Annotated in this window: 33 protein-coding genes; 12 read left to right on the plus strand and 21 right to left on the minus strand. The window is 66.3% G+C overall.

Features of this window, described 5'->3' with window-relative positions:
* Window positions 1-295: 295 nt before the first annotated feature.
* Complete coding sequence (gene mutS, locus BRAS3809_RS32050; RefSeq protein WP_008966164.1) at window positions 296-3,040, plus strand: DNA mismatch repair protein MutS; 2,745 nt, start codon at window positions 296-298, stop codon at window positions 3,038-3,040.
* A 95-nt stretch (window positions 3,041-3,135) separates the two neighbouring features.
* Here mutS and BRAS3809_RS32055 read toward each other — a convergent pair whose 3' ends face one another.
* The 7 genes from BRAS3809_RS32055 to BRAS3809_RS32085 form a co-directional block, all read right to left on the minus strand.
* The gene (locus tag BRAS3809_RS32055) at window positions 3,136-4,293 is read right to left on the minus strand and encodes an IS481 family transposase (protein WP_083839210.1); all 1,158 of its coding nucleotides are present in this window, start codon (window positions 4,291-4,293) and stop codon (window positions 3,136-3,138) included.
* 216 nt (window positions 4,294-4,509) lie between these two features.
* Entirely contained in the window at window positions 4,510-5,019 is a 510-nt protein-coding gene (locus BRAS3809_RS32060) for a TIGR02594 family protein (protein ID WP_008966166.1), read from the minus strand.
* 113 nt (window positions 5,020-5,132) lie between these two features.
* Window positions 5,133-5,924 carry a hypothetical protein gene (locus BRAS3809_RS32065; RefSeq protein WP_008966167.1) on the minus strand — a complete coding sequence of 264 codons (792 nt, stop codon included), beginning with the start codon at window positions 5,922-5,924 and terminating at the stop codon, window positions 5,133-5,135.
* Window positions 5,925-6,111: 187 nt separating this feature from the next.
* Window positions 6,112-6,627, minus strand: a complete 516-nt coding sequence (locus BRAS3809_RS32070) for an OsmC family protein (RefSeq protein WP_008966168.1) — start codon at window positions 6,625-6,627, stop codon at window positions 6,112-6,114.
* A gap of 56 nt (window positions 6,628-6,683) precedes the next feature.
* Window positions 6,684-7,469, minus strand: a complete 786-nt coding sequence (locus BRAS3809_RS32075; RefSeq protein ID WP_008966169.1) for an ABC transporter ATP-binding protein — start codon at window positions 7,467-7,469, stop codon at window positions 6,684-6,686.
* Window positions 7,469-8,317, minus strand: a complete 849-nt coding sequence (locus tag BRAS3809_RS32080) for an ABC transporter permease (protein ID WP_008966170.1) — start codon at window positions 8,315-8,317, stop codon at window positions 7,469-7,471. The genes BRAS3809_RS32075 and BRAS3809_RS32080 overlap by 1 nt, the downstream gene beginning before the upstream one ends.
* Before the next feature lie 318 nt (window positions 8,318-8,635).
* Window positions 8,636-9,610: an aliphatic sulfonate ABC transporter substrate-binding protein gene (locus BRAS3809_RS32085; protein WP_008966171.1), complete on the minus strand. Its 975-nt coding sequence runs from the start codon at window positions 9,608-9,610 to the stop codon at window positions 8,636-8,638.
* A gap of 196 nt (window positions 9,611-9,806) precedes the next feature.
* Here BRAS3809_RS32085 and BRAS3809_RS32090 point away from each other — a divergent pair, with 196 nt between their 5' ends.
* The 4 genes from BRAS3809_RS32090 (at window position 9,807) to BRAS3809_RS32105 (ending at window position 16,167) form a co-directional block, all read left to right on the plus strand.
* Window positions 9,807-12,602: a [protein-PII] uridylyltransferase gene (locus BRAS3809_RS32090; RefSeq protein WP_008966172.1), complete on the plus strand. Its 2,796-nt coding sequence runs from the start codon at window positions 9,807-9,809 to the stop codon at window positions 12,600-12,602.
* 99 nt (window positions 12,603-12,701) lie between these two features.
* Window positions 12,702-13,067: a DUF1304 domain-containing protein gene (locus BRAS3809_RS32095; RefSeq protein WP_035659927.1), complete on the plus strand. Its 366-nt coding sequence runs from the start codon at window positions 12,702-12,704 to the stop codon at window positions 13,065-13,067.
* A 348-nt stretch (window positions 13,068-13,415) separates the two neighbouring features.
* Window positions 13,416-14,639 carry an ABC transporter substrate-binding protein gene (locus tag BRAS3809_RS32100; protein WP_035659931.1) on the plus strand — a complete coding sequence of 408 codons (1,224 nt, stop codon included), beginning with the start codon at window positions 13,416-13,418 and terminating at the stop codon, window positions 14,637-14,639.
* Window positions 14,640-14,916: 277 nt separating this feature from the next.
* A complete protein-coding gene (locus BRAS3809_RS32105; RefSeq protein ID WP_008966176.1) occupies window positions 14,917-16,167 on the plus strand; it encodes an ABC transporter substrate-binding protein in 1,251 nt (416 codons plus the stop codon).
* Between the two features lie 168 nt (window positions 16,168-16,335).
* Here the strand turns inward: BRAS3809_RS32105 and BRAS3809_RS32110 are convergent, their stop codons facing one another.
* The 4 genes from BRAS3809_RS32110 to BRAS3809_RS32125 all read right to left on the minus strand — a co-directional run bounded on the left by BRAS3809_RS32110 (window position 16,336) and on the right by BRAS3809_RS32125 (window position 18,441).
* A complete protein-coding gene (locus BRAS3809_RS32110) occupies window positions 16,336-16,953 on the minus strand; it encodes an ATP-dependent Clp protease proteolytic subunit (RefSeq protein WP_008966177.1) in 618 nt (205 codons plus the stop codon).
* Between the two features lie 41 nt (window positions 16,954-16,994).
* On the minus strand, window positions 16,995-17,354 hold the full coding sequence (locus BRAS3809_RS32115) for an SRPBCC family protein (protein WP_008966178.1): 360 nt from the start codon (window positions 17,352-17,354) through the stop codon (window positions 16,995-16,997).
* Window positions 17,351-17,683, minus strand: a complete 333-nt coding sequence (locus BRAS3809_RS32120) for an ArsR/SmtB family transcription factor (protein ID WP_170323362.1) — start codon at window positions 17,681-17,683, stop codon at window positions 17,351-17,353. The genes BRAS3809_RS32115 and BRAS3809_RS32120 overlap by 4 nt, the downstream gene beginning before the upstream one ends.
* 332 nt (window positions 17,684-18,015) lie before the next feature.
* Window positions 18,016-18,441, minus strand: coding sequence for a DUF1330 domain-containing protein (locus BRAS3809_RS32125; RefSeq protein WP_008966180.1), 426 nt, complete (start codon window positions 18,439-18,441; stop codon window positions 18,016-18,018).
* A gap of 147 nt (window positions 18,442-18,588) precedes the next feature.
* Between BRAS3809_RS32125 and BRAS3809_RS32130 the strand changes: the two genes are divergently transcribed.
* Window positions 18,589-20,814: a transglycosylase domain-containing protein gene (locus BRAS3809_RS32130; RefSeq protein WP_008966181.1), complete on the plus strand. Its 2,226-nt coding sequence runs from the start codon at window positions 18,589-18,591 to the stop codon at window positions 20,812-20,814.
* Between the two features lie 275 nt (window positions 20,815-21,089).
* On the opposite strand, the gene BRAS3809_RS32135 is transcribed toward BRAS3809_RS32130, so the two are convergent.
* From BRAS3809_RS32135 to BRAS3809_RS32155, 5 genes are all read right to left on the minus strand, one after another.
* On the minus strand, window positions 21,090-23,729 hold the full coding sequence (locus tag BRAS3809_RS32135) for an EAL domain-containing protein (RefSeq protein ID WP_008966182.1): 2,640 nt from the start codon (window positions 23,727-23,729) through the stop codon (window positions 21,090-21,092).
* A gap of 320 nt (window positions 23,730-24,049) precedes the next feature.
* A complete protein-coding gene (locus tag BRAS3809_RS32140) occupies window positions 24,050-24,889 on the minus strand; it encodes a M48 family metallopeptidase (protein WP_083839212.1) in 840 nt (279 codons plus the stop codon).
* A gap of 208 nt (window positions 24,890-25,097) precedes the next feature.
* Window positions 25,098-26,426, minus strand: a complete 1,329-nt coding sequence (locus BRAS3809_RS32145) for a polyhydroxyalkanoate depolymerase (protein ID WP_035659934.1) — start codon at window positions 26,424-26,426, stop codon at window positions 25,098-25,100.
* 124 nt (window positions 26,427-26,550) lie between these two features.
* Complete coding sequence (locus BRAS3809_RS32150) at window positions 26,551-27,363, minus strand: ABC transporter permease (RefSeq protein WP_008966185.1); 813 nt, start codon at window positions 27,361-27,363, stop codon at window positions 26,551-26,553.
* Window positions 27,360-28,151 (minus strand): ABC transporter ATP-binding protein, encoded by a 792-nt coding sequence (locus BRAS3809_RS32155; RefSeq protein ID WP_035659937.1) that lies wholly within the window; start codon window positions 28,149-28,151, stop codon window positions 27,360-27,362. The genes BRAS3809_RS32150 and BRAS3809_RS32155 overlap by 4 nt, the downstream gene beginning before the upstream one ends.
* Before the next feature lie 99 nt (window positions 28,152-28,250).
* Here BRAS3809_RS32155 and BRAS3809_RS32160 point away from each other — a divergent pair, with 99 nt between their 5' ends.
* The 3 genes from BRAS3809_RS32160 to BRAS3809_RS32170 all read left to right on the plus strand — a co-directional run bounded on the left by BRAS3809_RS32160 (window position 28,251) and on the right by BRAS3809_RS32170 (window position 30,992).
* Window positions 28,251-29,600 carry an ActS/PrrB/RegB family redox-sensitive histidine kinase gene (locus BRAS3809_RS32160; protein WP_008966187.1) on the plus strand — a complete coding sequence of 450 codons (1,350 nt, stop codon included), beginning with the start codon at window positions 28,251-28,253 and terminating at the stop codon, window positions 29,598-29,600.
* 159 nt (window positions 29,601-29,759) lie between these two features.
* Window positions 29,760-30,314, plus strand: a complete 555-nt coding sequence (locus BRAS3809_RS32165; RefSeq protein WP_008966188.1) for an ActR/PrrA/RegA family redox response regulator transcription factor — start codon at window positions 29,760-29,762, stop codon at window positions 30,312-30,314.
* A 183-nt stretch (window positions 30,315-30,497) separates the two neighbouring features.
* Complete coding sequence (locus tag BRAS3809_RS32170) at window positions 30,498-30,992, plus strand: helix-turn-helix domain-containing protein (RefSeq protein ID WP_008966189.1); 495 nt, start codon at window positions 30,498-30,500, stop codon at window positions 30,990-30,992.
* A gap of 55 nt (window positions 30,993-31,047) precedes the next feature.
* On the opposite strand, the gene BRAS3809_RS32175 is transcribed toward BRAS3809_RS32170, so the two are convergent.
* Entirely contained in the window at window positions 31,048-31,413 is a 366-nt protein-coding gene (locus BRAS3809_RS32175) for a hypothetical protein (protein WP_008966190.1), read from the minus strand.
* Window positions 31,414-31,664: 251 nt separating this feature from the next.
* Window positions 31,665-32,147: an MmcB family DNA repair protein gene (locus BRAS3809_RS32180; RefSeq protein ID WP_008966192.1), complete on the minus strand. Its 483-nt coding sequence runs from the start codon at window positions 32,145-32,147 to the stop codon at window positions 31,665-31,667.
* Window positions 32,148-32,271: 124 nt separating this feature from the next.
* Between BRAS3809_RS32180 and BRAS3809_RS32185 the strand changes: the two genes are divergently transcribed.
* Window positions 32,272-33,981 (plus strand): alpha-amylase family protein, encoded by a 1,710-nt coding sequence (locus tag BRAS3809_RS32185; RefSeq protein WP_008966193.1) that lies wholly within the window; start codon window positions 32,272-32,274, stop codon window positions 33,979-33,981.
* Between the two features lie 233 nt (window positions 33,982-34,214).
* On the opposite strand, the gene BRAS3809_RS32190 is transcribed toward BRAS3809_RS32185, so the two are convergent.
* Window positions 34,215-35,813, minus strand: coding sequence for an alpha-amylase family glycosyl hydrolase (locus BRAS3809_RS32190; RefSeq protein ID WP_008966194.1), 1,599 nt, complete (start codon window positions 35,811-35,813; stop codon window positions 34,215-34,217).
* Between the two features lie 147 nt (window positions 35,814-35,960).
* On the opposite strand from BRAS3809_RS32190, the gene BRAS3809_RS32195 reads away from it, so the two are divergent.
* On the plus strand, window positions 35,961-36,629 hold the full coding sequence (locus BRAS3809_RS32195) for an MBL fold metallo-hydrolase (protein ID WP_008966195.1): 669 nt from the start codon (window positions 35,961-35,963) through the stop codon (window positions 36,627-36,629).
* 294 nt (window positions 36,630-36,923) lie between these two features.
* Here BRAS3809_RS32195 and BRAS3809_RS32200 read toward each other — a convergent pair whose 3' ends face one another.
* Entirely contained in the window at window positions 36,924-38,384 is a 1,461-nt protein-coding gene (locus tag BRAS3809_RS32200; RefSeq protein ID WP_035659945.1) for an extracellular catalytic domain type 1 short-chain-length polyhydroxyalkanoate depolymerase, read from the minus strand.
* A 485-nt stretch (window positions 38,385-38,869) separates the two neighbouring features.
* Here BRAS3809_RS32200 and BRAS3809_RS32205 point away from each other — a divergent pair, with 485 nt between their 5' ends.
* Window positions 38,870-40,108, plus strand: a complete 1,239-nt coding sequence (locus BRAS3809_RS32205; RefSeq protein ID WP_008966197.1) for an LLM class flavin-dependent oxidoreductase — start codon at window positions 38,870-38,872, stop codon at window positions 40,106-40,108.
* A 167-nt stretch (window positions 40,109-40,275) separates the two neighbouring features.
* Here the strand turns inward: BRAS3809_RS32205 and BRAS3809_RS32210 are convergent, their stop codons facing one another.
* Window positions 40,276-40,686 carry a response regulator gene (locus BRAS3809_RS32210; RefSeq protein WP_008966198.1) on the minus strand — a complete coding sequence of 137 codons (411 nt, stop codon included), beginning with the start codon at window positions 40,684-40,686 and terminating at the stop codon, window positions 40,276-40,278.
* Window positions 40,687-40,950: the final 264 nt, after the last annotated feature.

A 40,950-nucleotide genomic window follows, 5' to 3' on the forward strand; every position in this document is an offset into this window, starting at 1 on the left:
TTACACCGCCGCCACCGCCAGAACTGCAACTAGGAGGGCACACTGCGTCTCCACCCCCTGCCGTCATTCCGGGGCGGCGCGCGCAGCGCGGCGAGCCCGGAATCCATTGGGCCACGCGTGATGCCCCACGATGGATTCCGGGTTCGTGCTGCGCACGCCCCGGAATGACACCGGTGGTCCTCTCCGGCGCTTTCGCTCCAGCACGGGCGCGGGGCCAAAATTGCCATCGTGGAAAACCGGGACAGGCTCCGCAAAGCGGTAGGACCGTCCGGGCAAATTGGCTAGTTTCCGCGCCATGACGATCCAGCAGCCCATCTCCGCCCCGGTTCCGCAAGAATCGTTGTCCTCGGCCGCGCCTGCCGAGGCGCCGGCCAAGCTCACGCCGATGATGGAGCAGTATCTCGACATCAAGGCCGCGCATCCCGGCCTGATGCTGTTCTACCGGATGGGCGATTTCTACGAGCTGTTCTTCGAGGACGCCGAGGTCGCCTCCAAGGCGCTCGGTATCGTCCTGACCAAGCGCGGCAAGCATCAGGGCCAGGACATCCCGATGTGCGGCGTGCCGGTGGAGCGCTCCGAGGACTATCTGCACCGGCTGATCGCGCAGGGCATCCGCGTCGCCGTCTGCGAGCAGATGGAGGATCCGGCGGCGGCGCGGGCGCGCGGCAACAAGAGCGTGGTCAAGCGCGGCGTCGTGCGCGTGGTGACGCCGGGCACGCTGACCGAAGACAATCTGCTCGACGCGCGCGCCAACAACTATCTGCTGTCGATCGCGCGCAGCCGCGGGTCGTCCGGCGGCGACCGGCTCGGACTCGCCTGGATCGACATCTCGACCTCGGACTTCATCGTCACCGAATGCGCCTTCGCCGAGCTGACGGCGACGCTCGCGCGCATCAATCCGAACGAGGTGATCGTCTCCGACGCGCTGTATTCGGACGAGACGTTCGAACCGGTGCTGCGCGAGCTCGCCGCGGTGACGCCGCTGACGCGCGACGTCTTCGATGGCGCCACCGCCGAGCGGCGGCTGTGCGATTACTTCGCGGTCGCGACCATGGACGGCCTCGCGGTGCTGTCGCGGCTGGAGGCGACCGCGGCCGCCGCCTGCGTTACCTATGTCGAGCGCACCCAGGTCGGCCAGCGCCCGCCGCTGGCGCCGCCGGCGCGCGAGGCGACCGGCAGCACCATGGCCATCGATCCGGCGACCCGCGCCAATCTCGAACTGACGCGCACGCTCACCGGCGAGCGCCGCGGCTCGCTGCTCGACGCCATCGACTGCACGGTCACCTCGGCCGGCTCGCGGCTGCTGGCGCAGCGCCTCGCGGCGCCACTGACGGAGCCCGCGCAGATCGGACGCAGGCTCGACGCGGTCACCGTGTTCGTCGCCGACAGCGCCGCGCGCGAGGACATCCGCGCCATCCTGCGCGGCGCGCCGGACATGACCCGCGCGATGGCGCGGCTGTCGGTCGGGCGCGGCGGCCCGCGCGATCTCGCGGCCTTGCGCGACGGCATCCTCGCCGCCGACCAGGCGCTGGCGCGGCTCTCGGTGCTCGACCAGCCGCCGCAGGAGGTCGCGGCAATCATGTCTGCGCTGGCGCGGCCGGCGCGCGCGCTGGCGGACGAATTCGCCCGCGCGCTCGACGAGCAGCTGCCGTTGATCAAGCGCGACGGCGGCTTCGTCCGGTCGGGCTATGATGCGACGCTCGACGAGACGCGCAATCTGCGCGACGCCTCGCGGCTCGTCGTCGCCTCGATGCAGGCGCGCTACGCCGACCAGACCGGCGTGAAGGCGCTGAAGATCCGGCACAACAATGTGCTCGGCTATTTCGTCGAGGTCACCGCGCAGCACGGCGACAAGCTGATGTCGGCGCCATTGAACGCAACCTTCATCCATCGCCAGACGCTGGCGGGACAGGTGCGCTTCACCACGTCCGAGCTCGGCGAGATCGAGGCGAAGATCGCCAATGCCGGCGAGCGCGCGCTCAATCTCGAACTTGAGATCTTCGACCGTCTGTGCGCGCAGGCGCTCGCGATCGGCGACGATCTGCGCGCCGCGGCGCATGGCTTCGCCATGCTCGATGTCGCGACCGCATTGGCCAAGCTCGCGGTCGACGACAACTACGTCCGCCCCGAGGTCGACGGCTCGCTCGGCTTCGCCATCGAAGGCGGTCGCCATCCGGTGGTGGAACAGTCGCTGAAGCGCGAGGGCCAGCCGTTCATCGCCAATTCCTGCGACCTGTCGCCGACGCCGGGACACAAGAGCGGCCAGCTCTGGCTGCTCACCGGCCCGAACATGGCGGGCAAATCGACTTTCCTGCGCCAGAACGCGCTCATTGCCCTGCTCGCTCAGATCGGCTCGTTCGTGCCGGCGAGCCGCGCCCGCATCGGCATCGTCGACCGGCTGTTCTCGCGCGTCGGCGCCGCCGACGACCTCGCGCGCGGGCGCTCGACCTTCATGGTCGAGATGGTCGAGACTGCAGCGATCCTCAACCAGGCCGGCGAGCGCGCGCTGGTGATCCTCGACGAGATCGGGCGCGGCACAGCGACGTTCGACGGCCTCTCCATCGCCTGGGCCGCGATCGAGCATCTGCATGAGAGCAACCGCTGCCGCACGCTGTTCGCCACGCATTATCACGAGCTGACCGCACTCGCCGCCAAGCTGCCGCGGCTGTTCAACGCCACGGTGCGCGTCAAGGAATGGCAGGGCGACGTGGTGTTCCTGCACGAGGTGCTGCCCGGGTCGGCCGACCGCTCCTACGGCATCCAGGTGGCCAAGCTCGCCGGCCTGCCGCCGGCCGTGATCAGCCGCGCCAAATCGGTCTTGGCGAAACTGGAGGCCGCCGACCGCGGCCAGAACGCCCGCGCGCTGGTCGATGACCTCCCGCTATTCGCCGTGCCGTCGCGCGCGACGGTGGAGCCGACGATGTCGAAGGAAGCGGAGGAGCTGATCGCCGCGGTGAAGGACCTGCACCCGGACGAGATGACGCCGCGCGAAGCGCTGGATGCGCTGTATCGGCTGAAGGCGAAGCTGCCGGCCAAATAGTCGCTGTCATTCCGGGGCACTCTTGCGCCGAAGCAATCCAGGGTCCCACCCGAGCCCCTGGATTGCTTCGCTGCTGTTCAGTCCGGAGACATAGCTTACACCTGTTCGGGGACATAGTTGACACTTTCCGGGTCGCGCAGATCGATCGCTGCGATCTGATGCGCGGCAAAGAAAATTCCGAACTTTCCGTCGGCGCTGAGCGGCCGGATGGCGAGCCGCTCACCGCGAAAGGCTTGCGGGACTTTCCAGAGCCGCCCCTCGAAGCTGACGTAGGCCTTCGTGCTCGATACAGAGCGGACGATCTCACCCTCGTCGTATTCGACGATCGGCAGGCGGTCCGGCATGGTCCGCTGGCTAGGTCGATAGCGGCTCGCCGGCACATCGAAGTTCAAGGCCTCGTGCGGCCGGTCGAGATTGTAGACGGCTCGCCATTCGTCGAGCGCCCGCTGCACATCGAGAAGGTCCCTGTAACGCTTGAAGGCAAAGACCTCGGCCTTCAGGCTGCGGTGGAAGCGTTCGTTCTTGCCGCGGCTCTGGGGATGGTAGGGCCGGCTGTGGATCGTTCGAATGCCGAGCTTCAGCAGCCAGACCGTCAACGCGGTCCAGGGGTCTTCGAGCGTGAAGCCCCAGGGGCCACCATTGTCGACGAACATCGCATCCGGCAATCCATAGCGGCGGAACGTCGTCTCCAGATGTCCTTTGACCGTAGAGCCGCGCTCGTTGTCGCATGCCGCCAGGCACAAGGAAAAGCGCGAGTGATCGTCGAGTGCGGTCAGCGGATGACAGGACACGCCGTTCTCCAGCGCACTGTGCCCCTTGAAGTCCATCTGCCAAAGCTGATTGGGCGCATCCTTCTCGAACCGCGTATAGGGCTGCCCGGGCGTGCCCGCAGGCTCGACCACGCGGCCGTAACGGCGCAGGATGCTGTGCACGGTGGAGACCGCCGGGATAGCTTGTCCATCGCGCTCGAGACGGCGTGCGAGCTTGCGCGCGCCCCAGGCCGGGTGAGCATCGCGCAACGCGACAATCTGCTGCTCCGTCACAGCCGCGGTGCGCTCCGGACTTCTATGAGGCCGCCGCGACCGGTCCGCCAGCGTCGTATCGCCGGCATCAGACCGTTCGATCCACTTGTAGCCGGTCTGAGGGCTGATGCCGAACTGCCGGCACAGCTGCCGCCGGTTGGCTCCCTCCTGCTTGGCAAGCATCACAAACTCTCGTCGCTGGTCCATGACAGACACCTCTCGCCACGGCATCGCTCGCCCCTTTGCTTGACGAATCGAGCCGATTTTGAGGTGTCAACCATGTCCCCGAACACCCGTCAGCCATGTCCCCGGGCTGAACACTGCGCTCGCAATGACGGAGGAGAGAGTCGTAGGGTGGGCAAAGACGCGAAGCGTCGTGCCCACCATCTGCAGCACGTGATGGAGTCGGTGGGCACGCTGCGCTTTGCCCACCCTACGCGATCTCGCTCAATCGTTCGAGCCGACGGGGTGGCCGTCCTCGGACGCGACCTTGATGGAGCCGAGCTTCGGCAGGTCGACCGATTTCGGCCAGAAGTAGCCGACCAGCCGGGTCTTCGGCTCGAACTGCTCGCGGACGGCGTCGCTCTCATTGCCGCCGAGCGTCAGCACCTGGGTGCGGGTCTCGCCCATGTAGAAGCCGACATGGCCGAGGCCGGAGTTCGGCTTTCCGCGGGTGTAGACCGCGATCGCGCCGAGCGCGGGCTTGTCGAGCTTGACGAAATTCTTGCTGGTGCGGAAGGATTGCGACGAGGCGCTGCGCGTGCCGGGGACGCCGCTCTGCTCCAGCTTGGCGTTGGTCCAGATCGCGCACCACGGATCGCCCTCCGCGCCGCAATGCGCCTGGTCGATGAACTTCTGGATGCCGCGATTGTTGCCGGTCTCGTGGAAGCCGATGTCCTTCAACCCGTTCGCGATCCATTTCGGCTGACCATTGGCAGTCCCATTTGCGGTCGGCATATTGCACCTCCTGCTGCGTTCGACCGATGACCCACCTATCAGTTGCGTTGTCGCGGGCGCCCTCGCGAAGGTTCAAGGCCGGGGAAATACAACCAGAGCTGATGCGGCCGGCGTCAGGCCGTCCGGCGCCGGCCGAGCGCCCACAGGCCGAGATTCCAGCCGACGCAGGTGGCCAGCGCACCGCCGAGACCGTAGGCGGCGCCGAGATGCAGGCTGCCGAGATGCAGCACGACGACGGCCAGCGAGAAGCCGATCAGGCCCCAGGCGCCGTTGGCCATGACCGCGGCGGTGGCGGGGCCGCCGATGCGCGGCTGCAGGATCAGCATCATCGAGGTGAAGACGATCGGAAACAGCGCGAGGATCCCGGACACGCTGGGGCCGGCCCAGCCGGAGACGGACGTCACGGTGGCGACGAGCGTGGCGACCAGCGAGGCCCGCAAGGGAACGTCGTACCAGCGTCGCGTGATCAGCGGCATCGTCGCATGGCGATAGCGCCGCAACAGCGGCAGGCAGATCGCGAAGGTGACGATGTTGGCGGCGATGCCCATCAGAAGCGTCCACTGTACGCTCTTGATGAGCGACGCGAGACCGAGCCACACCGCGACCGCGGTGGCGCTGGCGACAAGCACGCTGTGGCGCTGCGCGAGCACGGCATAAGCGAGGCTGAGGAAGATGGTCGCGGCGTTGATCGGCAGGCTGGTGAGCGCGCCTTGCGCGATGAAGGCGGCGTCGTGATCGAGCGCCAGGAAGACGTAGGTCGGCCCGGCCGAGATCGGCAGGGTCGCAACCAGCGCGCCGATCACCGGTCCGGTGCGCTCGGCGATCATCGACGCCGACACCACGAACGATGCGGCGATCGCCATGCGCAAGCCGAGGACGAGCAGGAAGGACGGGTCGAGGGACATGTTCAGCCGTCGTCCCGGACAAGCGGAGCACGGCGATGCGCAAGCATCGCCGTGGGGAGCGCCGATCCGGGACCCATAACCACAGGCAGTCATGGGTCAGAGGAGATCGGAGTGACCAGCGGGGCCAGCCATCACCGACGGTGGTTATGGGTCCCCGCTTTCGCGGGGACGACACCGATGTTCGTGGCTACGCCGCCACCCGCTTCAGACTGACCGACACCTTCGGCCCATTCTTGATGGTCTGATAGACCACGCAATAGCGCTCGGTGAGCTTGAGCAGGAGATCGAGCTTGTCCTGTGGCGCATCCGTGTCGACCTCGAAGCGCAGGCGGATTTCCTGGAAGCCGACCGGGGCCTCCTTGTCGACGCCGAGCGTGCCGCGGAAATCGAGATCGCCTTCGGCCAGCACCAGGCCGCTCCTGAGCGGCACCTCGACCGCGGTCGCGACCGATTTCAGCGTGACGCCGGCGCAGGCGACCAGGGCTTCCAGCAGCATGTCGCCGGAGCAGAGCTCGAGGCCGGAGCCGCCGGTGGCGGGATGCAGGCCGGCGACCGCCATGGCGCGGCCGGTCTCGAGCTTGCAGGTCAGGCCTTCGCCGCCGACCTCGCCCTTGGCCTTGAGCGTGATCACCGCAGCGGACGGGTCAGCCTTGTAGCGTTCCTTGATCGGCGCCTGCATGGCGCGCAGCTCGGCAGCATCCATTGTCGTTCTCTCCCGGATTCATTTCGAAACAGATGTACCGGGCGATCGCTAAGATGTCACCACCACAGGCCGCCGCCGGGCTCACGCCTGCCCTGCGTATCCGGCACCGTCCGGTCGAGCGAGCGGTCGAGCGCCGTCAGCACGTGGCGCTTGAACTGCTCGAACAGCGGCGCATTGCGGTCGCGCGGCCGCGACAAATTGATGGTGATCTCCTCGAACAGTCGGCCGGGATGCGGCCGCATCACCAGCACGCGGTCCGCCAGTACCACCGCCTCCTCGACATCGTGGGTGACCAGCACCAGCGTCGGGCGCGCGTCGGCCCAGAGATCGAGCAGATGGTCCTGCAGGTCTTTTCGCGTGAAGGCATCGAGCGCCGAGAACGGCTCGTCGAGCAGCAGCACCTCCGGCTGCGCCACCAGCGCGCGCGCGATCGCCACGCGCTGCGCCTGGCCGCCGGACAATTCGCGCGGCCAGACCTTGGCCTTGTCGGCCAGGCCGACACGGTCGAGCGCGCGCGCCACGCGCTCGCGCCGCTCGGCGGCCGGCAGCTCCGACAGGCCGAATCCGATATTGTCGGCGACGCTGAGCCAGGGCAGCAGCCGCGGCTCCTGGAAGATGATGCCGACCTTGGCATGCGGCGCCGTGATCGCCTCGCCGTCCAGCGTCACGGTGCCGGCGCTGGCGCGGTCGAGCCCGGCGATGGCGCGGAGAAGCGTCGACTTGCCGCAGCCGGAGCCGCCGATGATGGCGATGATCTCGCCGAGCTGGATCTCGGACGAGAACCGCTCCAGCGCGTGGACGCCGTTGGGATAGACCTTGGTGACGGAGGCGAGCTGCAGCATCAGGCGGCTCCGCTCTGGCGCGCAAAACTGTCCTGCCAGCGCAGCAGCGGCGCGGTGGCGATCTCCAGCAGCCAGTCGGTGGCCTTGCCGATGATGGCGAAGATCACGATCGCGGCGACGATCTGCGCCGGCTTGCCGAGCTGCTGGCCGTCGATCAGGAGATAGCCGAGGCCTTCGGAGGCGCCCATGAACTCGGCGGCGACGACGAACATCCAGCCGAGGCCCAGGCCGACGCGCAGCGCCACGACATAGGCCGGCAGCACGGCTGGCAGCAGGATGCGGCGGATCATCGCGGGCCCGGACAGCCGGAAGACGCGGCCGACCTCGACGATCTTGCGATCGACCGACAGGATCGCGCCGGTCAGGCCGAGATAGACCGGAAAGAACACGCCGACCGCGATCAGCGCCACCTTCGAGGTCTCGAAGATGCCGAGCCAGAGGATGAACAGCGGCACCCAGGCGATCGACGGGATCGCGCGCAGCGCCTGGATCGTCGGATCGACCAGCCGGCGGGCGAAGCTCCAATAGCCGCAGATGCCGCCCAGGAGCGTGCCGGCGGCGACGCCCAGGCCGAAGCCGATGCCGACGCGCGACAGCGTCGCGGCGATGTGGCGGGTCAGCTCGCCGGAGCGGGCGAGCTCGGCGATGGTGGTGAAGACCTTTGACGGCGGCGGCACCAACCGGCCGTTCGACCAGCCGGCCCGGACCGCGAGCTCCCAGGCCAGCGCCAGCGACAACGGCAGCAGCAGGCCGAGCAGGGGCCGTGTCAGGCGGGCGAGCCGCGGGGGGCTGGCGTTTTGCTGTGGGGCCGCCGCGACGGGGGCCTGCAATTCGACGGTCATGGCCATAGTGAGAACAGCGTCTCGCGTGGGAATGCAAGGCGGGGTGACAGCGCGATGTCATTTGCGGAGATGAGGGCGCGCCTGTCAGGGTTTGAGCCGACGGCGGCGCCACACATTCGGTGTCGTCCCGGCCTCGGCGCCGGGACCCATACTCCGCGGCGGGTGTGTTGAAGCGAGATGCCGCTCCAGCGTGTTCGACAACAGACTGCACGGAGTATGGGTCCCGGATCTGCGCCAGCCAACGCTGGCGCGTCGGCGGGCTTGTCCGGGACGACACCGGTGTTTTATTTGCCGCAGCGGTGACGGCCGCGGCGGCTGGCAGCCCTAGTTCGTCGGCAGCGGCACCTGGTCGTCGATCAGGGCGTCCAGCGTCGCCTTCACGTCGACCTTTGCATCCACCACGCCCGCCTGCTGCAGCGCCAGGCCCGCTGCGAGGATCGACTCCCGCTGCGGGGCGCCGATGCGGCTGTGGGTCAGCTCGGTGCGCTCCTTGAGCTGCTTGTCGACGACGGTCTCGGGCAGCTTGGTGACGGCGATGAAGGTCTTCTTCAGGTCGTCGTAATTGGCCAGCGCGTCCTTGCGCGCGACCTCATACGTCGCCAGCACGCGGCGGACGATCTCGGGATTGTCCTTCAGGAACTGCTCGCGCACGTTGAGGATGCCCCAGGTGTTGGCGTCGGCCTTGCGGTAGAACAGCTTGGCGCCCTCCTCGACCTCGGCCTGCGCCATCATCGGGTCGAGCCCGGCCCAGGCGTCGACGTCGCCGCGGATCAGCGCCGCCTTGCCGTCGGCATGCTGCAGCAGCACCGGGGTGATGTCCTTGTCGGTGAGGCCTGCGCCGAGCAGCGCGCGCACCAGGAAGATGTGCGGATCGGTCCCGCGCGTGACGGCGACGCGCTTGCCCTTGAGATCGGCCACCGAGGCGATCTTGGAGTCCTTGCCCGTCACCAGCGCGGTCCATTCGGGGCGCGAATAGACGTAGATCGACTTGATCGGGTTGCCGTTGATCCTGGCGACCAGCGCGGCGGAGCCGGCGGTCGAGCCGAAATCCAGCGAGCCGGCATTGAGGAACTCGAGCGCCTTGTTGGAGCCGGCCGACTGCACCCAGGTGATGCTGATGCCGTCCTTGGCGAACTCCTTTTCCAACAGCCCCTTCTGCTTCAGGACCAGCGACACCGGATTGTAGGTCGCCCAATCGATGCGGATCTCCTTCACCGGCTCCGCCGCTGTTGCAGCGCCGCATCCCAGTAGAACCACGGCAGCCGCCGCCGCAAATCCGCGCCTCGTCCATCCACCCATCGTCAATCCTCCTGGTTCAAGAAAACATCGTTGTTGTTTCAAGGCGTTATGCCAGGGCTCAACGAGAATTGTTTTTCCTTTCGCAGCGACCTGCCAGCACGATCATCATCCGTCCCGAGCCAGTCACAGCATGGATCGATTGCTGCATTGGAAGTTTCGTGACAGCACGGGCCTTGTTCGATATCCGGTTGCATCCATGGACAGCGTCGCCACAGATTCCGAAGCCTTCACCTCAGCCGATTTCGACAGCGCCGGCATCGCGGCGGCTGTCGATACGCTGGCCAAGCAGCACTCCGGCCGCGAGGACATGTTCCGCGCCGCGGTGGTGCAATTCCTGAAAGCCGAGCTGGTGAAGGCCCGGGCTGCGGCCCAGGCACAGCTTCTCAAGGACCGCCATGGCCGGCGCTGCGCCGAGCGGCTCTGCTTCGTGCAGGACGAGATCATCCGCATTCTCTACGCGGCTGCCACCGAGCACCTCTACCGCTCGGATGTGCCGAGCGGCGCCGAGCGGATGGCGGTCGTGGCGACCGGCGGCTATGGCCGCGGGCTGATGGCGCCGGAGTCGGACATCGATCTCCTGTTCATCCTGCCCTACAAGCAGACCGCCTGGGGCGAGCAGGTCGCCGAGGCCATCCTGTACTCGCTGTGGGACATGGGGCTGAAGGTCGGCCACGCCACCCGCTCGGTGGATGAATCGATCCGCCAGGCGCGCGGCGACATGACCATCCGCACCGCGATCCTGGAGACGCGCTATCTCGCCGGCGACCGCCCGCTCTATGACGAGCTGGTGCACCGCTTCGACAGCGAGGTCGTGCAGGGCACGGCGGCCGAGTTCGTCGCCGCCAAGCTCGCCGAGCGCGAGGAGCGGCATCGCCGCGGCGGCCAGTCGCGCTACCTGGTCGAGCCCAACGTCAAGGACGGCAAGGGCGGGCTGCGCGACCTGCACACGCTGTTCTGGATCGCCAAATATGTCTACCGGGTGCGCGAGACCGCCGAGCTGGTCGAGCGCGGCGTGTTCGACGCGCACGAGTACCGCACCTTCCGGCGCTGCTCGGACTTCCTGTGGTCGGTGCGCTGCAACCTGCATTTCGTCAGCGGCCGGCCCGAGGAGCGGCTGTCGTTCGACCTGCAGCGGGAGATCGCGGTCCGGCTCGGCTACACCAGCCACCCGGGCATGCAGGACGTCGAGCGCTTCATGAAGCACTACTTCCTGGTCGCCAAGCAGGTCGGCAACCTCACCGCCATCCTCTGCGCCAAGCTGGAGGATCAGCAGGCCAAGCCGGCGCCGGTGCTGAGCCGGATGATCTCGCGCCTGACCACCGGCTCGACCTGGCGGCGGGTGCCGGAGAGCGACGACTTCATCGTCGACAACAACCGCATCAACCTCGCCGCGCCTGACGTCTTCAAGCACGATCCGGTCAATCTGATCCGCATCTTCCGTCTCGCGCAGAAGAACAACCTCGCCTTTCATCCGGATGCGATGCGCGCGGTGACGCGCTCGCTCAACCTGATCAACACCGAGCTGCGCGACGATCCCGAGGCCAACCGGCTGTTCATGGAGATCCTGACCTCCAACGACGCCGAGACCGTGCTGCGGCGGATGAACGAGACCGGCGTGCTCGGCCACTTCATCAGCGCCTTCGGCCGCATCGTCTCGATGATGCAGTTCAACATGTATCATCACTACACGGTCGACGAGCACCTGATCCGCTGCATCGGCTTCCTGCAGGAGATCGAGCGCGGCGGCAACGACGAGTTCACGCTGGCCTCCGACCTGATGCGCAAGATCCGGCCCGAACACCGCGCCGTCATCTACATCACGGTGCTGCTGCACGACGTCGCCAAGGGCAGGCCGGAGGATCACTCCGTCGCGGGCGCAAAGATCGCGCGGCGGCTGTGCCCGCGGCTCGGCTTCAACAATGCCGACACGGAGCTGGTCGCCTGGCTGATCGAGGAGCATCTGACGATGTCGACGGTGGCGCAGTCGCGCGACCTGTCGGACCGCCGCACCATCGAGAAGTTCGCCGCCGTCGTGCAGTCGGTCGAGCAGATGAAGCTCCTGACCATCCTGACCACCGCCGACATCCGCGGCGTCGGCCCGGGCGTCTGGAACGGCTGGAAGGCGCAGCTCTTGCGCACGCTGTACTACGAGACCGAGCCGGTGCTGACCGGCGGCTTCTCCGAGGTCAACCGCGCCAAGCGCATCACCGCCGCGCAGGCCGAGTTCCGAAACGCCTTCACCGACTGGTCCGTGGATGAGCTCGAGACCTATATCGGCCGGCACTATCCGGCCTACTGGCTCAAGGTCGAGCTGCCGCGCAAGATCCGCCACGCCCGATTCGTGCGGTCGAGCGAGGAGGCCGGCCACAAGCTCGCGATCAATGTCGGCTTCGATCCGGCGCGCGGCGTCACCGAGCTGACGATCTTCGCCATGGACCATCCCTGGCTGCTCTCGATCATCGCCGGCGCCTGCGCCTCGGCCGGCGCCAACATCGTCGACGCCCAGATCTACACCACCACCGACGGCCGCGCGCTCGACACGATCGCGATCTCAAGGGAATATGAGCGCGACGAGGACGAGGGCCGGCGCGCGACGCGGATCGGCGAGACCATCGAGCAGGTGCTGGAAGGCAAACTGCGGCTGCCGGACGCGGTGGCGCGGCGGACGACGCGCGGCAAGCAGCACAAGGCGTTCTCGGTCGAGCCCGAGGTCAGCATCAACAATCAATGGTCGGAGCTCTACACCGTCATCGAGGTCTCCGGCCTCGACCGTCCCGGCCTGCTCTACGAGCTGACCACGGCGATCTCCAAGCTGAACCTCAACATCGCCTCCGCGCATGTGGCAACGTTCGGCGAGCGCGCCCGCGACGTGTTCTACGTGACCGACCTGTTGGGCGCCCAGATCAATGCGCCGACCCGGCAGGCCGCGATCAAGAGCGCACTGCTGCACCTGCTGGCGAGCGACGACGCGGCGGCGCAGCCGGCGGCCTAAAGGACGCGGTTGTCCGAGCGACGCTGCGGCCGCTCGGCACCGATACGATCGAGGAGATCGGCAACGCCGCCGGTCTCGAATGGCTTGGGGGAGCCGAACATGGGATTGATCGCAAACATCGTCGTCGGCCTGATCGGCCTGCTGCACGTCTACATTCTCGTGCTCGAGATGTTTCTCTGGACCAAGCCGGCGGGCTTGCGGGCCTTCAACAACACGCTGGAGCGCGCCGAAGCGACCAAGGTGCTCGGCGCCAATCAGGGCCTCTACAACGGCTTCCTCGCCGCCGGCCTGTTCTGGGGCCTCGCGCACCCGACGCCGGCCTTCGCCTTCCAGATCAAGATCTTCTTCCTGCTCTGCGTCCTCGTCGCCGGCCTCTACGGCGCCGCCACCGCCAGCCGCAAGATCCTGTTCATCCAGAGCGTGCCCGCCACGATCGGCCTGGTGCTGGTCTGGCTGGCGGGCTGAGGCCGGGCCGCATCTCCACAGCCAGTGTCGTCCCGGCCTTGAGCCGGGACCCATCACCCCGGGCGGCGTTTGAGGCACGATCGTTACTCCGAGCCCTCGCCATACACCGGCCTGTGGCTATGGATCCCGGATCGGCGCCCGACAACGCTGGCGCGTTGCCGGGCTTGTCCGGGACGACACCGAACGTGTTGAACCAGCTGGGCCTGTCGGAGCGATACCGCCGGAACCACCGCACCCGTGCTCCCCTCGCCTTGCGCCGGCCACCCCGTTCCTCCACACTGTGCGCAGCGATGGCACCCCACCCGGGCAGACCAGCCGCATAAAACATCAGGAGGAACGAGAGACCCCATGCGACAGGGAATTTTCCGTCTTGCCGGCGCAGCCGCAGTGGCCGCCACCCTCTCCATCACGTCAGTTCAGGCCCAGAAGAAGTACGATCCCGGCGCGTCCGACACCGAGATCAAGATCGGCCAGACCGTGCCGTTCTCGGGTCCCGCCTCGGCCTATGCCTCGATCGGCAAGACCCAGGCCGCCTATTTCAACATGATCAACGAGCAGGGCGGCATCAACGGCCGCAAGATCAAGCTGATCCAATATGACGACGCCTATTCGCCGCCCAAGGCCGTGGAACAGGTGCGCAAGCTGGTCGAGGACGACGAGGTGCTGCTGACGTTCCAGATCATCGGCACGCCGTCCAACGCAGCCGTCCAGAAATACCTCAACGCCAAGAAGGTCCCGCAGCTGTTCGCGGCCACCGGCGCGACCAAGTTCACCGATCCGAAGAACTTCCCCTGGACCATGGGGTACAATCCCAACTACTTCACCGAAGGCCGCATCTACGGCCAGTACATTCTGAAGGAGCACCCCAACGCCAAGATCGGCGTGCTCTATCAGAACGACGACCTCGGCAAGGACTATCTCAACGGCATCAAGGCCGGCCTCGGCGACAAGGCCTCGATGATCGTGGCCGAAGCCTCCTACGAAGTCTCCGATCCGACGATCGATTCCCAGCTGCTCAAGATCAAGTCGGCCGGCGCCGACCTGCTGTTCTCGGCGGCGACGCCGAAGCAGGCCGCGCAGGCGATCAAGAAGCTGCACGAGCTCGACTGGCACCCGGTGCACATCGTCGACATCAATGCCACGTCGGTGGGCGCCGTGCTGCAGCCGGCAGGACTGGAAGCGTCCAAGGGCGTGATCTCGGTCAATTACGGCAAGGACCCGCTCGATCCGCAGTGGAAGGACGATCCGGGCATGAAGCGCTATTTCGAGTTCATGGCCAAGTACTATCCGGACGGCGACAAGAACTCGAACTTCAACACCTATGGCTACGGCAATGCCGAGCTGCTCGTGACCATCTTGAAGATGTGCGGCGACAATCTCACGCGCGAGAACGTCATGAAGCAGGCGACCTCGCTCAAGGACGTCGTCGGCGACCTGTCGCTGCCGGGCATGAAGATCAACACCTCGCCGACCGACTATCGCGTCAACAAGCAGCTGCAGATGATGAAGTTCAACGGCGAACGCTGGGAGCTATTCGGCCCGATCCTGGAGGACAAGGGCCCGGCGGGTTAGTTCGGCTGACGGTCGCTCCGGGGTCGCGAAGCGACGAACCCGGAGCCTCGAGATTCCGGGTTCGCTGCTGCGCAGCGCCCCGGAATGACGGTCTCCACGTCGAAGGTAAAGGGCTGCGCGATCGCGCAGCCCTTTTGCATTGCGGCACCGATTGCGCCCGTTCGTCGCTCCAACAAGCGTTGCCTTGTCGACTTGCTTCCTCCACACTCGCGTGCAGCGATGGCGACAAAACAACCAAGAAGAACCATCGACAGACATCACCGAAGGGAGGACTCGCATGAGAACGTCACTGTTCGGTCTCGTCGGCTTCAAGGCGTGGGCAATCGCGCTTGCTGCGTCGCTGACCGTCGCGCTGCCTGCAACATCCGCCTACGCCCAGAAGAAATACGACACCGGCGCCACCGATACCGAGATCAAGATCGGCCAGACCGTGCCATTCTCGGGCCCGGCTTCCGCCTATGCCGGCATCGGCAAGACCCAGGCGGCCTATCTGCGCATGATCAACGAGAAGGGCGGCATCAATGGCCGCAAGCTCAATCTGATCCAGTATGACGACGCCTACTCGCCGCCCAAGGCGGTGGAGCAGGTGCGCAAGCTGGTCGAAGGCGACGAGGTGCTGTTCACCTTCCAGATCATCGGCACGCCCTCGAACGCCGCCGTGCAGAAATATCTCAACGGCAAGAAGGTGCCGCAGCTCTTGGCCTCGACCGGCGCGTCGCGCTTCACCGACCCGCAGAATTTCCCGTGGACCATCGCCTACAATCCGAACTACCAGTCGGAAGGGCGGATCTACGCGAAGTACATCCTCGCCAACCACCCCAACGCCAAGATCGGCATCCTCTACCAGAACGACGACCTCGGCCGCGACTACATCGCCGGCCTGCGTAGCGGTCTTGGTGCCAAGGCGGATTCGATGATCGTCTCGGAGGCGTCCTACGAACTGTCCGACCCGACGGTCGATTCGCAGATCGTGAAGCTGAAATCCTCCGGCGCCGACCTGCTCTACAACGCCTCGACGCCGAAATTCGCCGCGCAGGCAATCAAGAAGCTCGCCGACCTCGCCTGGAAGCCGGTGCACATCCTCGACATCAACGCCAGCCCGGTGTCGGCGACCTTGAAGCCGGCCGGCCTCGACATCTCCAAGGACATCATCAGCACCAACTACGGCAAGGACCCGGCCGATCCGCAGTGGAAGGACGATCCGGGCGTGAAGGCCTATTTCGAGTTCATGGACAAGTATTATCCGGAAGGCGACAAGCTCAACACGGTCAACACCTACGGCTACTCGACCGCGGAACTGCTGGTGCAGATCCTGCGCCAGTGCGGCGACGATTTGACGCGAGAAAACGTGATGCGGCAAGCGGCCAACATCAAGGGCTTCGTGCCGAGCCTTGCTTTGCCCGGCCTCTCCATCAACACCTCGCCGACCGACTTCCGCATCAACAAGCAGATGCAGATGATGCGCTTCAACGGCGAGCGCTGGGAACTGTTCGGCCCGATCATCGAGGACACGGGAGCGGCGGGGTGAGTCCGGACGCCTCCCTATCCACCGCCGTCATGCCCGGGCTTGACCCGGGCATCCACGCCCTTCTCAGCATGCCGAGCGACGTGGATGGCCGGGACAAGCCCGGCCATGACGACGTGGAGATGGGCGCGCGCAGAACTCCGATGATCGCATGCGGTGGTCGGCAACCGATCACTCGCTGCCGACGCTGCCCAGATCCCGCTGCTTCACCACCCGGTCGATCAGCCCCCAGTCCTGCGCCTCGTCCGCCGTCATGAAGTGATCGCGATCGAGCGTGCGCTCGACGTCCTCGTAGCTGCGGCCGCAATGTTCGGCATAGAGCCGTATCACCCGCCGCTTGGTCTGCTCCATCTCCCTGGCATGGATCAGAATATCTGACGCCTGGCCCTGAAAGCCGCCGAGCGGCTGATGGACGTGGAGGCTGGCATTGGGCAGCGCCGTCCGCTCGCCGGGCTCGCCGGCCATCAGCAGGAACGAGCCCATCGATCGCGCCGTTCCCATGCACAGCGTGTGCACCGGCGCCTTGACGAACTGCATCGTGTCGTACATCGCGAGCCCGCTGGTGATCACGCCGCCGGGCGAGTTGATGTAGAGATGGATCGGCCGCTTCGGGTTCTCCGCCTCGAGAAACAAGAGCTGCGCGCAGACCAGCGCGGACACGGTGTCGTTGACCTCGCCGTTGAGGAACACGATCCGCTCGCGCAGCAGCCGCGAATAGATGTCGAAGGAGCGTTCTCCCCGGCTGGACTGCTCGATGACCATGGGGACGAGTTGCATCGTGTCGCGCATGCGCGAGCTCCCGTTCAGTGAGTTGGCGATGGAGTGAAGCGTCAGACCGCGCGCATCAGGCCGCGCGCGTTGCTGTTCGCCGCCGGCGGCAACCGTAGCAGCAGCATCGTCGCGGGCAGTCCGTGGATGATCCGGAGCCGCGTGCCACCGTCGTCCCTGGGCATGACCTGGAACGTCACGATGCTTTCGAGGAAAGGCGGCTCGTCGTCGCGCATGCGGTAGCGGACCTCTTCGCCTGGGGTCGAGGAGATCGGCGCGGCGTCGGCGAGGTCGCCCGCAGGCAGCCAATTGTCGCGCAGCGCCGGGATGCTCAGGGCGCGCCAGACCTTCTCCGGCGACGCATCGAGGTCGTAGTCGAGCACCAGTTCCTCGCCCTGCTGATCCGCCATTTGATCGGTCATTGGTCCATGTCCTTCAGCAGGGTTTTCAACGCATCGACGCGCGACGGCCAGTAGGCTCGGTACTTCGCCAGCCAGCGCGCGATCCGCGCCAGGCCATCGGGATCGACCTCGTAGTTGACGAAGCGGCCCTGCCGTTCCTCGCGCACCAGCCCGGCATTGCGCAGCACCGCGAGGTGCTGCGACATCGCCGGCTGGCTGATCGTCAGCCCCTCGCGCAGCGCGCTGGCGTTCATCCGGCCCGCCGCCAGCTTCTCGAAGATCACGTAGCGCGTCGGATCGGCCAGGGCTTTGAAGATGTCGCTCTCGATCATGACAATACATAAGCACAAACTTATGTGTTGGGCAAGCGCGCATTACGACGCCGGCGTGAGCCGGCAACTGTCCCCTTGCTGCTTCCATCTGCCCCGATGCCGCCCCACAACCGGTGTCGTCCCTGCGAACGCAGGGACCCATAACCCCGGGCATCGTTTGGGGCACGACCGTTCAACATGCCGCCTGCCCCAAGATGCATCCCGCGGTATGGGTCCCGGATCTGCGCCCGCTGACGCGTTGCGTCAGCGGTCTTGTCCGGGACGACACCTTTGATGATCGGTGGCTGCACGGCCGGTCGATGAGACGGCCGTTGGTACCGAAGCGGCTCGTCACCTCATGTCGACGAGGATCACTCCGGCACCTCGCCAAAGTTCTTCCCCACCGGCAACACCGCGTGGCGGATCAGGCGCGAATCCTCCACCGCCGCCTGGCGGTGCTTCACGGCCTCGCGATAGACGGGATCACGGATCATCTCGACGAAGGCGTGCACGCTCGGATACTCCGCGATGAAGCAGTGGTCCCAGCGCTCCTCCTGTGGGCCGATCAGCATCAGCTCGAAGCGGCCCTGCCAGACGATGCGGCCGCCGAGGCGTTCGAACACCGGGCCGCTCTCGCGGCCATAGGCGGCATAGGCTTCCGCGCCGCTGACCTTGGGGCCGTCGGGATAGGCCGCTTCCTTGCGCAGCCGCACCAGGTTCAGCATGTGGATCGGACCCGGCCGGTCATTGTCGCGGAACTGCGCGAACACCTCCTTGGTGGGATCGATATAGCCCATCGGCTTCCTCGCTTCTCGTTGTTGACCTTGGCTTAACCATAACGCGGCGTTGACGGCGCGGAACTCCTAATCGCGCGTTAAGCTTTTCCTAACTGCCCCTTAAACTCCACTCATTACCGTGGTCGGACGGCAGGGCTCGGGTTGCGTATGGCGCGGGGACGGAAACAGGGCGGCGGCGGACGCAAGGAGCCGCGATTCGGCCTTGCGGCGGCGATGGCCGACCTGCGCCTCGATCCCAAGGACCGCATTCCGGCCGGCGAGGACGCGCCGAAGAAATCAACCAAGAAGAAGCCGGTCGAGCCGGACGACGAGGACGATGTGCCGGCGCGCGAGCCCAAGGCCAACCAGCCGAAACCCACCCCACCAAAAGCCAAGCCTGCCCGAGCCAAGTCGCGCTGGGGGATGTCGATCGGCCGCCTCGCCTATTGGGCTGTCGTCTGCGGCCTGTGGGGCGTGATCGCGCTGGTCGGCGTCGTGATCTGGGCCGGCGCGCATCTGCCGCCGATCCAGTCGCTGGAGATCCCGAAGCGCCCTCCGACCATCGAGATCGTCGGCTATGACGGCAGCATGCTGGCACAGCGCGGCGAGATGGCCGGCGCCAATGTCGCGCTGAAGGATCTGCCGCCCTATCTGCCGAAGGCGTTCATCGCCATCGAGGACCGCCGCTTCTATCAGCATTTCGGCATCGATCCCGTTGGCATCGCGCGTGCACTGGTCGCCAACATCCTGCATCGCGGCGTGTCACAGGGCGGCTCGACCCTGACGCAGCAGCTCGCCAAGAACCTGTTCCTGACCCAGGAGCGCACGCTCGCCCGCAAGCTGCAGGAGGCGGAGCTGGCGCTGTGGCTGGAGCGCAAATATTCCAAGCGCGAGATCCTCGAACTGTATCTCAACCGCGTCTATTTCGGCTCCGGCGCGTACGGCGTCGAGGCAGCGGCGCAGCGCTATTTCGGCAAGTCGGCGCGGCAGGTCACGGTCGCCGAGGCCGCGATGCTCGCCGGCCTCGTCAAATCGCCGTCGCGGCTGGCGCCGAACCGCAATCCGGAAGGCGCGGCCAAGCGTGCGCAGACCGTGCTCGCGGCGATGGCCGACGCCAAGTTCATCACCGACGCCCAGGCGCAGGCCCAGATCGCGCACCCCAGCGTGGCGGTGAAGCCGGCCGGCGCCGGCACCGTCAACTACGTCGCCGACTGGATCGGCGAGGTGCTCGACGATCTCGTCGGCCAGGTCGAGGACTCGATCGTGGTCGAGACCACGATCGATCCGAAGCTGCAGAGCGTGGCGGAGGCCGCCGTGATCGACGAGCTCGCGGCCAAGAGCGTGAAGTTCAATGTCAGCCAGGGCGCGCTGGTGGCGATGACGCCGGACGGTGCCGTGCGCGCCATGGTCGGCGGCCGCAACTATGCCGACAGCCAGTTCAACCGCGCGGTCACCGCCAAGCGCCAGCCCGGCTCGGCGTTCAAGCCGTTCGTCTATCTCACGGCAATCGAGCAGGGGCTGACGCCGGAGACGGTCCGCCAGGACGCGCCGCTCGATCTGAAGGGCTGGCGGCCGGAGAACTACACCAAGGAGTATTTCGGCCCGGTCACGCTGACCCAGGCGCTGGCGATGTCACTCAACACGGTCGCCGTGCGCGTCGGCCTCGAGGTCGGCCCTAAGAACGTCGTGCGCACCGCGCATCGCCTCGGCATCGCCTCCAAGCTCGATCCCAACCCGTCGATCGCGCTGGGAACCTCGGAAGTATCGATGATCGAGCTGGTCGGCGCCTACGCGCCGTTCTCCAATGGCGGCCTCGCCGTGTCGCCGCATGTGGTGACGCGGATCAAGACGCTCGACGGCAAGCTGCTCTACATGCGCCAGGCCGAGCAGCCGGCGCAGGTGATCGAGCCGCGCAACGTCGCGATGATGAACCAGATGATGCAGGAGACGCTGATCTCGGGCACCGCCAAGAAGGCCGAGATCCCCGGCTGGGTCGCCGCCGGCAAGACCGGCACCAGCCAGGATTTCCGCGACGCCTGGTTCATCGGCTACACCTCCCATCTCGTCACCGGCGTCTGGCTCGGCAATGACGACAACTCGCCGACCCGGAAGGCCACCGGCGGCGGCCTGCCGGTCGAGGTCTGGACCCGCTTCATGCGCGCGGCGCATCAGGGCGTGCCGGTCGCGGCGCTGCCGAACGCGCAGGGAGCGGGGCTGGTGCCGACGCTGGCGCAGATCGCCTCGCAGATTTCCGCGCCGACGGCCCCTGCCCCCAATGCAGCCTATTCCGCGCGCTCGGCGGCGCCGAGTCCGGGCCGCGGCAATACGCGGCCGGAGCCGGCCGCCGGGCTCGACGGCTGGCTGGTGGACCGCCTGTTCGGCGGCCAGCGCTGAGCCGGGTCGGACCTGAGCTGAGGTGAGCAGTTGAGCGAGCTGAGCACGCCACGCCGACCGTCATTCCGGGGCAAGGCCGCAGGCCTTGAACGCGGAATCTCGAAATTGCCTGGCGTTGTTTTCCAACAAGCTCGGGATTCCGGGCTCAATCGCCAACGCGCTGACGCGCGTTGACGATTGCCCCGGAATGACGGTGGAGGCGGGAAAAAGGCCGCTCATCATCAGGTGACGAACCGGCCTGCATCCGCAACACGGAGAGTGAAGGCCCGGGCCGGTCAGCCCGCCGCCGCAGCCGGTCGCGGCGTCGTCCCGGCGGCAGGCGTCCCCGCCGCCTGCGCCAGCGCACGGCCGACCTGACGCAGCATCAGGCTCGCGCGGTACGCGCTGTAATCCAGCAGCCAGCGGCTGAAGGCGCCGGCGGCCATCGGACGCGCGAACAGGAAGCCCTGCATCGCATCGCAGCCGAGCTCGGCGAGCAGCCTGCGCTGCGGCTCGGTCTCGACACCCTCGGCGACCACCTTGACGTCGAGGCTCTGGCCGACGCGGACCACCGCGGTCACGATCGCCCGCGTGCCTTGGTCGTTCTCGATATTGCGCATGAAGCCACGATCGATCTTGAGCTCGTGGATCGGCAGCTGCGCCAGCCGGCTGAGGCTGGAATAGCCGGTGCCGAAATCGTCCAGCGACAGGCCGACGCCCATGTTGCGCAGCTCGCTCATGGTGGCGATCACGGTGGCGCGCTCGTTGAGGATCACGCCCTCGGTGATCTCCAGCATCAGCATCTTCGCCGGCAGATCGTTGGCGGCCAGGATCTGCGCCACCACAGCGGCCAGGTTGACGTTCTGGAAGTTGATCGGCGACAGGTTCACCGAGATGCAGGGGATGTCGAGGCCGGCGCGGCGCCACGACGCCATCTGCTGGCAGGCCGTCTTGATCGACCACACGCCGATCTGCTCGATCAGGCCGCATTCCTCGGCGAGCGGGATGAACTTGGCGGGCGACACGTCGCCGAGCACCGGATCGTGCCAGCGCGCCAGCGCCTCGACGCCGTGAATGGCGCCGTTCCTGGTGCAGATCTGGGGCTGGTAGTGCAGCGTCAGCGCCTCGCTGGCGATCGCCTCGCGCAGCGCGGTCGAGTGCATCAGCCGCTCCTCGGCGAGCTTGTCGATGTCGGCGCTGAAGAAGCGATAGGTGGCGCGGCCGGCGCGCTTGGCCTTGTACATCGCCCCGTCCGCCTGCTTAATCAGGGTCTCGATGTCGGTGGCATTGTCCGGATAGAGGCTGAGCCCCATGCTCGCGGACATCGGCACCTGGCGCTTGCCGATCGTCAGCGGCATCGCCAGCGCCGCGGTGATCCGTGCCGCGGCCAGCGAGGCCTCGAGCGCATCGCGGTTCTGCAGCACGATCACGAATTCGTCGCCGCCGAGCCGGCCGAGCATATCGCCCGGACGGATCTGCGCCCGCAGGCGGTTGGCGAAGGCGACCAGGAACTCGTCGCCGGCGGCGTGGCCCAGCGTATCGTTGACGTCCTTGAAATTGTCGGCGTCCAGGAAGGCGACCGCGAGATGGCTGCCTTCCGGGCAGGCCTTGATCGCCTCGGCGATCATCGACGGAATGCGGGCGCGGTTCGGCAACCCCGTCAGCATGTCGTGATAGGCGACCTGCGAGATCGTGGAGCGGACCTCCTGGCGCTCGATCGCGAGCGAGCCGAGCTGAACGCACGCCGACACGATCTGTTCATGCCAGGGGCTGGGCCCGCGGCATTCGCGGAAGTAGAACGCGAAGGTGCCGATGACGCGGCCGTCCTTGCCCTTGATCGGGGTCGACCAGCAGGCACGCAGGCCAGCCTCAAGCGGTCCGGACTTGTAAGGCTGCCAGCGCGGATCGGTGTCGAGGTCGCGTGCCAGCACCGGCTCGCACAGATAGGCCGCGGTTCCGCAGGAGCCGACGTCGGGCCCGATCGCGACGCCGTCGAGGCCGGCGGAATAGGCCGGCGGCAGGCTGGGTCCGCCGAGCGGATGAATCTTGCCGTCCGAGTCGACGTGCAGGATCGAGCAGACCACGTCCGGCGCCAGTTCTTCGACCCGGCGGCACAACTGATCGGCGATGGTCGTGATCGACACGTCGGACGCCAGCGAGGACATGATCAGCTGCTGCAGCGAGCGCAACTGCTTGGTCTCTCTGATATCGCTGAGCAGGCCGACCAGGTATTTGACCTTGCCCTGGCGGTTGCGGTGCGCCTTGACATGCGCCGTGGTCCAGATCTCGCGGCCGGCCTTGTCATAGATCAGCAGATCTTCCTCGACCCCCTGGGCGTCGATGATGCACTGCTTCAACCGCTCGACCATCGCGGGGTCGGTGCACGGACCGACCAGCAGCTTTTCCACCTGCTGTCCCAGCGCCTCCTCGGCGCTGTAGCCGTAGATGCTGGTGAAGGCGGCGTTGGTGTAGAGGATGTTCAGGTTGTGATCCGCCACCACGACGCCGCGGTTGCTGCGGTCGGCGACCGAGGTCATCAGCGCGTTGCGCTCGCGCAGCTGGACCTCGGAGGTGACGTCGCGCATCAGCAGCAGCGAGCGCACCGGCGTCAGCCCGTCGGGGAGTGGATACAGATTGACCTGAACGCGGCTGCGGGGGCCGCCGGCATGACGGAGCGTGAACTCGCAGGCGAACTCCGCCTGGTCGCTCGCCGCGTCGCCCATCGGCGCCGGCAGCACGCCGGCAGGCAGCCCGAGATCGACGAGATCCGCACCGATCAGGCCGGCGAGATCACGCTGCAACAATGTTGCAGCGGCCTGGTTGGCGTGATGGACACGGCCATCGCCGTCGAGAAAGAGGAACGCCTCGGTGGCGCGATCGATCGCGGCCGAGAGCAGTGGCGCAGACGCGGCCGGTGGGAACTCGCTTGCAAGCATCGTTCGATTCGAAGCGCGCTGCACGTTTCGAGAGCAACGTTCAGCGCTTGGGTTGCAGCGAACGGCCCGGCTGCTGCTGGGACGTCACCTTGGAGGGTTGATCGAACCCGAATTTGGCGAGGTCGTCGTTACAGCGGCGTTAAGGCGCCGCTGAAATGAGCAGACTCCCCTGGCTGCCGGCGAGAAAGCTTAAGAATTCGATAGCTGATCGGTGGCTTCTGCTCGGATGGCGGAACCCGGGGCTTCGGCCCGCAAAAACAAAATGGCCCGGCGAACAGGCCGGGCCATTGTCGTATGCGATCGCCGATCGTTTAAGTGTCTCAGTCCTCGACGCCGTAGCGGTGCAGGTCGTTGCCGCAGGTGTCGAGCCACTTCTTGGCGCGCTCGACCGAGCCGCAGATCTTGCCGCAGACCTTCCAGAACCGCGGCGAGTGGTTCATCTCGATCAGATGCGCGACCTCATGCGCCGCGAGATAGTCGAGCACGAAGGGCGGCGCGAGGATCAGGCGCCAGGAGAACGACAGCGAGCCGGCCGAGGTGCACGAGCCCCAGCGGCTCGACTGGTCGCGGATCGACAGCCGCTTGACCTTGACGCCGAGCTGCTCGGCATAGGCATCGGACGCCTTCTGCAGGTCGCGGCGCGCCTCGCGCTTGAGGAAGTCGAGCACGCGGCGCTCGGTGTGCTCGATGCCGCCGGCCACGCAGAGAATCTTCTCGCCGCTGTCGCGGGTCTCGGTCCACACCGTGCCGCGCTCGCCGGCGCGATGCACGATCTTGTGCGGCACGCCCCGCAACGGCACCAAGGTGCCGGGCAGGAAGGGCGCGGCCTTCGGCAGACGGCCGAGACGGGCTGCAATCCACGCGCCATGACGCTGCGCGAAGTCCTTCGCTTCGATGATCGTGCCGCGCGGAGGCATCGTGAGGATCGCTTCGCGATCCGACGGATGAATTCTCAGGGTATAACGTCGCGCACGACGGTGACGCCGCAATCTAATCGAGTAGATTTGCGAGCCATGCTTGACGAGAAGACGCGAAGGTTCGGCGGGCCGCCGATAGAGTAGCGCGCGAGTGGCCATTTCTGTCAGTCCGGGGGGTAAGAACTCGCCCGGATTTTGCCATATCCGCCGCCAGGGAAAGCGCTCGGCGCAAAAACAAATCATTTGCCCAACATACAGGGGCTCGGAGGGTTCCGCACCCCAGAGATTGGGCCTTCACGACCGCTCATGAAGTGAGTTTAGATTCAAAAGCGTCGCTCAAGCAGCGACGCCACATTCACTGCTTGAGTCACTCCGGAATTCAAGTTTTCGAAGCCTCTTCAAAGAGTTAACGCGAAGCCGGATTCGACTGCGCAGAACCCCTCCCTCGACGCTATTCAGCAGCAATCGCGAGCAGCGACTTCGGATCGGCTGCCGACAACATGAAGTCGTTGATGCGCGGCACGATCTCCGACTTGAATCGCGAGCCGTTGAACACGCCGTAATGGCCGACACCAGGTTGCACGTAGTGAACCCGGCGATGATCCGGGATCGATGAGCACAAGCCATGCGTCGCTTCGGTCTGACCCAGACCGGAGATGTCGTCCTTCTCGCCTTCCACCGTCATCAACGCGACGCGCGTCACCTTCGACGGATCGACCAGCACCCCGCGATGGGTCATCTCGCCCTTCGGCAGCGCGTGGCGGATGAACACCGTCTCCACTGTCTGCAAATAATATTCCGCAGCCAGGTCCATGACGGCGAGATACTCGTCGTAGAAGTCGCGATGCTTGTCGACCTGGTCGCCGTCGCCCTTCACCAGGTTGGCGAACAGCGCCTTGTGGGCGTCGACATGGCGGTCGAGGTTCATGCTGATGAACCCGTTGAGCTGCAGGAAGCCCGGATAGACGTCGCGCATCACGCCGGGATGCGGGAACGGCACCTTGGTGATGACGTGGTTGCGGAACCAGTCGATGCCGCGCTCCTGGGCGAGGTTGTTCACGCCGGTCGGATTGCGCCGCGTGTCGATCGGTCCGCCCATCAGCGTCATCGAGAGCGGCGCGAACGGGTCGCGCTCGGCTTCCATCACCGACACCGCGGCCAGCACCGGCACCGCCGGCTGGCACACCGCCATCACATGCATGTTGGTGCCGAGGAAGCGCAGCATCTCGATGACGTAGTCGATGTAGTCGTCGAGATCGAAGCGGCCCTCGGCCAGCGGCACCATCCGCGCGTCGGCCCAATCGGTAATATAGACCTCGTGAGTCGGCAGGAACGCTTCGACCGTGCCACGCAACAGGGTGGCGTAGTGGCCGGACATCGGCGCCACGATCAACAGCCGCGGCTGCGGCGTGCGCAGCGGACGGGTCAGCTTGCGATCGAAATACAGCAGGCGGCAGAACGGCTTTTCCCAGATCGAGCGGACCTCGACCGCAGTCCGGATGCCGTTGACCTCGGTCTCGTCGAGCCCCCATTCGGGCTTGCCATAGCGGCGCGTGGTGCGCTCGAACAGCTCGCAGGCCGCCGCGATCGACTTGCCCATCTCGGTGTGCGCCCAGGGATTGAGCGGGTTCTGAAACAGGATCTTGGTGGCATCGGTGACAGCGCGCGCCGGATTGAGCGAGGCATGCGCCATTTCGTACATCCAGTACATCGGCGTCGTCAGGATCGGACTTCCTTCCGACGCCAGGGGCGGTGCACCGCCAAACTCACCTATCGGCATTCTCGTTCAACCCTCTCTGCAACGCAGCATACTGCCGAATGCGTAATTAAGCGTCAATGCGGTGTGTTACGAGATGGTGCCTCAAAGCAGCGAAATGAGCCCGAAAATCCACGGGAAAACGCAATTATTCACCTGACGACAGCAGCGAGCCGGCGCGGCGTGCGCTGCGTAACAGGGCAATGAATGCCGCAAACGACGCCAGCAGCAGGGCGGCATTGAGCCCGAGCGCGGTCAGCATCAGGTCGGATCGGAAGACATGATCGGTCAGCAGCGCCCGCATGCCCTCGAACACGTAAGTCGGCGGCAGCGCCCAGGCGACCAGCTGCAGCCAGTGCGGCAGCACCTGCACCGGATAGTAGACGCAGGCGAGCGGCATCAGCGCGAACATCAGGGTCCAGACGATGCTCTCGGCGCCGAGCCCGTTGCGCAGCACCAGGCCCGACACGAAGATGCCGACCGCCCAGGACGTGAAGATGAGATTGCAGAAGAACGCGACCAGCGGCAGGCCGAGGCTGTAGAAGTTGAAATCGAAGAACCACACCGCGATCAGGGTCATCGGGATGATGCCGATCGCCAGCCGCACCAGGCTCATGGTCATCAGCGAAAGCAGGAATTCGATCGGCGTGAGCGGGCTCATCATCAGATTGCCGATGTTGCGCGCCCACATCTCCTCCAGGAACGAGATCGAGAAGCCGAGCTGGCCGCGGAACAGGATGTCCCACAGGATCACGGCGCCGATCAGCGTGCCGCCGGCGCGGGCGAAGAACCCGGCATTGGCGGTGATATAGGTCTGCAGGAAGCCCCAGGTGATGATCTGCAGGGTCGGCCAGTACATCAGCTCCAGCAGCCGCGGCCAGGACGACAGCAAGAGATACCAGTAGCGCAGGACCATCGCGCCGATGCGATGCGGGGCGATGCGCAAGCTGAGATCGTTCATTGCGCGGCCTCCCGGTCGCGGCCGCGGGCGACGTCGAGGAACACGTCCTCGAGCGTCGAGCGGTTGTAGCGCGCCATGATGCTGTCGGGGCTGTCATCGTCCTCGATCCGGCCGCGCTTCATGATGATGACGCGGTCGCACAGGCGCTCGACCTCCAGCATGTTGTGCGAGGCGAGCAGGATGGTGGCGCCGCGGCGCTTGCGATAGCGCTCGAGATGGCCGCGCACCCAGTCGGCGGTGTCGGGGTCGAGCGAGGCGGTGGGCTCGTCGAGCAGCAGCAGCTCGGGGTCGTTGATCAGCGCCTTGGCCAGCGCGACGCGCGTCTTCTGCCCGGCCGAGAGCTTGCCGCTGGCGCGGTCGATGAAATCGGTCAGGTCGAGCTGGTCAGCGAGCTCGGCGATCCGCTCCTTGAGACGGTCCACCGCATAGAGCCGGCCGAAGATGGTGAGGTTCTGCCGCACCGTGAGCCGCATCGGCATGTCGACATAGGGGCTTTCGAAATTCATCCGCCCGAGCACGGCGGCGGCCTCGTCCGGCATGGTGTGACCGAGCACCTCGACCGCGCCGGAGGTCGGCTGCACGAGGCCCATGATCATCGCGATCGTGGTGGTCTTGCCGGCCCCGTTGCCGCCGAGCAGCCCGGTGATGCTGCCGCGGGGAATCGCGAAGGAGATGCTGTCGACGGCCGTCGCCGTCTTGTAGATCTTCGTCAGCCGCGACACCGCGATCGCTGGCGAAGCCGAACGGGAAGCCGACGACGGGGTCGGCGCTGCGTCATCTTGTGTCATGGCGAGAGTTCATTGGGGCATTGCGCCGCAAACCGCAACAGGCCACCAACGAGCCGGCCGATTTGTCGCCACGCCCCGACGGCATTAAGTTCCGATCCCATGACCGACGCCCTGATCATCGACACGCCCGACATGGATTATCGCCATCCGCGCCAGCGTGTCCGGCTCGACACCATCCTGCGGCTGCGCTGGCTGGCGGCGCTGGGACAGCTCAGCGCGATCTTCATCGTGGTGCAGGGCTTGGAGTTCGACCTGCCGGTCGTGCCGTGCCTCGCGGTGATCAGCGTATCGGCGCTGCTCAATCTCGGCCTGCAGATCGCCTTCAATCCGATGCAGCTGCTGGAGCCGGCGCATGCCGGCGGCCTGCTCGCGCTCAACATCATCGAGCTCACGGTGCTGCTCTATCTCACCGGCGGGCTGGAGAACCCGTTCTCCTACATGTTCCTGGCCCCGGTGCTGATCTCGGCGACGGCGCTGCCCGTGCGCATGACGATCATGCTGGGCCTGCTCGCCGTGGCCTGCGCCACCGCGCTGTTCTTCATGCACCTGCCGCTGCCCTGGGAGGGCGAGGAGCCGCTGATCTTCCCGCCGATCTATCTGTTCGGCGTCTGGCTTTCGATCGCGCTGGCGATCGGCGTCACCAGCCTCTACGCCTTCCAGGTCACCGAGGAGGCGCGCAAGCTGTCCAACGCGCTGGCGGCGACCGAGCTGGTGCTGGCGCGCGAGCAGCATCTCACCCAGCTCGACGGGCTCGCCGCCGCCGCGGCCCACGAGCTCGGCACGCCCTTGGCGACCATCGTGCTGATCTCGCGCGAGCTCGAGCGGGCGCTGCAGGACAACAGCCAGGTCACGTCCGACATCAAGACCCTGCGCGAGCAGGCGCAGCGCTGCCGCGACATTCTCGGCAAGATCACCCAGCTGTCGTCGACCGGCTCGATGTTCGACCGGATGAAGCTGTCGACCTTGATCGAGGAGACGGTGGCGCCGCACCGCGATTTCGGCGTCGACATCAAGGTGCGGGTCGCAGTGGCCGCGGCCAAGGAGCCGGTCGGCACGCGCAATCCGGCGATCCTCTACGGCGTCGGCAACATCCTGGAGAACGCGGTCGACTTCGCGCGCAATGCCGTCGAGGTGAACGCCTGGTGGAACAACGACACGGTCGAGCTCGTGATCTCCGACGACGGGCCCGGCTTCGCGCCTGACATCCTGAAGCGCATCGGCGAGCCGTATCTGTCGCGCCGGCGCAGCGGCGAGGACGGCCAGGGCGGTCAACAGGGCGGCGGCCTGGGCTTGGGCGTGTTCATCGCCCGCACGCTGCTGGAGCGCACCGGCGCCAAGGTCTCGTTTACCAACCGCACCTTCCCTGACCATGGCGCCGTGGTTCAGATCGTATGGCCAAGGCGGCGTTTCGAGGCGAGCGACGACGGCGTGGACGACGCCGCGGAGTGATGGCGCGGCGCGCTGGTATACAGAGAGGGTGGTCAATGGCGCGGCGTCACGCCGCAGACTGCGGCGTCGCGCGATCTTGGCAGCCAGCCATGCAAGGGCCATATGACACCCATGACAGATCGTCTCGCAACATCGAGCCTTCTTCTCAAGGATATGACCGTGGGCGCCATCGCCGAACTGACGAACCACCCGGACCGCACTCTTCTGATCGTCGAGGACGACAAGCCGTTCCTGGAGCGGCTGTCGCGCGCGATGGAGAGCCGCGGTTTTACCGTGACGTCCTGCGATAGCGTCGCCGAGGGCATCTCGCAGATCGGCAAGTCCGCACCCGCTTTCGCCGTGGTCGACCTGCGGCTGGGCGACGGCAACGGCCTCGACGTCGTCTCGGCGCTGAAGCGCAAGCGGCCCGAGGCGCGCGCCATCGTGCTCACCGGTTACGGCAACATCGCCACCGCCGTGACGGCGGTGAAGATGGGCGCGGTGGACTATCTGGCCAAGCCGGCCGACGCCGACGACGTCGTCGCGGCGCTGCTGTCGACCACCAGCGAGAAGTCCGAGCTGCCGTCAAACCCGATGTCGGCCGACCGCGTGCGCTGGGAGCACATCCAGCGCATCTACGAGATGTGCAACCGCAACGTCTCCGAGACCGCGCGCCGCCTCAACATGCACCGCCGCACCCTGCAGCGCATCCTGGCCAAGCGCGCGCCGAAGTAGCGCGCCCCACTCTGTTCTCCTCTCTCTGAGCGCGGCATGGACAAGCCCTGTCCATGCCGACATGATGGATGTCGCCCCGGTGACGGCCATTGGCGGGTGCCTGGCAGGCTGCTGTCGGGCCGCTGTCGTGGTCAAACGGGTCCCATTGGCTAGGTTTGGCTCGCTTTCAACGCGAGGTCGTCCATGCTGATCCAGAAGCTCAGGCTGCAACGTGGCTGGTCGCAAGAGCAGTTGGCGGAGATCAGTGGCCTGAGCACCCGGACCATTCAGCGGCTCGAGCGGGGCGCAGCCCCCAGTCTCGAAACCCTGAAGGCCCTGGGGGCGGCATTCGAGGTCGACCTCTCAACCCTGAGGGAGCCCGACATGACCACAGCCAATATCACCGCCGCCCCCATGACCACCCAGCCCGGCGTCAGCGCCGACGAAGCCCTGGCGCTCGCCCGCGTCCGCAGGATCAAGGGGTTCTATCTCCACCTTGTCCAATATGCCGGCGTGATTACGGTGCTGACGGTGATGAACCTCGCCACATCGCCGCGCTATCTCTGGGTGATCTGGGTCGCCGCAGCCTGGGGGCTGGGACTCGCCCTGCACGGATTGAAGGCATTCGATCGCTTGCCCTTCCTGAATGCCGAGTGGGAGCGGACCCAGGTCGAGAAGCAGCTCGGCCGCAAGCTCTGATGTTGCGGGGATCCGGAGCGACAACGACCGCCTTCGAAGACGGCTACGTCAGTCCTCAATGCGACTTCACGAACGCCTGCAGCGCATGGAATACCGTGCGCCGCTGGTTGCGGCTGCACCAGTTGCGCATCCAGCTGTCCATCTCGGTGAGGTCGAGCTTGATCTGCATCCCCTCGTCGCCGCGCGCCGCGTTCACGGCCGAGACGTAGCCCATCATCCACTGCTGGTATTTCGAAATGGCGTTGACATAGGGACCATCGGGATTGCCGATCGCCTTGTAGGTGCCGGGCGGCTGCTCCTCGGCGGCGGAGATGAACTTCTCGCAGGAGTCGGCACCCACGCCCAGGACGTAGAACGCCATCTCCTCCGCGCGGACGTGAGTCGCGAAGAGCAGTGTCAATGCCAAGACCACCCGTCGCATCTGCCGTCCTTGCCTGCACCCCTGGGCTGGAATACCGCTCAAGCCTTAAAATGTTGCGACATGGTGCGCCCTATGCGGGGCAATTGTCGGGCGGAGACAGGGACATCGGCCCGGTTTCGCGAACGGAGTCGCCCTACGGCAACAGTTAGACCCCGGTCACACGACGAAGTGATCGGCGAGGGCTGTCGAGCAGGTACCGGGACCCGGATCCGCCCCTCGGCAAGGTCGGTCGATGCGCAGCTTCGGCCGCGTCAGCCGTCGGCGTGGCCTTGCGGGTCGACCAGGCGGTTCATGCGCTGGGCGGCGGCGAGCGCGAAGCGGACCGTCATCAGCTTGCGCGTCGGCGCCGGCAGCTTGTGCTCGGGCGCCTCGCAATGCAGATGGGCGCCATAGGCATCGGCCACGATCAGGCCGGTGCTCTGCGGAAACAGCTCGCAGGGCAGGTCCTGCGTGAAGGCGAAGAACAGCCGGTCGCAATGGGCGCGGTAGTCCTCCCATTTGTGATCGGCGCGCAGATCCTCGAGCGACGACTTGATCTCGACGATCCAGATCTCGCCGCGCTCGTTCAGCGCCACCAGATCGGCACGGCGTCCGGACGGCAGCGGCAATTCACTGATCGTGGCAAAACCGAGCGAGCGTAGCAGGCGCGAGGTGCCGCGCGCGATCGCGAGCGCCGTCTCCGACTGGCGGCGGTCGACGGGCACGAGGCTGATCCGGGCAGCGGATGTATCCATTTCGCGAGCATAGCCGATTCTGGACGCCACCAAAGCCCGGCCTTGAGCGCGGAACCGGAACCCCGCGGCGTGGCTTTCGCTTAACAAGCGGCCGCCAGCGGGGCGGCGCAACGGGGCGCCGTCCATGATCGATGACCTCTGGTACAAGAACGCCGTGTTCTACTGCCTGTCGGTCGGCACCTACATGGATGCCGACGGCGACGGCATCGGCGATTTCAAGGGGCTGACGCGGCGGCTCGACTATCTGCACGGCCTCGGCATCACCGCGATCTGGCTGATGCCGTTCCAGCCCTCGCCGCAGCGCGACGACGGCTACGACGTCGCCGACTATTACGGCGTCGACCCGCGCTACGGCACGCTCGGCGACTTCGTTCAGTTCACCCATGGCTGCAAGCAGCGCGGCATACGGGTGATCATCGATCTCGTCGTCAACCACACCTCCGACCAGCATCCGTGGTTTCTCGACGCCCGCAGCGCCAAGGACTCGCGCTACCGCGACTGGTATGTCTGGTCCGACAGGAAGCCGGCCAATGCCGACAAGGGCATGGTGTTTCCCGGCGTGCAGAAGACGACCTGGACGCGCGACAAGCAGGCCGGCGCCTACTACTTCCACCGTTTCTACGATTTCCAGCCCGACCTCAACACCTCGAACCCGGAGGTGCAGGCCGAGATCCTCAAGATCATGGGGTTCTGGATCCAGCTCGGCGTCTCCGGCTTCCGCATGGACGCGGTGCCGTTCGTGATCGCGGCCAAGGGCGCCGACGTGAAGAAGCCGGTCGAGCAGTACGAGATGCTGCGCACGTTCAGGGAATTCCTGCAATGGCGGCAGGGCGAGGCGATCATCCTCGCCGAGGCCAACGTGCTGCCGGACAGCGATATGGAGTATTTCGGCGACGACGGCGACCGCATGCACATGATGTTCAACTTCCACGTCAACCAGCATCTGTTCTACGCGCTTGCCGCCTCCGACGTCAGGCCGCTGGCGAAGGCGTTGCAGGCGACCAAGCCGCGTCCGGCCGCGGCGCAATGGGGCCTGTTCCTGCGCAATCACGACGAGCTCGACCTCGGGCGGCTCACCAAGCCGCAGCGCGACGCGGTGTTCGCGGCGTTCGGGCCGGACAAGAGCATGCAGCTCTACGATCGCGGCATCCGCCGCCGGCTCGCGCCGATGCTCGGCGGCGACCGGCGGCGGATCGAGCTGGCCTACAGCCTGATGTTCACCTTGCCCGGCACGCCGGTGATCCGCTACGGCGACGAGCTCGCGATGGGCGACGACCTCAGCCTGCCCGAGCGCAACTGCGCGCGCACGCCGATGCAATGGTCGGCCGAGCCGCATGGCGGCTTCACCAAGAGCGCGACATCCGTTTCGCCGGTCATCGATCACGGCCCCTATGGCTACGAGCACGTCAACGCCGCCAGGCAGCGCCGCGATCCCAACGCGATGCTGAACTGGACCGAGCGCATCATCCGCATGCGCAAGGAGGTGCCGGAGGTCGGCTGGGGCGACTTCGCCGTCATTGCGACGAAGGACCCGGCGGTGCTGATCATGCGCTACGACTGGCGCAACAATTCGGTGCTGTTCGTGCACAATCTCGATGAGAAGCCGCGCGAGATCAACTTCGACGCCGGGCTGCCCGACGACACGGGCAAGCTGCTGATCAACCTGCTGTCGGAGGATCACAGCCACGCCGACGACCGCGGCCGCCACACTTTGGTGCTCGAGCCCTACGGCTACCGCTGGTACCGCGTCGGCGGCCTGGACTATCTGCTGCGCCGGAGCGACATCGAGACGCAGAGCCCGGCGAAGCGGACGAGGAAGGGGCGAAAGCGGTGAGGCCTTGCCTGTCCAGGCGGACGATGAGTTGGCCACACCGCCTCGACAACCTCGGTGTCGTCCCAGGCTCGACCCGGGACCCATAGCCACCGGCTGTCGTGTGGCGACGACTCGGAGTTGCCATCCTGCCTCAAATGTTCCCCTGTGGTTATGGGTCCCGGGTCAAGCCCGGGACGACATCGAATGTGGGGCGCCGCCGTCGCACAACAACCAGGGGCAGCCACGACCGGCAACTACGCCCTCCGCCCGATCACCACGCCCTCGTTGCCGCGCAGATCCAGCGTGCCGTCGATCCGCTCGCGGTCGCGGTCGAGCCAGGTGGACAGCAGGATGGCGCCGTCGAGGCCGTTGCCGTCGGCCGCGATCGAGACCGGCTCGTCGCCGAGATTGAGCGCGACGGTCAGCACCTCGCCACAGCCCTCGCGGCGGTAGAGCAGCAGATCGCCCTGGGCTGCGACCGGCCTGTACACGCCGGTGACCAGCACGCGGTGCTGCCTGCGCAGGCGGATCAGCGCGCGGTAGAGGTTGAGGATCGAGCGCCGGTCGGCGGTCAGATTGACGACGTTCTCATGCGTGAAATCGTCGGCGACCGGCAGCCATGGCGAGGCTTGCGTGAAGCCGGCGCCTGGCAGCGCGCTCCATTGCATCGGGGTGCGGCAGCCGTCGCGGCCGACGCCGATGCCGGGCACGTTCTTTTCGAACGGATCGCGCACCTGCTCCGGGCCGATCGCGACCTGATGCATGCCGATCTCGTCGCCGTAATACAGCGTCGGCGTGCCGCGCAGGGTCAGGAGCAGCATCGCCGCGACCCGCGCCTGTTCGGCGCCGACGCGGCTCGCCACCCGCGGCCGGTCGTGATTGCCGAGCACCCAGTTCGGCCAGGCGCCGGCCGGCAGCGCCGCCTCGTAATCGGCGATGATGACCTCGATCTCGCGCGCATGCCACGGCGCCGACAGCAGCGCGAAATTGAACGGCAGATGCGCGCCGCCGAGATCCTTGCCGTAATAGGTCATCAGCCGCTCGAGCGGCAGATAGATCTCGCCGATCAGCACGCGATCGTCGAACTCGTCGACGACGGCGCGCATTTCCGCGACCACCTCATGCACCTCCGGCTGGTCGGCGGAATAGCGCGAGATGATCTGCTCATGCGGCGGCCGGCCGCCGTGATAGTCGGGATTGGCGGGGTTGTCGCGAAAATCGGCGTCCTTGATCAGGTGCCAGATCACGTCGACCCGAAAGCCGTCGACGCCCTTGCGCAGCCAGAACCGCATCACATTGTAGATCGCCGCGCGGACCGCCGGATTGCGCCAATTGAGATCCGGCTGCTGCGCCAGGAAGGCGTGGTAGTAGTACTGCCCGGTCGCCTTGTCGAACTGCCAGGCGCTGCCGCCGAACTCCGACAGCCAGTTGTTCGGCGGACCGCCGTCGGGAGCCGGATCGCGCCAGATGTACCAGTCGCGATGCGGATCGCCGCGCGCGCTGCGGGCCTGCAGAAACCAGGGATGCTGATCGGAGGTGTGGTTCGGCACGAGGTCGAGGATCAGCTTCAGCCCGCCCTCATGCGCGGCCTTCACCAGCGCGTCGAAATCCTCCATCGTGCCGAACAGGGGGGCGATGCCGGTGTAGTCGGCGATATCGTAGCCGAAATCGGCCATCGGCGAGGTGAAGATCGGCGACAGCCAGATCGCGTCGACGCCGAGCGTCATCAGATAGGGCAGCCGATGGATGATGCCGGTGAGATCACCGACCCCGTCGCCGTCGCTGTCCTGGAACGAGCGCGGATAGATCTGGTAGAAAATCCCCTCGCGCCACCAGGCGCCCTGCTCCGCCATCTCGAACCGCTTTCTGCTCGCAACCGTGCGGCCCAACGCCGGAACAGCCGGCAGGTTCACAACGCGGCTCTGGGCCGCGGCTCGTCAAGCCGTCGCGAGCCGATGTTTTTCGCTTGGCGCATTGCGAAAAATCGGCATGCTGGCGGCATGAGCGAACAGAACCAGACCAAGGCGAAGGCCGGCGCGATGATCGTGCCCGTCACGCCATTCGAGCAGAACTGCACCATCCTGTGGTGCGAGGCCACGAAGAAGGCGATCGTGATCGATCCCGGCGGCGACGTGCCGAACATCCAGGCGGCGATCGCGCAGGCCAAGGTCACGGTGGAGAAGATCTGGCTGACCCATGGCCATATCGATCACGTCGGCGGCGCCGCCGATCTGCGCGATCAGCTGAAGGTGCCGATCGAGGGCCCTCACATCGCCGACAAGTTCCTGCTCGACAACGTGGTCGAGAGTGGCAAGCGCTTCGGCATCACGGGCGTGCGCGACGTCACGCCGGACCGCTGGCTCGCGGAAGGCGACACTGTCGAGATCGGCGAGCTCGTGTTCGACATCCTGCATTGCCCTGGCCATTCGCCCGGCAGCGTCGTGTTCTTCAACAAGGCGATGCGCTTCGCGCATGTCGGCGACGTCCTGTTCAACGGCTCGGTCGGCCGCACCGACCTGCCCGGCGGCAGCCATGAGACCTTGATCAGCTCGATCAAGGACAAGCTGCTGCCGCTCGGCGACGACGTCGGCTTCATCTGCGGCCACGGCGCGGGCTCGAGCTTCGGCCAGGAGCGCATGACCAACCCGTTCCTGACCGGCCTGGCCTGAGGTCGATCGCGCAGAAGCCAGCAGGCGCTGCCCTGTTCGTGCCTCGCTGGACTGACAGGGCGAACGCTTTCAGAATTGCCGTTTGGGCTCGTCGCTCTCAACGTCGTCATGGCCGGGCTTGACCCGGCCATCCACGAGCCAGGGCGACGCACGACGTGGATGCCCGGGCCTTCGCCGCGCCGAAGCGGCTTCGGCCGCGCAGGCGGGACAAGCCCCGGCATGACGGAGCAAACCAACTCGCAGGATTGTTCGTCGTGACCGCGCCGGATGTAACAATCCGCCGCCGACCTCAATCTATTTCAGCCCGGCGGCCTTCAGCGCGCGGTCGATCACGGCGGCGACGTCGATGACACGGCGCGGCTTCGCCTGCGGAGGCGGCGTGGGCGGAATCGGCGGCGCCTTCACCGCGATGACCGGCGGCGGATCGGCCGGCGTCATGTCGACAGCCTTGGCCACCGGTGGTTTGGCAACGGCCGGCTTCACCTCGGCCGGCGCGTCCGCCGGTGTTGCGCTGAGCGCCTTGATCTCGCCTGGTGCTGCGGTGGAAGCCTCTACCTTGCGCTTCGGCGGCCTCGCCGCGCGGTTCGACTTCGCGCGCGCCGGCTTGGCTGCTTTGACTGCCTCTGGCGAAGCCTTGGCCTCCAACGGCTCGGCCGCATCCGCCGGCCGCCGCAGGATCTTGGCGACCACCGGCAGCGCCGAGATCGGCGACACCTCGGGAATCAGCCTGGTGCTCGGCGAGGTCACGGCGGGCTTCGGCTGGCGGATCCAGTCGGTCACGCCGAAGAATTTCGCGATCAGATAGGACGAGGAGATGCCGGCCTCGAGCAGGAACGGTCCCGCCTTGCCGTAGCGCTTGTCGTTGGCGGCGACGCCGATCGGCGTGCCATGCGCCATGTTGGTGATGGTGAAGGATTCCACGATGGTCTCGCCATCGGCGTTCCACCACTGCTCGTGCGGATAGCCGTTGACATCGTTGGCGGCCATCGGCGCCAGCGGCAGATGATGCAGGTCGAGCCATTGCTTGACGATCTCGCCGGCATTGTCCGGATGCACGGTGTAGTCGGCCGTGCCGTGCCAGACCGACAGTTTCGGCCATTTGCCGCGATGGTTGGAGGCGCGGCGCACGAGGTCGCCGAGCTCGCCGGCCGGCCGCGCCGGCGGCATCCGCATCTGCAGGATCGCGTCGCGCATGTTGCGCGCGGTCCCGAACGGCAGGCCGGCGATGACCGCGCCGGCGGCGAACAGCTCCGGATGCGCCGACAGCATCGCCATGGTCATGGCGCCGCCGGCCGACAGGCCGGTGACGAAGATGCGCCCGGAATCGATGGCGCAGTCGGCGACCATGCGCGCGATCATCTCGCGGATCGAGGCCACCTCGCCCTGGTCGCGCGTGATGTCCTCGGACTGAAACCAGTTGAAGCAGCGCTGCGGATTGTTGATGCGCTGCTGCTCCGGCATCAGCAGCGCGAAACCGAAGTGCTTCGCGAGCGTCGACCAGCCGGCGCCGAGATCATACTCCGCCGCGCCCTGGCCGCAGCCATGCAGCACCACGACGAGCGGCAGCAGTGGCTGGCGCTGCGCCGGCACATAGGCGAACATCTTCAGCCGGCCGGGATTGCCGCCGAAGCCTTCGACCTCGACCAGCGGGCACTCCGGCGCCGGGCGCGCCTGACGATGGAAATCGCCGAAGCCGGTGATGCCGTTCAGCTCCCGCAGCCGCCGCAAATACTCAACATTTTCAGCGAGGGACAAATGCGGCTCCTTGGCAGTCACGTCTTCGGCAGTCGGGTCTTCGGCAGTCGGGTCTTCAGTCCAGCGCGGATCAAACTCCACCATCACCCAGATGGTTGCTGCAGCGCAAAAGAAAAAGTCCGCGTGAACGCGGACGTCAGCAATTTGATTGCGAATTTCGGTCTTGCTGCGATCAAAATGCCACGCCGACGCGGCGCTTCACGTGATCGTCACCGAAATGCGAACCTCACACGACCAAAATCGCGGAGAGGATGAGCACGGCCGACGACGCAACTGCCCTTGCTGTGACGACAAGCCGGACGCCGTCATCGCCCCTTCGCGAATCGCGATCCCGCATCGAAGTGTGCGGAGGGATTGCCGATCAGTAAACAACAAATGGCAGGCATGCACCGCTCTCGAATGTGCAGCAAGATGATTGCCCGCGCATGCGGGGCCAACTAGCCTGAGCGCCAAGCAACAACGATATTCCATTCGGGAGAAAACAAATGGCGCGGCTCAAGTTCGGCGCATTCCTCGCTCCGCATCATCCGATCGGCGAGCATCCGATGCTGCAATTCCGTCGCGACCTCGACCTCGTGTCGCAGCTCGACGAACTCGGCTATGACGAGTTCTGGTGCGGCGAGCACCATTCGAGCGGTTGGGAGATGATCGCTTCGCCGGAAATGTTTCTTGCGGCGGCCGGCGAGCGCACCAAGCGCATCAGGCTCGGCACCGGCGTGATCTCATTGCCGTACCATCATCCGTTCAACGTCGCGCAGCGCATGGTGCAGCTCGATCACATGACCGGCGGCCGTGCCATCTTCGGCTCCGGCCCCGGCGCGCTCGCCTCCGACGCCCACACGCTCGGCATCGATCCGATGACCCAGCGCGACCGTCAGGACGAGGCGATCGCCATCATCCGTCGCCTGTTCAACGGCGAGCGCGTCACCGCCAAGAGCGACTGGTTCACCATGAACGACGCGGCGCTGCAGATCCTGCCGCTGCAGGAAGAGATGCCGTTCGTCGTCGCGTCCCAGATCTCTCCGTCCGGCATGACGCTCGCCGGCAAATACGGCATCGGCATCATCTCGCTGGGCTCGATGTCGACGCAGGGCCTGATGGCGCTGCCGCAGCAATGGGAATTCGCCGAGGACGCGGCGAAGAAGCACGGCACCACGGTGAGCCGCGCCAACTGGCGCGTGCTCTTGTCCTGGCACATCGCCGAGACCCGCGAGCAGGCGCGCCGCGAGGCCGGACCCGGCCTCATGCGCTGGCACAATGAGTATACCGTGGGCACCCTGATGCGGCCCGGCCTGAAGCCGTTCGCCTCGCCGGACGAGGCCGTCGACAAGACCGCCTTCGTCGAGGGCGCGGCCTCGACGATCGGCACGCCCGACGATCTCGTCAAGACGATCAAGAACCTGATTCAGGTGTCCGGCGGCGTCGGCGCCATCATCGGCTTCGTGCACGACTGGGCCAATCCGGAAAATACGCGGCGCAGCTGGGACATGGTGGCGCGCTACGTCGTGCCGGAGATCAACGGCTACATCGACGGCCTGCGCCGCTCGCAGAAATTCGTCATCGAGAACCGCGACATCTTCGAACGCGCGGGCCAGGCCGTCATGGCCAAGATCATGGACAACGACAAGGCCGCCGCGGCGCTGTCGCAGACGGGCCCGGGCCGCATCGCGATTCCCGCGGTCAATGCGCCGGACCTGCAGGAGGCGGCGCAGCGCAGAGGATGAAGGAAGAACGTAGGGCGGATTAGCGCAGCGTAATCCGCCACATCTCCGCAAACGAGATCCGGTTGTCTTGGCAACAAGGCCGGGACCGCATGAGCCAATCATGCGATGTCACTCTGCCACTCGAGCGACGGCGGATTACGCTGCGCTAATCCGCCCTACGCGCCCGATTACCTCACCGCGGCGACCAGCCGCTCGCAGTCGGCGAGCGTCGCGATCTGCTTCAGCGTCTCGCGCAGCGCCGGCAGGTCGACCGGCTTCTGGAATTGCGGGTAGACGACGAGGCCGAGCACGGTGGCGAGCCGGACGTGCTCCTCGCGGGTGCCGTCCTCGGCGCCGCTGATGAAGATCACCGGCGTGCGTGATTTCAATTCGTTGAGCAGCAGCAGGACGTCGGCGCCACAGCGATCGCCGAGCGACAGGTCCAGCGTGATGCAGTCGTATTTGTTTTCGCGCAGGAGCCGCGCGGCCGCCTCGACCGACGTCACGCAAGTTGCCTCATAGCCGCATTGAACGGCGATCTTGCGTAGAATCGACAGATGCACCTCCGCATCCTCGATCACCAGCAGCTGATTGCTCATGGCCCTGCCTCGTTGCCTGTTGGCCAGACGTCCCGACCCGGCCGTTCCTAGACGTCGTCGATGGCTGCGAGGTAAAGATTCCGGTCCGTAGATCTACGGAATTCGGACGCGTCGGAGGTCGGCAACGGTCTCTCGGCCCGCAGGCGGCAGCGTCCCGCCTCGAGCGGCACTCATCAGCAGGGGGCTGAGCATGGTGGCATGGCGATCGAACCTCGTGAGACACCAGCGTCGCGCGTTTGCTCACCAACAGCCGCTCCGCTCCAT

The organism is Bradyrhizobium sp. STM 3809, assembly GCF_000239795.1.
In the GTDB taxonomy this organism is placed as follows: Bacteria; Pseudomonadota; Alphaproteobacteria; order Rhizobiales; family Xanthobacteraceae; genus Bradyrhizobium.

What these genes read in the sequence shown, in the direction of transcription:
- mutS (WP_008966164.1), top strand. Translation starts at nt 296, where the DNA reads ATGACGATCCAGCAGCCCATCTCCGCCCCGGTTCCGCAAGAATCGTTG.
- BRAS3809_RS32055 (WP_083839210.1), bottom strand. Translation starts at nt 4,293, where the DNA reads ATGCCGTGGCGAGAGGTGTCTGTCATGGACCAGCGACGAGAGTTTGTG.
- BRAS3809_RS32060 (WP_008966166.1), bottom strand. Translation starts at nt 5,019, where the DNA reads ATGCCGACCGCAAATGGGACTGCCAATGGTCAGCCGAAATGGATCGCG.
- BRAS3809_RS32065 (WP_008966167.1), bottom strand. Translation starts at nt 5,924, where the DNA reads ATGTCCCTCGACCCGTCCTTCCTGCTCGTCCTCGGCTTGCGCATGGCG.
- BRAS3809_RS32070 (WP_008966168.1), bottom strand. Translation starts at nt 6,627, where the DNA reads ATGGATGCTGCCGAGCTGCGCGCCATGCAGGCGCCGATCAAGGAACGC.
- BRAS3809_RS32075 (WP_008966169.1), bottom strand. Translation starts at nt 7,469, where the DNA reads ATGCTGCAGCTCGCCTCCGTCACCAAGGTCTATCCCAACGGCGTCCAC.
- BRAS3809_RS32080 (WP_008966170.1), bottom strand. Translation starts at nt 8,317, where the DNA reads ATGGCCATGACCGTCGAATTGCAGGCCCCCGTCGCGGCGGCCCCACAG.
- BRAS3809_RS32085 (WP_008966171.1), bottom strand. Translation starts at nt 9,610, where the DNA reads ATGGGTGGATGGACGAGGCGCGGATTTGCGGCGGCGGCTGCCGTGGTT.
- BRAS3809_RS32090 (WP_008966172.1), top strand. Translation starts at nt 9,807, where the DNA reads ATGGACAGCGTCGCCACAGATTCCGAAGCCTTCACCTCAGCCGATTTC.
- BRAS3809_RS32095 (WP_035659927.1), top strand. Translation starts at nt 12,702, where the DNA reads ATGGGATTGATCGCAAACATCGTCGTCGGCCTGATCGGCCTGCTGCAC.
- BRAS3809_RS32100 (WP_035659931.1), top strand. Translation starts at nt 13,416, where the DNA reads ATGCGACAGGGAATTTTCCGTCTTGCCGGCGCAGCCGCAGTGGCCGCC.
- BRAS3809_RS32105 (WP_008966176.1), top strand. Translation starts at nt 14,917, where the DNA reads ATGAGAACGTCACTGTTCGGTCTCGTCGGCTTCAAGGCGTGGGCAATC.
- BRAS3809_RS32110 (WP_008966177.1), bottom strand. Translation starts at nt 16,953, where the DNA reads ATGCGCGACACGATGCAACTCGTCCCCATGGTCATCGAGCAGTCCAGC.
- BRAS3809_RS32115 (WP_008966178.1), bottom strand. Translation starts at nt 17,354, where the DNA reads ATGACCGATCAAATGGCGGATCAGCAGGGCGAGGAACTGGTGCTCGAC.
- BRAS3809_RS32125 (WP_008966180.1), bottom strand. Translation starts at nt 18,441, where the DNA reads ATGGGCTATATCGATCCCACCAAGGAGGTGTTCGCGCAGTTCCGCGAC.
- BRAS3809_RS32130 (WP_008966181.1), top strand. Translation starts at nt 18,589, where the DNA reads ATGGCGCGGGGACGGAAACAGGGCGGCGGCGGACGCAAGGAGCCGCGA.
- BRAS3809_RS32135 (WP_008966182.1), bottom strand. Translation starts at nt 23,729, where the DNA reads ATGCTTGCAAGCGAGTTCCCACCGGCCGCGTCTGCGCCACTGCTCTCG.
- BRAS3809_RS32140 (WP_083839212.1), bottom strand. Translation starts at nt 24,889, where the DNA reads ATGATTTGTTTTTGCGCCGAGCGCTTTCCCTGGCGGCGGATATGGCAA.
- BRAS3809_RS32145 (WP_035659934.1), bottom strand. Translation starts at nt 26,426, where the DNA reads ATGCCGATAGGTGAGTTTGGCGGTGCACCGCCCCTGGCGTCGGAAGGA.
- BRAS3809_RS32150 (WP_008966185.1), bottom strand. Translation starts at nt 27,363, where the DNA reads ATGAACGATCTCAGCTTGCGCATCGCCCCGCATCGCATCGGCGCGATG.
- BRAS3809_RS32155 (WP_035659937.1), bottom strand. Translation starts at nt 28,151, where the DNA reads ATGACACAAGATGACGCAGCGCCGACCCCGTCGTCGGCTTCCCGTTCG.
- BRAS3809_RS32160 (WP_008966187.1), top strand. Translation starts at nt 28,251, where the DNA reads ATGACCGACGCCCTGATCATCGACACGCCCGACATGGATTATCGCCAT.
- BRAS3809_RS32170 (WP_008966189.1), top strand. Translation starts at nt 30,498, where the DNA reads ATGCTGATCCAGAAGCTCAGGCTGCAACGTGGCTGGTCGCAAGAGCAG.
- BRAS3809_RS32175 (WP_008966190.1), bottom strand. Translation starts at nt 31,413, where the DNA reads ATGCGACGGGTGGTCTTGGCATTGACACTGCTCTTCGCGACTCACGTC.
- BRAS3809_RS32180 (WP_008966192.1), bottom strand. Translation starts at nt 32,147, where the DNA reads ATGGATACATCCGCTGCCCGGATCAGCCTCGTGCCCGTCGACCGCCGC.
- BRAS3809_RS32185 (WP_008966193.1), top strand. Translation starts at nt 32,272, where the DNA reads ATGATCGATGACCTCTGGTACAAGAACGCCGTGTTCTACTGCCTGTCG.
- BRAS3809_RS32190 (WP_008966194.1), bottom strand. Translation starts at nt 35,813, where the DNA reads ATGGCGGAGCAGGGCGCCTGGTGGCGCGAGGGGATTTTCTACCAGATC.
- BRAS3809_RS32195 (WP_008966195.1), top strand. Translation starts at nt 35,961, where the DNA reads ATGAGCGAACAGAACCAGACCAAGGCGAAGGCCGGCGCGATGATCGTG.
- BRAS3809_RS32205 (WP_008966197.1), top strand. Translation starts at nt 38,870, where the DNA reads ATGGCGCGGCTCAAGTTCGGCGCATTCCTCGCTCCGCATCATCCGATC.
- BRAS3809_RS32210 (WP_008966198.1), bottom strand. Translation starts at nt 40,686, where the DNA reads ATGAGCAATCAGCTGCTGGTGATCGAGGATGCGGAGGTGCATCTGTCG.